The organism is Streptomyces sclerotialus (assembly GCF_040907265.1).
Lineage (GTDB): Bacteria > Actinomycetota > Actinomycetes > Streptomycetales > Streptomycetaceae > Streptomyces > Streptomyces sclerotialus.
In genome coordinates this window covers 5,172,616-5,229,044 of the sequence record NZ_JBFOHP010000002.1, presented here as the reverse complement: position 1 = coordinate 5,229,044, position 56,429 = coordinate 5,172,616, and the positions used below count along the sequence as shown (strand labels likewise).

The following is a 56,429-nucleotide window of genomic DNA, read 5'->3' as shown; positions in this document are numbered from 1 at the left end:
ACAATCAGCGCCCCACCCGGCCGCTTAGTTGAAACTTAATCTATCTTCGTTAGAGTAGAGGATGTACGACCGGACCGGCCCGGCCCGGAACCACCACGAATCACCGAGGTGCCCTCCATGACTCTCGCCCTTGACGCCGCCGCTGCTGACCTCCTCTTCCGCGAGGCCCAGACCGCCAACACGTTCACGGACGAGCCGGTCACCGACGAGCAGGTTCAGGCCATCTACGACCTGGTGAAGTTCGCCCCGACCGCCTTCAACCAGTCGCCGCTGCGCCTGACGCTGGTCCGCTCCGAGGACGCCCGCAAGCGCCTCGTCGAGCACGCCATGGGCGCCAACGGCCCGAAGACGCTGTCGGCCCCGCTGACCGTGATCCTCTCCGTGGACCTGGACTTCCACGAGAAGCTGCCGGAGCTCTTCCCGCACGCCCCCGGCATCAAGGACACGTTCTTCTCCGAGGCGGCCGTGCGCGAGGTCGCCGGTACCCAGAACGCCACCCTGCAGGCCGGTTACTTCATCCTCGGCGTCCGCGCCGCCGGCCTGGCCGCGGGCCCGATGACCGGCTTCGACTTCACCGCCGTCGACAAGGAGTTCTTCGGCGACGGCAAGCAGAAGTCCTTCATGGTGATCAACATCGGCAAGCCGGGCGAGGACGCCTTCTTCCCGCGCTCGCCGCGCCTGTCCTTCGAGGACGCCGCGACCACGGTCTGAGCCCCTCGCGTACGGCAAGAGGCCGCCGCACCCGGAGCGGGTGCGGCGGCCTCTTGCCGTACGCGGTGACGCCGCTACTTCGCCCGGAGCGCGCCCGCCAGTTCCGCGAGGCCGTCATAGGAAGCGGTGCCGGTGACGACCGTGGTGTGGCCGGACTCCTTGCGGACGAGCGCCTTGTACGTGTCGCCCTCGTACCGGTCCCAGCGGGCGCCGTCGACGTCCTGCGCGCCGCCGGCCGGGGTGGCGTTCAGCGTGACCTTCTTGACGAACTCGCGGGCCGGGGCGTCGCTCTGCTCGACCGCCGCGTACTGGTCCTTCGGGTTCAGGAAGCCCAGGTGCCAGGCGCCGCCCTCACCGTCGTCGCTCGCCTGGTACGACACGGAGGTGGCCCGCCAGCCCTGGGGCAGGCCCTCGGGCGCGGCGACCGGGTACGGGGCCGCGCGCCGGGCGGTCGCGAGCTCGACGCGGTAGCTGACGGTCTTCACCGCCGTCTTCTCCGCGTCCTTGCTGTCGTCGTGCGGGATGAAGAGATAGATCGCCGCGACGACGATGCCGATGACGGCCATCGACAGGACCATGTCCCGCACCGTTTGCTTGCCTCGCATACCAGCCACGCCCCCTATGGTCCCCCATGCCGGGAACGCATCGGACAAGGGCCCCGCCCCGGGGCCGCCCCGGCCGGTGAGCACCGCTCATACGTGGGGCCCTCTGCTCAAAATCTCGACATAGCGATAAGGTCAAGCGAACCCTCACCTAACCGGCCGTCGCCGTACAGAAAGGTGCGCTCCGATGACCGAGCATCATCTGCCGTCCCAGCTGGAGGTCAGCCCCGAGGCCCCCGACCGCAACCTGGCCCTGGAACTCGTCCGGGTCACCGAGGCGGGCGCGATGGCTTCGGGCCGCTGGGTCGGCCGCGGCGACAAGAACGGCGCGGACGGCGCCGCGGTCAAGGCCATGCGGGCCCTGATCCACACCGTCTCGATGAACGGCGTCGTCGTCATCGGCGAAGGCGAGAAGGACCAGGCGCCGATGCTGTTCAACGGCGAGCGCGTGGGCGACGGGACCGGCCCGGAGTGCGACGTGGCCGTGGACCCCGTGGACGGTACGACGCTGACCGCCAAGGGCATGGCCAACGCCGTCTCCGTCATGGCCGTCGCCGACCGCGGCTCCATGTTCGACCCGTCCGCGGTCTTCTACATGGACAAGCTGGTCACCGGCCCGGAGGCGGCCGACTTCGTCGACATCGACGCGCCGGTCGGCGTGAACATCCGGCGCATCGCCAAGGCGAAGCACTCCAGCCCCGAGGACGTCACCGTCGTCGTGCTGGACCGCCCCCGGCACGACGGCATCGTCAAGGAGATCCGCGAGGCCGGCGCCCGCATCAAGTTCATCTCCGACGGTGACGTGGCCGGCGCGATCATGGCCGTACGCGAAGGCACCGGCGTCGACCTGCTGCTGGGCATCGGCGGTACGCCCGAGGGCATCATCACGGCCTGCGCGATCAAGTGCCTGGGCGGCACCATCCAGGCCAAGCTGTGGCCCAAGGACGACGAGGAGCGGCAGCGCGCGATCGACGCGGGCCACGACCTGGACCGCGTCCTGCACACCGACGACCTGGTCAGCGGCGAGAACGTGTTCTTCGTCGCGACCGGGATCACCGACGGCGAGCTGCTGCGCGGGGTGCGGTACCGCGCGGAGACCGCCACCACCCAGTCGCTGGTGATGCGCTCCAAGTCCGGCACGATCCGCCAGATCGACTCCGAGCACCGGCTCGCCAAGCTGCGCGCCTACAGCTCGATCGACTTCGAGCGGCCCAGCTGAGGCGACGCTCCCCACGACCGACGGCCCGGTGCCCCGCCGCTCCTGCGGCGGGGCACCGGGCCGTCGGTGGTGCGGGGTTCAGCCCGCCGCGGGCATCCGGGCCGAGCGCTGCAGCTCGGCGTCGCGCCGGCGGCGGCGGGCCAGGACCACCCGGCGCTCGGCGGCGGTCAGGCCGCCCCAGACGCCGTACGGCTCGGGCTGGAGCAGGGCGTGCTCCCGGCACTCGATCATCACCGGACAGCGGGCACAGACCCGCTTCGCGGCTTCTTCCCTGGCCAGCCGGGCAGCCGTCGGTTCTTTGGACGGCGCGAAGAAGAGTCCGGCCTCGTCCCGTCGGCACACCGCCTCGGAGTGCCACGGGCCCGCCTCGTCCCGAGCGGGTACTCGCTGGGCGGGCACGACGGCGGCGTCCTGCAGGGGCTGATGCGGTAGCAGCACGGTCTACTCCTGACGACGGCTCGGCGATTTCAGTCACCACTTGCCCGTCTCGCTGCGCACGACGTTTCGCACACCCCGCAGCCGTACGAGAGACGATGCACCAGCCCTACCCGCTGTACGCGGCTCTATGCACACCGTGGCGTACCGGTTGAAAGCAGCGTCGGATGTGGCGCGCCTTACAGGTGCGGCCCCACCTGCGAGGCGGCGGCCGTCCTCAGTGCCACCGGTGCCCGTCCCGGCGCCGCTCCCGGCGCTCGCGCAGCAGGCTGTGCAGATCGCGCACCCACTTGCCGCGTTTCGGCTTGGCCTCGACGCTGCCGAGCACCGCGAAGCCGCTCATCGTGACCACCGGGGCCGCCGGATCGTCCGCCTCGGCCGTCCTGGTCTCGAAGGAGCCGAGCACGCCGGAGCCACCGCCGCGCAGCGACACGTTCTCCGGCACCCGGATGTCCACGCTGCCGAAGACCGAGGTGGCGTGGATGTGCACATGCTGCCGGGTGAAGACCGCCTCGGTCAGGTCGATCTCGACCGAACCGAAGACCGCCACCGCGGTGAGCCGCGCCGGCACCCGCCAGCGGCCCGCGCGTACCGCCTCACCGAAGATGCCGACGAGGCGGGTGTCCGCGGGACCGGCGGACGGCTCCGGGGGGTACGCGGCAGCGGCCGTCCGGCGCGCCACCGCCTCGTCCCGTCCGGCCGGCAGGTCGCTGATCAGCGGCTCCAGCTCGCCCATGGTCTTGGCGCGGTACACGCCGTCGATGCGCTCGGCGTGTTCCTCGGCGTCCAGCCGGCCCTCGGCCAGCGCCTCCCGGAGGATCGCGGCGATCCGGTCCCGGTCGGCGTCGGAGGCCCGGAGCGCGGCCTCGGCGACCGGGGCCGGTGCGGGCTTGGTGAGGTCCACGGGTGCGGGGCGCTGTCCCCCGTTGTCTGTTGCGTCCACCTCAGCAGCGTAGCGAAACGCGATAGATCGCGACTAGGGGAGCAGTGCCCGGCGCCCGGCCTCAGTCCGCGGGGCAGAAGCGCTGCGGTGCGTGGCCCCGGGTGGCGGCCTGGACACAGCCGCCGGGCAGGCCGTGGTACGAGCCGGTGCCGAAGTTGGCGGTGATCTCCAGGCCCCCGCGGCCGCCGAACGTGGTCCGCTGCACCGTGCGGTCGGCGGTGAGCGTACGGAAGTCCGTCATCGCCTCGGTGCCCGCTGCCTTCTGGATGCCCGCGAAGAAGCGCTGCATCTCCGCGATCTCCTTGCCGTGCTCGTCCAGCACCGTGCCGTCGAGCGCGAGGTTGACCGGGGTGTTGTAGAGCATGGCGAGCAGCGCGCGGTCCCGCTTCTGCTCCGGGAGCTTGTAGAGGGAGAGCTCCCAGCGGTCGGTGCTGACCACCGAGTCGTGCAGCACCGTCTCATACAGCGGCACCCGGTACGTGGGGTCGAACATGGCCTTCGCGACGGACTTGTCGAGCGTCGCGGGCTTGAAGAACATGCCGGGCCGCCCCTTGGGCCAGTAGCCGCCCCAGGTCTTCTTGTCGCGCTCGGCCTTCCACAGCCCGTCGTGGACCGGCGTGCTGGAGCCGTGGCTGAAGTCGATCACCTGGTTCGCCCAGGAGCCGGCCGACTCCGAACCGAGGACGAACGGGCGGCCGCCGGAGAGGCCGCCGCCGGACACCCCGCGCATCCGCTGGAGGCGGTTCGCGCGGTCCTCCGCCTGCGTCATCGGGTGCGCCGGCGTGTGGTCACGGAAGAGCTCGCCGGTGGCGTCCACGTCGAGGAAGTAGCTGTTCACGCCGTTGGACGACATGCCCTTCAGGCGGTCGGCGAGGTAGTGGTGGTCCGGTTCGGCGTCGGCGAGCGCCTGCGAGCTGAGGTAGCAGCCGCGGCCCCCGAAGCCGCCTTCCGGCTTGCCGTCGGCGTCGTGGACGCAGCCGTCGGGCCACAGCCGGTCCGGCCACTTCGCCACGCTGGTGTCGGCGGTCCCCGGGTCCTGGGCGTTGTCCCAGCTGTCGTACGGGCCGACGAGGTAGCCCGCCTTCTTCGCGGCGGCGACGGCCTCCTTCGTCATCGGCTCGCCGTCGGCGTCGTAGCCGAGCCACATGCGGGAGATGCCGAGCTTCTTCAGCCGCTCGACGGCCTCCTTGCTGCGGCCGTCGCCCCAGACGTACGCGTGCGGGGCGCCGATCAGCTCGGCCACCTCGGGGTTCTTGCGGATCTTCTGCTTCAGGCTGCCGAGCTGCCCCTTCGACGCGAGGTACCGGCGGTAGTCCTTGGCCGCCGCGACCGGCGAGCCGTCGGTCAGCGAGAGGGCCACCGTGTAGTCGTCGGTACCGTCGGCGCGGCGGAAGTCGTGCGTGGCGGTGGCGCGCAGCCGCCCGCTCCCGGAGACGAACCGCAGGTTGGTGCCCAGGTCGGTGGGGACGAGGGTGCTCACTCCGTGACCGCCTGCCGTGGTGCCCCAGAAGGGCATGGTCAGGTCCTTGAGGTCGATGCCGTCCGCGCCGGTCAGGCCGGCCTCCTCGGAGTTCCAGAAGGTGTCGGCGGCGGGGATGCGCAGTCCTTCGCCGCGGGGCAGCTCGTAGGCCGTGCCCCGCGGCTGTGCGGCGCCCGACGCCGGCCAGGCGATACTGCCGTCCTTCTCCGCGTGCATCCGCACGACCAGCCGCCCGTCGCGGGACGCGACCGAGACGGTGAGCCCGCGGCCGGGGTAGGACCAGCTCGCGGTGGAGCCGTGCCGGCTGACCTCGGAGGGGGCGCCCAGCTGCTCCCCCGCCGCCGCGGAGAGCTCGGACTCCGTACCGCTCGCCGTACGGGCGGTGATCCGCAGCGTACGGGGGTCCACGTGCGCCTCGCCGCCCTTGATCCGCAGCGCGACCGTGCCGCCGTCGTCACCGGGACCGGCGGGCCCGGCGTACGCCTGGAGGGCCGTGAACGTGCTCGCGGTCAGCGCGGTCCCGGCCAGCGCGGCGAGCGCGGCCCGCCGCTTCCGGGAGCCTGTCGCAGCTTTCAGGAAACGTGTCATGCGACGGCACTGTGCGCGGGGTTCCTAAGGGAGTTCTAAGAACGGGAACTGAGCCTTACCTCACAGCGGCACCCGCCGCACGGGGTTCTAAGGTGTGGAGGCTGCCGTTGATGACAGCGAAGTCACCGTCGAGTGAGGATTGGCCGCAATGCCGGAATTCGCCTATACCGACCTTCTGCCCACGGGCGAGGACAAGACCCCGTACCGTCTGATCACCAAGGAGGGTGTCAGCACCTTCGAGGCGGACGGCCGGACGTTCCTCAAGGTCGAGCCTGAGGCGCTGCGCAAGCTGGCCGAAGCGGCGATCCACGACATCCAGCACTACCTGCGCCCGGAGCACCTCGGCCAGCTCCGGAAGATCATCGACGACCCGGAGGCCTCGGCCAACGACAAGTTCGTCGCCCTGGACCTGCTGAAGAACGCGAACATCGCGGCGGCGGGCGTGCTCCCGATGTGCCAGGACACCGGCACCGCGATCGTCATGGGCAAGCGCGGCCAGAACGTGCTGACGCAGGGCGGCGACGAGGCGGCCCTGTCCCGCGGCATCTACGACGCGTACACCAAGCTGAACCTGCGGTACTCGCAGATGGCCCCGCTGACCATGTGGGACGAGAAGAACACCGGCTCGAACCTGCCGGCGCAGATCGAGCTGTACGCGAACGACGGTGACGCGTACAAGTTCCTCTTCATGGCCAAGGGCGGCGGCTCGGCCAACAAGTCCTTCCTCTTCCAGGAGACCAAGGCGGTCCTCAACGAGGCCTCCATGATGAAGTTCCTGGAGCAGAAGATCCGCTCGCTGGGCACGGCCGCCTGCCCGCCGTACCACCTGGCGATCGTGGTCGGCGGCACCTCCGCCGAGTACGCGCTGAAGACCGCGAAGTACGCCTCCGCGCACTACCTCGACGAGCTGCCCACCGAGGGCTCCCCCACCGGCCACGGCTTCCGCGACACCGAGCTGGAGGAGAAGGTCTTCGAGCTGACGCAGAAGATCGGGATCGGCGCGCAGTTCGGCGGCAAGTACTTCTGCCACGACGTGCGGGTCGTCCGCCTGCCGCGGCACGGCGCGTCCTGCCCGGTCGCCATCGCGGTGTCCTGCTCCGCGGACCGCCAGGCCGTCGCGAAGATCACCGCCGAGGGCGTCTTCCTGGAGCAGCTGGAGACCGACCCGGCGCGCTTCCTCCCCGAGACCACGGACGAGGAGCTGACCGAGGGCGCGGGCCCGGACCTGGACGCGGTGAAGATCGACCTGAACCGTCCGATGGACGAGATGCTGGCCGAGCTGACCAAGCACCCGGTCAAGACCCGTCTCTCGCTCACCGGCACCCTCGTGGTCGCCCGTGACATCGCGCACGCCAAGATCAAGGAGCGGCTGGACGCCGGCGAGGAGATGCCGGAGTACCTCAAGAACCACCCGGTGTACTACGCGGGCCCGGCCAAGACGCCCGAGGGCTACGCGTCCGGCTCCTTCGGCCCGACGACGGCCGGCCGGATGGACGCGTACGTCGAGCAGTTCCAGGCGGCCGGCGGCTCGAAGATCATGCTGGCCAAGGGCAACCGTTCGCAGCAGGTCACCGACGCCTGCCACGCGCACGGCGGCTTCTACCTCGGCTCCATCGGCGGCCCGGCGGCCCGCCTCGCGCAGGACTGCATCAAGAAGGTCGAGGTCCTGGAGTACGAGGAGCTGGGCATGGAGGCGGTCTGGCGGATCGAGGTCGAGGACTTCCCGGCGTTCATCGTCGTGGACGACAAGGGCAACGACTTCTTCCAGGACCCGGCACCGACGCCGACCTTCACCAGCATCCCGGTGCGCACCGGAAGCTGACCGCTCCCCCGCTTCTCACACCGAGGGTCCGGCCACACGGTGGCCGGACCCTCGGTGCATTAACCATCGACTTCCTCGTTCGGGTGATGCCCAGTCATATGGCCGCCAGAGGCATATGACTCCGGCTTGAATCGCGCCATGGTCAACTCTCGACACGAGGCGCTCCACCGGGCGTATCAGGAGATCCCGGAGCTGTTCACCCGGGCCTTCGATCTGCTGGAACTGCCCGACCCCGGGCCGGCCTCGGTGACTGTCCGCAATTCCGACGTAACGGATGTCACGCCCCTCGAACGGCGCGTGGACACACTGCTCGAGCTGGAATGCGAGGCCGGAGACGACTATCTGCTGATCGTCGAGTGCCAGTCACGCAAGGACCCGGACAAGGCCCGGAGTTGGGCCTACTACCTCAGCGTCCTTGCCAACAGGCACAAGCGGCACCATCCGGTTCTGCTGGTCCTCTGCACCGATGTGAAGACAGCGAAGTGGGCAGTGGGCCCCTTCCGCATCGGGATTCCGGGCAGGCCCAACCTTCACGTCAGTCCGTTCGTCCTCTCACCCGAAAACGTGCCCGTGATCACGGATGTGGCGCACGCCGCGGCGGACCTTCCCATGGCGGTGTACTCCGCGCTGACACACAGTGCCGGCCCGAGGATCGGTGAAATACTGGAGGCCCTTGCCGGCGCCATGAAGCAGGCCCCGAACGACGATGCGCTCACTGTCTATGCCGACCTCATCACCAACGGCCTGAGCGGTAGCCCCGCGGCCGAACTCTGGAGGGAACTCATGGGAACCCGGCTCTTCGATCTCCCCAACAGCCAGTCCTGGGTCGCGGAGGGGTTCCGCGATCAGGGCCGTGAAGAAGGCCGTCAGGAGGGCCGTCAGGAGGGAGAGGTGAAGTCGAAGGCGGAGGACCTCCTCCAGGTGCTGCACACTCGGGGGCTCATGATCACCGCCGAGGAGCACGCACGCGTCACGGACTGCCGCGACCTGGAACTCCTCAACCGCTGGTTCCTCCGGGCGATCACCGCAGCCGACGTCCAAGAGGTTTTCGCCGAGGAGCCGGGCGACGCGACGGACCAGGCGGAGGTCCGATGAGCACCGACCCGAAGAGCGGCGCCTCGGCCCTGTTCGCGCTGAGCCTTCTCCTCCGCGGTGTCCCGGAAGACATGCCGCCCGACGAGAGGAACCACGACCTGCGCCGCCGGATCGGGCAGATGGTCGAGCTGCGAGGTGTGCCGCTGACCCCCGCGGAACGGCAGCGCGTCGCCGAGTGCGATGACCCTGACCTGCTGTACCGCTGGCTCGGCCGCGCCGCTTTCGGCGGCGGGCCCGCCGATGTCTTCCGTGAGGAGGACGAGGACGTCGCCGGAGCGCCGGTGACGGAATAGGGAAGATCCACGCGATGCTGTTCGTCATGGAGGTGCACCCACGATGACCGACAGCACTGAGTACAGGACCGAGCACGACTCCATGGGCGAGGTACGGGTTCCCGCCGACGCCAAGTGGCGGGCCCAGACCCAGCGCGCCGTGGAGAACTTCCCGATCTCGGGGCAGCGGCTGGAGCGGGCGCACATCGAGGCGCTGGCCCGGATCAAGGCCGCCGCTGCCAAGGTCAACGCCGAGCTGGGGGTGGTGGACGAGGACGTCGCGCGGGCGATCCAGGAGGCCGCGGCCGAGGTCGCCGACGGCCGCTGGGACGACCACTTCCCCGTCGACGTCTTCCAGACCGGCTCCGGCACGTCCTCCAACATGAACACCAACGAGGTGCTGGCCACGCTCGCGACCGAGCGGCTGGGCCGGGACGTCCACCCCAACGACCACGTCAACGCCAGCCAGTCCTCCAACGACGTCTTCCCCTCCTCGATCCACATCGCGGCCACCGCCGCCGTGACCGCCGACCTGATCCCGGCCCTGGAGCACCTGGCCGCCTCCCTGGAGCGCAAGGCCGAGGAGTTCAAGGAGGTCGTGAAGTCGGGCCGGACGCATCTGATGGACGCCACGCCCGTGACGCTGGGCCAGGAGTTCGGCGGGTACGCGGCGCAGGTCCGGTACGGCGTCGAGCGGCTGCGGGCCGCCCTCCCCCGGCTCGCCGAACTGCCGCTCGGCGGTACGGCGGTGGGTACGGGCATCAACACCCCGCCCGGCTTCGCCGCCGCGGTCATCGCCGAAGTGGCGCGGACCACCGGGCTGCCGCTGACCGAGGCGCGGAACCACTTCGAGGCGCAGGGCGCGCGGGACGGCATCGTGGAGGCCAGCGGCCAGCTGCGGACGATCGCGGTCGGCCTGACGAAGATCGCCAACGATCTGCGGTGGATGGCCTCGGGACCCCGTACGGGCCTGGCGGAGATCCAGCTGCCCGACCTCCAGCCCGGCTCGTCGATCATGCCGGGGAAGGTCAATCCGGTCATTCCCGAAGCGGTGCTGATGGTCGCCGCGCAGGTGACGGGGAACGACGCGACGGTCGCCACGGCGGGCGCCGCGGGCAACTTCGAGCTCAACGTGATGCTGCCGGTGATCGCGAAAAATGTCCTGGAGTCGGTGCGACTTCTGGCCAATGTCTCGCGGCTGCTGGCGGACCGTACGGTCGACGGCATCACGGCCAACGCCGAACGGGCCCGTGAGTACGCCGAGTCCTCCCCTTCCGTCGTCACCCCGCTCAACAAGTACATCGGGTACGAGGAAGCCGCGAAGGTGGCCAAGAAGTCACTGGCCGAGCGGAAGACCATCCGCGAGGTGGTGATCGAGTCCGGATACGTCGAACGGGGTGTGCTGACCGAGGCCCAGCTGGACGAGGCGCTGGACGTGCTGCGCATGACGCATCCGTGACGGTCGCTGCGGCCCACGTCACGGCGGCGCGGCGGTTCCGCCCCTAAGATCTGCGCATGACAGCGGATACGGTGGAGACAAGGGACGGCCATACGTCCGGAACCGCGCGCTGGGCGCCGGGCGAGCACATCCTGTGGCGCTATCGCGGCAATGCCACCGACCGCTTCCACATCTGCCGGCCCGTCACCGTCGTGCAGGACACCGACGAGCTGCTCGCCGTCTGGATGGCGCCGGGCACCGTCTGCGTCAAGCCGGTGCTCGCCGACGGTACCCCTGTCAGCCGTGAGCCGCTGGCCAGCCGGTACACCAAGCCGCGGCGCGTGGTGCGGGACCGCTGGTTCGGCACCGGCGTGCTGAAGCTGGCGCGGCCCGGCGATCCGTGGTCGGTCTGGCTCTTCTGGGAGCGCGGCTGGCAGTTCAAGAACTGGTACGTGAACTTGGAGGAGCCGCGCCGCCGGTGGTCCGGCGGCGTGGACTCCGAGGACCACTTCCTGGACATCGCGGTCTACCCGGACCGGCACTGGGAGTGGCGGGACGAGGACGAGTTCGCGCAGGCGCAGGCCGACGGGCTGATGCCGGCCTCGCAGGCCGGGGAGGTGCAGGCGGCGGCCAGGGCCGCGGTCGAGCAGATCACCGAGTGGGGCGCGCCGTTCGCGGACGGCTGGGAGCACTGGCGGCCGGACCCGCAGTGGACCCTGCCGGCGCTGCCGGACGACTGGGACCGGGTACCCGGCCGCTCCCCCTCGTGAGCGACGCCGCCTCAAAAAGCGGCCGCTTGTGCGGAATCCGCACCCGCGAGAGTGACGTGACGGGTCTCGAGCGTGACGGAACCGCCCGAATTACAGGGACTTCAGGGAACATGCGTTCCCTTTGATGCCATGCTCAGGGGCGAGCCCCCTTGCTGCGCCCCACGGGTTCAAACGTAGGATCGTCCTCCGCAAGAGGGCCGAGAAGGCACAGACGCAACTCCAGAACTGGAAACCGAACTTGACCGCGGTCGCAGGAGGGGCGGGGTCGTGAGCGACAGCTACGACGGGTACGAGGGCCTGAACCGGTTAGCACTGGACCGGGCCGGGCAGGCCGAGGCGTTCAACGCGATCGCCTCGGCCTACGACAGCGCGTTCCCCCACAAGGAGGGGCAGCGCGCCGCCGGAGCCTGGCTCGCCGCCGCGCTGCCGGACGGCTCCCGCGTGCTGGACGTCGGCTGCGGCACGGGCCTGCCCACCGCCCAGCAGCTGTCCGGGGCCGGCCACGACGTCGTCGGGGTCGACATCTCCGCCACCATGATCGAAATGGCGCGGGAGAACGTTCCCTCCGCCGAGTTCCACCACCTCGACCTCGCCGACCTGCGGGACGGCCGGCTCGGCGGCCCCGGCTCGTTCGACGGTGCCGCCGCCTTCTTCTCCCTGCTGATGCTGCCGCGCGCGGAAATCCCGTACGCGCTGCGGATGCTGCACACACTCCTGCGGCCGGAAGGGCTGCTCGCCCTGTCGATGGTCGAGTCCGACGTGGACGACTACCCGATTCCGTTCCTGGGCCACACGATCCGGGTATCGGGTTACCTGCGGGACGACTTGCGCCATGTCGTGCGCGACGCGGGTTTCGAAGTCACCGGGGAGGACTCGTATGCGTATGCCCCGGCCAGTACGGACGTGCCACCCGAGATCCAGCTCTTCCTGCACCTGCGACGCGCTTGAGACGCAGCGCGCCCGGCGCGCAGCCCCGGACGGATGGAATCCCACGCGTGACGGAGCACCCCACCTCCCACCCTTCGCGACCGGCACCCCTGCCGGCCGCGCCCCCGGCCATGGCGCCGCGGGGGCTGCCGGAGACGACGGCGCACGGCGCCGTCGATCCGCGCGACGCCCTGCAGCGGCCCGTCGGCCCCGCCCCTGCCGATCTGCCCGGCTCCGGCCTGCCCGGCTCCGTCGCCGCGGGACCGCCCGAGCGCACCGCCGGAGGCTCCGGTGAGCTGCCCGCGCCCCCGGGGCGCGGCGGGAAGAAGCGCAGGCGGCAACGGGACCGGCGGACCGCCGACCGCAATGCCGCGCAGAGCGCCGACGGCCACACCCAGGCCGGCGGGCCCGGCGGCGAGCCCGTCGGCGACCCCGCCCGGGACCGCGGCGCCGGACACGGCACGGCGGGCCGGGCCCGGTCCCGGGCCGAGGAGCCGGGCAGCGGCTCCGGCGCGCACGAGAACGGCGGCACGGGCGGCGTCGGACGGCCGCGCGACAGCGGCGAAGGCCGGGCCCGGCAGCGGCCGCAGGACCCCGCGGTACCGTCCGCGGGGCCGCGCCGCGGCCGTGCCCGGAGCGACGGCGGAACACGCCGGCAGGCCGAGGAGCCGGGGCGCCCGGAGGCGCCGCCGGCCCGCTCGGCGCATCCGGCCGAGGGGGGTGAGCCGATGCCGGCACGGCAGCCCGGCGGCGACCGGCTGCGCTTCGTCGGCGCCGCCACCCGGCGGATCGCGCGCGGCATCGACCTGGACGAGATCGTGCTGGGCCTGTGCCGGGCGACCGTCCCGACGTTCGCCGACGCGATCCTGGTGTACCTGCGCGACCCGCTGCCGGTGGGCGACGAGCGGCCGGCCGGGCCCGTCGTCCTGCGGCTGCGCCGCACCGACCGCATCCCCGAGGAGGCCGACACCAACGGCGGCCGGCTGCCCACCCTGCCCGCGCAGCCCGACCTGGGCCCGGCGATGGGCGGGACGGCGGCCGAGCTGGCGGAGGTACGCATCGGCGGGCCGCTGGCCGAGGTGCTGCGCGGGGTGCGCCCGCTCTTCGGTGAGGCGCAGGCCGCGCAGGCGGCGCTGCCCGAACTGCTCGGCACCGGCACGCACATGCCGCACGGCCAGCGCGTCATCCTGGCGCCGCTGCGCGGCCGCCGCCGGGTGATCGGCGCTGCCGTCTTCCTGCGCCGCCCGGACCGGCCCGCGTTCGAGCCGGACGACCTGCTGGTGGCGGCGCAGCTGGCGACGCACACCGCGCTCGGCGTGGACAAGGCGGTGCTGTACGGGCGCGAGGCGTACATCGCCGACGCGCTGCAGCGCACGATGCTGCCCGACTCCCTCCCGCAGCCCACCGGTGTCCGGCTCGCCAGCCGGTACCTCCCGGCCGCCGAGACGGCCAGGGTCGGCGGTGACTGGTACGACGCGATCCCGCTCCCGGGCTCCAGAGTCGCCCTGGTCGTCGGCGACGTGATGGGGCATTCGATGACCTCGGCCGCCATCATGGGCCAGCTGCGCACGACCGCGCAGACCCTCGCCGGGCTCGACCTGCCGCCGCAGGAGGTGCTGCACCACCTCGACGAGCAGGCCCAGCGGCTCGGCACGGACCGGATGGCGACCTGCCTGTACGCGGTCTACGACCCGGTCGCGCACCGCATCATCGTGGCGAACGCCGGGCATCCGCCGCCCGTCATGCTGCACCGCGGCGGCCGGGCCGAGGTGCTGCGCGTGCCGCCGGGCGCGCCGATCGGCGTCGGCGGCGTCGACTTCGAGGCCGTCGAGCTGGACGCGCCCGCCGGGGCGACCCTCGTCCTCTACACCGACGGGCTGGTGGAGTCCCGGATACGGGACGTGTGGACCGGCATAGAGCAGCTGCGCGAGCGGCTGACGGAGACGGCCCGGCTGACCGGGCCGAACCCGCCGCCGCTGGAGCCGCTCTGCGACGAGGTGCTGGACATGCTCGGCCCGGGCGACCGGGACGACGACATCGCGCTGCTCGCGGCCCGCTTCGACGGGATCGCGCCGAGCGACGTGGCGTACTGGTACCTCGACCCGAAGGCGCAGACCGCCGGGCAGGCCCGCCGGCTGGCCCGCAGGGCTCTCCAGCGCTGGGGGCTCGAAGAGCTGACGGACCAGGTGGAGTTGCTGGTCAGTGAGGTCGTGACGAATGCCGTGCGGTACGCGGAGCGGCCGATCACGCTGCGGCTGCTGCGCACGGACGTACTGCGCTGCGAGGTCGGCGACGACGTGCCGCAGCTCCCGCGGCTGCGCCAGGCCCGCCCGTCGGACGAGGGCGGCCGGGGCCTGTACCTGGTGAACCGGCTGGCCCGGCGCTGGGGTGCGACCCGGCTGAGCACCGGCAAGGTGGTGTGGTTCGAGCTGTCGATGCCGCCCGTGGCACGGCGGCTGCCGGGCCGGGAGTAGGCGCCCCGCCCGGCCCTCGTGCACGCGGTGCGGCCCCCGTCCTCTTCGGAGAGGCGGGGGCCGCGCTGCGTTCCCGGATCAGTCGCCGAGCATCGGGTGTCTGCCGTTGCCGGTGCCGGGCTCCTTGTCCGTCTCCTCGTCGCCGTCGCCCGGCAGCGGGAGGTCCGAGGACTCGCTCGGTGACGGGGAGGCCGACTCCTCGGGCGGCTCGGCGGACTCCGACTCGCTGGGCGACGGGGACGGCGAGGGCGAGGCGGACTCGGAGCTCTCCGACGGGCTCGGCGACGGGGACTCGGACTCCTCCGTTTCGGTCGGCGTCGGGCTGGGCGGCGGGGCGACCCCGGCACCCATGTCGGTGTCCAGGTCGAAGCGGGCCGACACCGCGGCGCCCAGGGCGTTCTCGGTGTAGGCGGCCCAGATCTCCGCGGGGTAGCCGCCGCCGTTGACCCGGCCGCCGCCGCCCGCGCCCTTGAGGGTGACCTGCGGGTGCGGCGGGTCCGCGTCCTCGCCGAAGAGGCCGACGGCGGTGACCAGCTTGGGCGTGTAGCCCACGAACCAGGCGGACTTGTTGTCGTCGGAGGTGCCGGTCTTGCCCGCGACCTCGTAGTTGGTGTTGCGTACCGCCGTGCCCGTACCGTCCTGGACCACGCCGGTCAGTACGGAGGTCACGGTGTCCGCGGTCTGCCGGGTGACGACCTGGCCGCCGACCGGGTCCGGCAGGTCGACCGGGTCGTCCCCGTTCTGCTGGGCCGAGGTCACCAGCGTCGGGGTGACCTTCTTGCCGTGGTTGTCGAGGGTCGCGTAGACCCCCGCCATCTGCTTCGGGCTGGCGCCCATCGAGCCGAGGGTCATGGCCGGGCGGCCGGAGATCTTCTCGGCGTCCATGCCGAGCTGCCCCGCGGTCTGCCGCACCGTGTCCAGGCCGACGTCCACGCCCATCTGCGCGAAGACCGAGTTGACCGAGTTGTTCATCGCCTCCTGGACGGAGATCGGGCCGTAGTCCTTCTCGTCCTCGTTGGGCGGTGCGAACCCGATGGCGCTGCCCTTGACCGGCCGGCGGCTGGTGCCGTCGTAGACCGTGTCCGGCGTGATCGGCGTGCCGTCCTGGGTGGTGGAGCCCTCCTCCAGGGCGGCGGCGAGGATGACCGGCTTGAAGGTGGAGGCGGGCTGGTAGTCGGCGCGGAGGGCGTTGTTGGTGTAGTGCTCGGTGTAGCCCTTGCCGCCGTACATCGCCACGATGTGGCCGGTGCCCGGGTCGACGGAGACCGCGCCGGCCTGGGCGTCGGCGTCGGCCGCGCGGGCCTTGGGGTCGAGCTTGCTGTTGAGCCGGTCGTCGACCGCCTTCTCCAGCGCGCGCTGCCGGTCCTTCTCGATGCCGAGGGTGATGGTCCACCCGCCGCCGCTGTCGATGTCGACGCCCTGGGCGCGCAGCTCCGCCTTGGCGGCTTCGACGAGGTAGCCGTTGCGGCCCTCCAGGCCCGGCTGCGGCTTGGGCTCCTTCGGTACCCGGAACTTCTGCTCGGCGCGCTCCGCTTCGTCGAGCCACCCCATCTCGACCATGTTGTCCAGGGTGTAGGCCCAGCGCTCCTTGACCCGCTTCTTTCCGGCGTCGGTGGCGACGGCCCAGTCGTACTGGTTGGGGGCCTGGAGCAGCGAGGCGAGGTACGCGCCCTGGGAGACCGTCAGGTCCTTGGCGTCCACGCGGTAGTAGGCCTGGGCGGCGGCCTGGATGCCGTACGCGCCGCGGCCGTAGTAGCTGGTGTTGATGTAGCCGGCCAGGATGTCGTTCTTGCTCAGCTTCTGGTCGACCTTCAAGGAGATGACGATCTCCTTGAGCTTGCGGCTGATCGTCTGGTCCTGCGTCAGGTAGTAGTTCTTCACGAACTGCTGGGTGATGGTCGAGCCGCCCTGCTTGCCCTGGCCGCGCAGGGTGTTGAGGATGCCGCGGGCCGTGCCCTTCAGGTCGACGCCGGAGTCGTCGTAGAACGACTTGTTCTCGGCGGCGACGAAGGTGTGCTGGACGGCCTTGGGAATCTCGCTCAGCGGCACGCTCTCGCGGTTGTACTTGCCGGTGCGGACCATGACCGACCCGTCGGCCCACTTGTAGACGTTGCTCTGCGCGGTGGCCTCGACGTTGCCGTCCTTGGGCACGTCGACGTACAGGTACGCGGCGACGAAGCCGAGGACGCCCAGCAGGCAGACGGTGAAGAACGCCCCCAGCAGCTTCTTGAAGGTGAAGAAGCGGCCTATGCCCGCGCGTCGTTTCGCTTTCGCCCGGCGCCTGCCCCTCTTCTGCGCCCGTCTCGCCTCGGCTCGGCCCATCGCTTCCGTCACTCCAGTCGTTCCGCCCCCAAATAACCCAGCCTCCGAAGCTAACCCCCTGGTGTCATCACATACGCATCGATCAACCATTTTCCGGACGTGACAATCAGCACCCCATTCCTGTGCAACCGTTCGGCGCCTTCGTCGTCAGGGCTTGCGCCCCCGTCGGCCGCCACGCTTAAATAGCTATCACTTTGCTAGACCAGCGAAAGCACTCTCACGGAGTGCCGTACGGAACGGGGGACCCCATGTCCGACTCCGCGCCCACACCGCCCGCCATCACCGAGCCCGACCCCCCGGCCCTGCCCGCGCCGCAGGTCAGAGAGGTGACGGCGCACAGCATCCCGGGCGGCCTCGGCCTGCTGCTGACCGTGCTCGGCGTCCTCGCCGGCATCGCGCTGGCGATCCTCGGCGCCGCCACCGCCTCGGACGGCGGCAAGGGACTGGGCGGCACGATGATCGGCGTCGGCATCCTGCTGCTGCTCGTCTCGCTCTTCTGCATGGGCGGCGTGAAGATGGTCGCGCCGGGCGAGGCGCGGGTGATCCAGCTCTTCGGCCGGTACGTCGGCACGATCCGCACCGACGGCCTGCGCTGGATCAACCCGCTCACCAGCGCCACCAAGATCTCCACCCGGGTCCGCAACCACGAGACCGCGGTCCTGAAGGTCAACGACGCGTACGGCAACCCCATCGAGCTGGCGTCGATCGTGGTCTGGAAGGTCGAGGACACCGCGCAGGCGCTCTTCGAGGTCGACGACTTCCTGGAGTTCGTCGCGACCCAGACCGAGGCGGCCGTCCGGCACATCGCGATCGAGTACCCCTACGACGCGCACGACGAGGACGCCCTCTCGCTGCGCGGCAACGCCGAGGAGATCACCGAGAAGCTCGCCGCCGAGCTGACCGCCCGGGTCGAGGCGGCCGGCGTGCGGATCATCGAGGCGCGCTTCAGCCACCTCGCGTACGCCCCCGAGATCGCCTCGGCGATGCTCCAGCGGCAGCAGGCCGGCGCGGTCGTCGCGGCCCGCCAGCAGATCGTCGAGGGCGCGGTCGGCATGGTCGAGTCGGCGCTCGACCGGATCAACGAGCAGGGCATCGTCGAGCTGGACGAGGAGCGCAAGGCGGCCATGGTCTCGAACCTGATGGTGGTGCTGTGCGGTGACCGCGCGGCCCAGCCCGTCCTGAACACGGGCTCGCTGTACCAGTGAGCGAGGAGTCCGGGACACCGGCGCGGCGGCCGCGGCAGCGCAAGCAGGTGCTGCTGCGGCTCGACCCGGCCGTCCACGACGCGCTGGCGCGGTGGGCCGGGGACGAGCTGCGCAGCGTCAACGCGCAGATCGAGTTCCTGCTGCGCCGCGCGCTGGGAGAGGCGGACCGGCTGCCCAAGGACGCCGCGGCGATGCGGCGCCCGGGGCGCCCGCCGAAGCGCCCGCAGCCGCCGCCCGAGGAGGCCGGACCCTCGGACGGCCCGGCGGGCGGCCCGTCCGAGGACTGACCGGTGCACCCCGCCCCGGAGGCCTGAAGCGCCTCCGGGGCTTCCCCCGGACCAGCTATACACTGCATGTATACACATCGTGTAGTGTGCGCCGCATGCTCACGGAACCCCCCAGGCCGTCCGCGCGTACGGAGGCCCCCGCATGACCCCGGCCGGATCCCTGCTCGCCGCCCGCGGCCTGCGCAAGGCGTACGGGCGTACGCCCGCGCTGGACGGCGCGGATTTCTCGATCCACCCCGGCGAGGTCGTCGCCGTCCTGGGCCCCTCCGGCTCCGGCAAGTCCACGCTGCTGCACTGCCTGGCCGGCATCGTCCGCCCCGACTCCGGCACCGTCCACTACGACGGTCACGAGCTCACCGCCCTCAGCGACGCCCGGCGCAGCGCCCTGCGCCGCGGCGACTTCGGCTTCGTCTTCCAGTTCGGCCAGCTCGTGCCCGAACTCACCTGCCTGGAGAACGTCGCCCTGCCGCTGCGGCTCAACGGCACCAAGCGCAAGGCCGCCGAGGCCACGGCCCGCGAATGGCTCACCCGCCTCGAAGTGGACGACGTCGCGGGCCACCGCCCCGGTGAGGTCTCCGGCGGCCAGGGCCAGCGCGTCGCCGTCGCCCGCGCCATGGCGGCACGGCCGCGCGTCCTCTTCGCCGACGAGCCCACCGGCGCGCTGGACTCCCTCAACGGCGAACGCGTCATGGGCCTGCTGACCGATGCCGCCCGCGACACCCACGCCGCCGTCGTCCTGGTCACCCACGAAGCCCGCGTCGCCGCCTATTCCGACCGTGAAGTCGTCGTACGCGACGGCACGGCACGGGAAATGGCGGGCAGCGCATGACCGCCACCGGCCGGCGGCCCGGCGGCCGCACCACCCCGCCCGCACCGGCCCCGGCACCGCCCTCGGGCGCCGCCGTCCGGCTGCGCGACCTGGCCCTGGGCGCCCGGTTCGCGGTCACCGGCGGCCGCGAGGGCTGGGCCCGTACGGTGCTGACGGCCGTCGGCGTCGGGCTCGGCGTCGCCCTGCTGCTCGCCGCCGCCTCCGTACCGCACCTCCTGCAGTCCCGCGCGGAACGCGGCCAGGCCCGCCAGTTGCCGGCCGGGGCTGCGACGGTGCACCGCGCGGCGGACACCCTCCTGGCGGCCACGGCCGACACCCTCTACCGCGGTGACACGGTGCACGGCACGCTGCTGCGCCCCGACGGCTCCCGGCCGCCGGCCCCGCCCGGCGTGACCGAGGTGCCGGGCCCCGGCGAGATGGTCGTCTCCCCTGCCTTGCGCGAGCTGCTGGCCTCCCCCGAAGGGGCGCTGCTGCGCGACCGGCTCGACCACCGCATCACCGGCACGATCGGGGACGCCGGGCTGGTGGGCCCGGCCGAGCTGACGTACTACGCGGGCAGCGACACCCTCACCACGGCCGACGGCGCGCAGCGCCTCGCGTCCTTCGGCGCCCGGTCCGCCGCCGAACCGCTCGACCCCGTCCTCTTCGTCCTGCTCGTCGTGGCGTGCGTCGTACTGCTGATGCCGGTGGCGATCTTCATCGCCACCGCGGTCCGCTTCGGCGGCGAGCGCCGCGACCGGCGGCTGGCCGCGCTCCGGCTGATCGGCGCCGACGCCCGGACGACTCGGCGGACCGCGGCGGGCGAGGCGCTGCTCGGCGCGGTGTGCGGGCTGGTGGTGGGCGCCGGGCTGTTCCTCGTCGGGCGGCGGTTCATCGGCTCGGTCACGGTCTGGGACGTCAACGCCTTCCCCGCCGACCTGACGCCGGTGCCCACCCTGGCCGCGCTGATCGTGGTGGCCGTGCCGCTCGCCGCGGTGGCGGTGACGCTCTTCGCGCTGCGGGACGTCACCATCGAGCCGCTGGGTGTCGTACGGCAGGGCACGGCCCGGCGGCGCCGGCTGTGGTGGCGGCTGCCGCTGCCGGTCGCGGGCCTCGCGCTGCTGCTCGTGGCCGACCGGGCCCGTGCGGGGCAGGCGGCGCCGCCGTTCGCCCTCGCGAGCGGCACGGTGCTGGTGCTGCTCGGCATCGCGCTGCTGCTGCCGTGGGCGGTCGATGCGGTGGTGGCGCGCTTCTCGGGCGGCCCCGTGCCCTGGCAGCTCGCCACCCGCCGGCTGCAACTGTCCGGCGGGAGTGCGGCCCGCGCGGTCAGCGGGATCACCGTCGCGGTGGCCGGCGCGATCGCCCTGCAGATGCTCCTCACCGCGATCCAGACCGACTTCATGAAGGTCACCGGTCAGGACGGGCGCCGGGCCCAGCTGAACCTGTCGCTGCCGTCCGCCGACATCGGCACCACCCGGCAGATGATCAAGGATTTCCGGCGGACGGAGGGCGTACGCGGCATCATCGCGGCGATCGAGTCGGACGCCGCCCGGCCCGGTCCGCTGCGCAAGGGTGAGGACTTCGTCCCGCGCACCCGGTTCACCGTCGGCGACTGCCCCTCGCTGCGCGAGATGGCGCGCCTGGGCTCCTGCCGGGACGGCGACGTCTTCATCGTCCACGACGGCACCGGCATGGTCGACGACTCCTACATCGGTGAGACCGCACGCCCGGGCGCGCAAGTGATCTTCAACCTGAACGGCGAGACGGAGCGGCCCGACGGCCCACCGCGGCTGTGGACGATCCCGGAGACGGCCCGCACCGTCGAATCCCGCAAGGACCCGGCGGGTGACACGGCGTTCGGGATCTTCGCCACCCCGTCCGCCGTGGACACCGGGCTGCTCGACTCGCCCGTCGCCCGCGCCATGGTGAAGACCGACCCGCGGGTCCCGGACGCCGCCGAGTACGTCCGTAACACCGCGGCCCGTATCGACCCGCTGATCAGCGTGTCCGCGCTGCAGGACGTCGAGCGGGACAAGAACTACGCGAGCGTGCGCACCGGCCTGCTGACCGGCTCGGCCGCGACCATAGTGCTGATCGCCGCGAGCATGCTGGTCACCATGGTGGAGCAGCTGCGCGAGCGCCGCCGGCTGCTGTCGGTGCTGGTCGCCTTCGGCACCCGGCGGGCGACGCTGGGCTGGTCGGTGCTGTGGCAGACCGCGCTGCCGGTCGGGCTCGGGCTGGCACTGGCGGTCGCGGGCGGCAGCGGTCTGGGCGTCGCCCTGCTGCGGCTGGTCGGCAAGTCCGGCCCGGACTGGTCGGTGCTGTGGCCGCCGGTCGCGACCGGCGCCGCGCTGGTCCTGGTGGTGACCCTCGCCGGCCTGCCGCCGCTGTGGCGGATGATGCGGCCGGACGGTCTGCGTACGGAATGACGTGCCCCGGCGGGGGCGGGGCGGGGGCCCTGGGCGGCCCCCGCCCCTCGCTATGCACGGTACGTATACACACGGCGAACACCACGACGTAAGGTGAGGCGCATGTCTATCGGTCATACCCTGCTGGGCCTGCTGGAGTCCGGACCCCGTCATGGCTACGACCTCAAGCGGGCCTTCGACGAGCACTTCGGCCAGGACCGCCCGCTGCACTACGGGCAGGTCTACTCGACCATGTCCAGGCTCCTGAAGAACGGCCTGGTGGAGGTGGACGGCATCGAGGCCGGCGCCGGGCCCGAGCGCAAGCGGTACGCCATCACCGACGACGGCGTGACCGACGTCGCCCAGTGGCTGCACCGCCCGGAGAAGCCCGAGCCGTACCTCCAGTCCACCCTCTACACCAAGGTCGTGCTCGCCCTGCTGACCGGCCGGGACGCCGCCGAACTGCTGGACACCCAGCGCACCGAACACCTGCGGCTGATGCGCGGGCTGACCGAGCGCAAACGCAAGGGCGACCTCGCCGACCAGCTGATCTGCGACCACGCCCTGTTCCACCTGGAGGCCGACCTCCGCTGGCTGGAGCTGACCGCGGCCCGCCTGGACAAACTGGCCGAGGCGGTACGGGGATGACACCGGACGGCTCGATCCTGTCCGGCGAGGCACTGCACAAGCACTACGGGTCCACCCCCGCGCTGGACGGTGCGGACTTCTCGATCCACCCCGGCGAGGTCGTCGCCGTCCTGGGCCCCTCCGGCTCCGGCAAGTCCACGCTGCTGCACTGCCTCGCGGGCATCGTCCGCCCGGACTCCGGCAGCGTCCGCTACGACGGCCGCGAGCTGACCACGCTGCCGGACGCGGAGCGCAGCGCCCTGCGCCGCGGCGACTTCGGCTTCGTCTTCCAGTTCGGCCAGCTCGTGCCCGAACTCACCTGCCTGGAGAACGTCGCCCTGCCGCTGCGGCTCAACGGCACCAAGCGCAAGGCCGCCGAGGCCACGGCCCGCGAATGGCTCACCCGGCTGGAGGTCGACGACGTCGCGGGCCACCGCCCCGGTGAGATATCCGGCGGCCAGGGCCAGCGGGTGGCCGTCGCCCGGGCCCTCGCCGGACGCCCCCGCGTCCTCTTCGCCGACGAGCCCACCGGCGCGCTGGACTCCCTCAACGGCGAACGCGTCATGGGCCTGCTGACCGACGCCGCCCGCGACACCCACGCCGCCGTCGTCCTGGTCACCCACGAAGCCCGCGTCGCCGCCTATTCCGACCGCGAGATCACCGTCCGCGACGGCCGGGTCAAGGAACCCCTGGCGGGCCTGTGATGACCCTGCTCGACGCCCGCGCCGCCGGCCCCCGCACCACCCGCCCGCCGCGCCGCTCGGGCAGCGGCCCCGCCGCCTGGCTGCGTGACCTGGCGACGGGCGCCCGGTTCGCGGTCACCGGCGGCCGCGAAGGCTGGTTCCGTACGGCGCTGAGCGCGGTCGGCGTGGGCATCGGCGTCGCCGTACTGCTGCTCGCCGCCTCGGCGCCGACCCTGCTCGACGCCTGGCACGGCCGCGAGAAGGCCCGCGAGAACCTCGGCCAGGTCCACGAGCCGCGCGCCTCGGACCGCACCCTGCGCTACGCCCAGGCCGACACCTCCTTCCACGGCACCCCCGTCCGCGGCCGCCTGGTCAGGCCCGACGGCGCCCATCCGCCCGTGCCGCCCGGCATCCGGCGGCTCCCGGGGCCGGGCGAGATGGTGGTCTCCCCCGCCCTGCGCGAGCTGCTCGCCGCGCCGGGCAGCGCGCAGCTGCGGGAGCGCCTGGACTACAAGGCCGTCGGCACCATCGGCGACGAGGGGCTGCTCGGCCCGCAGGAGCTGACGTTCGTCGCCGGGATGGACGACCGCTCGGCGGGCGGGGCGTACCGCATCAGCCGCTTCGGCAAGGTCTTCGACCCGCAGCCGCCGAGCACCCGGCTCGTCCTGCTCATCGTCCTGGCGTGCGTGGTCCTGCTGATGCCGGTCATGGTCTTCGTCGGGACGGCCGTACGCTTCGGCAGCGACCGCCGCGAGGCCCGGCTGGCCGCGCTCCGGCTGGTCGGCGCCGACATCGCCACCACCCGCCGGATCGCCGCGGGTGAGGCGGTGGTCGGCGCCGGGCTCGGCCTGGCCGTCGGGCTGCTGGTCTTCCTCGCCGGGCGGCAGGCGGCCGGCGCCGTCACCCTGTGGGACGTCAACGTCTTCCCGGCCGACGTGGTGCCGCACCCGGTCCTGGCGGGGCTCGTCGCGGTCCTGGTACCGGCCGTGGCCGTCCTGGTCACGCTGTTCTCGCAGCGCTCGGTGACCGCCGAGCCGCTGGGCGTGGTGCGCGACCGCCCCGTCCGGCGCCGCCGGCTCGCCTGGCGCCTCGCCCTGCCCCTCACGGGCCTGGCGCTGCTGTCGTCGCTGCTCTGGGAGCCGGACGCGGTCTGGTTCCGGGCCGTACGGCTGGGGGTCGGCGCGGCCCTGCTGCTCCTGGGCGTCACCGCGCTGCTGCCCTGGCTCGTCGAGGCCGTGGTGGGGCGGCTGCACGGCGGCCCGGTGCCCTGGCAACTGGCCGTACGGCGGCTCCAGCTGTCCGGTGCCGCGGCCAACCGCGCGGTCGGCGGTATCACCGTCGCGGTGGCCGGCGCGATCGCCCTCCACATGGTCTTCACGACCTTCCAGGCCGGGTACGCGCACGCCTACGCGAAGTCGTCGAGCCGCCCGGTGATCGAGCTGACCGGCAGCGCCTCGGACTGGCGGGGGACCCGGGACGCGCTGGACACGCTGCGCCGCACGCCGGGCGTGATGTGGGCGCACGGCAGCGTCGGCGCGTGGGCGGGCCGGGCGGGCGACCGGGGCACCACCGGCGCCGACGGCCACCGCAGCGCCGGCAGCGCGCTGGTGACCGTCGCCGACTGCGCGGAGCTGCGGCGCAGGGCCCACCTCGGCTCCTGCCGGGACGGCGACGTCTTCCTCCCGGCCGACCGGGGCAGCCGCAGCGCGGGGTCCGGTTTCGTGCGGCCCGGCGTCCGGGTGAACCTGAATCCGCCGGACGGGTACGGGAACGCCGGGCCGGCCCGGCTGTGGACGGTCCCGGAGACGGCGCGCCGCGTACCGGGCAGCCGCCTCCCCGACGGGTCGCTCCCCGGCGACGTGCTCGCCACCCCGGGCGCGCTCTCCCCGGCGCGGCTCCAGCAGCCCACCATGGAGCTGCGGGTCGGCTACGACAAGGCGCGGGAGACCGAGGCGGTGGAACGCATCCGTACGGCGGCGTTCCGCATCGACCCGGGGCTACGGGAGCTGTCCGCGGTCGACAACCCGCACGACCGGCAGTACGCCGGGGTGCGCACCGCGGTGTACCTCGGCGCCGTGATCGTCCTGCTGCTCATCGGCGCCGGCCTGATCGTCTCCACCGTGGAGCAGCTGCGCGAGCGGCGGAGACTGCTGTCCGTGCTGGACGCGTGCGGCACCCCGCGCGCGACGATGGGCTGGTCGGTCCTGTGGCAGACCGCGATCCCCGTGGTGCTGGGACTGGTACTGGCGGTGACGGCGGGCGTCGGCCTCGGCACGGTCCTGCTCACCACGACGGAGACCGGCGTCCGGGTGGACTGGCCCGTGGTGGCCGGCCTGTCCGGCCTCGGCGCCGGGCTGATCCTGCTGGTCACCCTGCTGAGCCTGCCGCCGCTGTGGCGCCTGATGCGCCCGGACGGGCTGCGTACGGAGTGAGCTGCGCGGCGGCCCGCCCGCCGCGTACCGTCAGCTCGCGATCCGTACCGGCAGCGGCCGCAGGGCCTCGCGCAGCGCCTGCGCGAACTCCTCGAACTCGCGCTGCCGCGCGGCACCCGTACGCATCGCCAGGGCGATCCGCCGGGAGGGCGCCGGGTCGTCGAAGTACCCGGTGGTGAGCTCTTCGTTGCGGCCGGTCTCGACGCGCAGCGCGGTACGCGGCAGCAGCGTGACGCCCATCCCGCCGGCCACCAGCTGCACGAGCGTGGACAGCCCGGCCGCGCTGGTGGTCACCGCGGCCCCTTCCTCCCGGCCCGCCTCCCGGCAGATGTCCAGCGCCTGGTCGCGCAGGCAGTGGCCCTCGTCCAGGAGCAGCAGGTCCAGCTCGCGCAGCGCCTCGCGCGGTATGTCACCGCGGCCGCCGAGCCAGTGGTCCTTGGGCGCGACCAGGACGAAGTCCTCGTCGAAGAGCGGGATCTCGGTGACGCCCGCGACGCCGAGGGGGACGGCGAGCAGCAGCAGGTCCAGCCGCCCGTGCGCGAGACCGTCCAGCAGCGAGGCGGTCTGCTCCTCGTGCACCTGGAGATCGAGGGCCGGATAGGTACTGTGGACGAGGTTCAGCACGGCCGGGAGCAGGTACGGCGCGCAGGTCGGGATGACGCCGAGCCGCAGGACGCCGGTGAAGGGCGCACGGGCTGCCTCGGCCTCCTCCATCAGGTCGCCGACCGCCTCCATCACCGTGCGTGCCCGGGCCGCGACCCGCTCCCCCGCGGGCGACAGCAGCACTTTGCGGGTCGTACGCTCCAGGAGCTGGACGCCGAGCGCGTCCTCCAGGGCGGAGACCGCACCGGAGAGCGCGGGCTGGCTCATGCCGATCTCGGCGGCCGCCTCCCGGAAATGCAGGTGCTCAGCGACCGCGGCGAAGGCGCGGAGCTGCGAGAGCGAGGGCTGCCGGGGACGTCCGGCGCCCGGCGAAGTGGGCTGGGCCACTGATAACCACCTCCGATCAACAGCACCGAGTCTAGCTATTTCCCTGATCAATGCTCGCTGTGGCATTGTCGAGAGCGTCCAACCCCCAGGAAAGCCCCAAAAGGGATTTCCGACCCTGCAAGGAGTGCGCGTGCTCACTGTCGGTGACAAGTTCCCCGAGTTCGACCTGACTGCCTGTGTCTCGCTGGAGAAGGGCAAGGAGTTCGAGCAGATCAACCACAAGACCTACGAGGGCAAGTGGAAGATCGTCTTCGCGTGGCCCAAGGACTTCACCTTCGTGTGCCCCACCGAGATCGCGGCCTTCGGCAAGCTGAACGAGGAGTTCGCCGACCGTGACGCCCAGATCCTCGGCTTCTCCGGCGACTCCGAGTTCGTGCACCACGCCTGGCGCAAGGACCACCCGGACCTGACCGACCTGCCCTTCCCGATGATGGCCGACTCCAAGCACGAGCTCATGCGTGACCTGGGCATCGAGGGCGAGGACGGCTTCGCGCAGCGCGCCGTCTTCATCGTGGACCAGAACAACGAGATCCAGTTCACCATGGTGACCGCCGGCTCCGTCGGCCGTAACCCCAAGGAGGTCCTGCGGGTCCTGGACGCCCTGCAGACCGACGAGCTCTGCCCCTGCAACTGGAGCAAGGGCGACGAGACCCTGGACCCGGTCGCGCTGCTCTCCGGCGAGTGAACGGGAGGCTGAACACACATGGCTCTCGATGAACTGAAGTCCGCCGTTCCGGACTACGCCAAGGACCTCAAGCTGAACCTCGGTTCGGTGATCGGCAACAGTGACCTGCCGCAGCAGCAGCTGTGGGGCACCGTGCTGGCCTGCGCCATCGCGTCGCGCTCGCCGAAGGTGCTGCGCGAGCTGGAGCCCGAGGCCAAGGCCAACCTCTCCGCCGAGGCGTACACCGCCGCCAAGTCGGCCGCCGCCATCATGGCGATGAACAACGTCTTCTACCGGACCCGGCACCTGCTGTCGGACCCCGAGTACGGGACGATGCGCGCCGGCCTGCGGATGAACGTCATCGGCAACCCCGGTGTCGACAAGGTCGACTTCGAGCTGTGGTCGCTGGCCGTCTCGGCCATCAACGGCTGCGGCATGTGCCTGGACTCGCACGAGCAGGTCCTGCGCAAGGCGGGTGTCGAGCGCGACACGATCCAGGAGGCCGTCAAGATCGCGGCCGTCCTGCAGGCGGTCGGCGCGACGCTGGACGCGGAGGCGGCGCTGGCCGAGTAACACGGCCTCGCGCTCACGCATACCGAAGGGCCCCGCGGACGTGATGTCCGCGGGGCCCTTTCGGCTACCGCCGCAGGAGTGCGGCCGGCGGCCCGGTGCCCCACCGCCGTGGCCGCTCGCCACCAGCGCGGCGCGAAGGCCGGGCGACGAGATCAGGCCCTACGGCGGCTAGCCGTCAGCCTCCCGGGAGGACACCGGCGCCCGCCGGAGCGCCTGTTCGTGGGCGTACGACCGGAGGTACGACACCACCGTGTTGGTGACGGCTACCAGTGGCACAGCCACCACCGCACCGCCGATGTCCGCGATCAGCCCGCCCGCTGCCACCGAGAGGATCACGGCCAGCGGGTGCACCCGCACCGCCCGGCCCAGGATGAAGGGCTGCAGGATGTGGCCCTCGATCTGCTGCACGGCCAGCACGACCACCAGCACCATCAGGGCGGTGAACACGCCCTGGGTCACCAGCGCGACCACGCACGCCAGCGCGCCCGAGACGACCGCGCCCACCAGCGGGATGAAGGCGAACAGGAAGATGAACACCGCGAGCGGCACGGCCAGCGGCACGTTCAGGAAGTACAGCCCGATACCGATGAAGATCGCGTCGATCAGCGCCACGATCACCGTGCCGCGCACATAGGCGGTCAGCGTCCGCCAGGCCCGCGGCCCGGCCCCCGCCACGCCCTCGCGCGCCGCGCTCGGCACGAGCTTGAGCAGCCACTCCCAGATGCGCCGCCCGTCGTACAGCAGGAAGAGGGTGGTGAACATCGCCAGGAGGATGCCGGTGAGCATCTCGATGACGACCGTGACGCCTTCCAGGCCGGCGCTGGTGATCTCCTCGGTGTTCGAACCGATGGCGTCCTGGAGGTTCTTGGCGATGTCGTTGATCTGGCCCTCGGTCACATGGAACGGGCTCTTCAGCAGCCAGTCCTTCAGCTCACTGATGCCGTCCTGCACGCGGCTGGAGACCGAGTCGATGTTGTCCATGACCTGCCAGACCACGAACCAGCCGACCAGGCCCATGATGATGAACCCGGCGATGAACGTGATGGCCGTGGCCGGCCCCCTGGGCAGCCCGCGGTGCCGGAGCCAGGCCACCGTCGGCTGCAGCAGGGCGGTGATCAGCAGCGCCGCGACGAACGCCAGCACCACCAGCTGAATGCTGGTGATGGCACGCGCCAGCACGTACACGGCCAGGGCCAGCACCAGCAGCCGCCAGCCCGCCTCGGCGGCGACCCGTATGCCCCACGGCACCGCGTCCACCGGCTCGGGGCGGGGCCGCACGGCCGGCGCGTAGGCCGGCGGCGCGGGCACGGACGCGGCGACGGCCCGGCCGTCGTCCCGTGAGCCGCCGTTCTCGTCGGCCCGGACGGCGCCGTCAGCGGGCGCTGTGGCGCCGGAGGTTACTCCTGTGACTCCCGGGGTGCCGGAAGCGGCCGGCGGGCCCTCCGCGGGCCCGGTGGCGCCTTCCGCGCGGCCGTCGTCGCCACTCGGCACGGGCCCGCCGGGCACGACGGGCGGCTCCGTCGGCATGGGCGGCACCTCGTGGCCGCTCCGCACGCCGTGCCCCAGCCGGCCGTCACCGTCGGCGGCCTCGGCCTCCGTACGCCGGCGCCGTTCCTCCAGGCGCTCGGCCAGCCGCGTCAGGCCGGCACCGGCGCCGCCGACCCACTGAGGCAGTCTGGACATGTCGCTTCCTCTTCCCCCCTCGTTCCCCGTCACTGTCGGAACGACGTTACCCGTGCCGGACGCGCGAAACCCCCGACCCTTGTCCGGTCGGGGGTTACGCGTCGCTGTGCTGCGAGCCGGTCTAGTACCAGCTGTTGGCCTGCCAGAACGACCAGGCGCCGCAGGGGCTGCCGTAGCGGTCGTTCATGTAGCCCAGGCCCCACTTGATCTGGGTGGCCGGGTTGGTCTGCCAGTCGGCGCCGGCCGAGGCCATCTTGGAGCCCGGCAGCGCCTGGACGAGGCCGTAGGCGCCGGAGGAGGCGTTGACGGCCTTGTAGTTCCAGCCGGACTCGTGGTCCACGATGTTGCTGAAGCACTGGAACTGGTCGGCCGGCATCATCTGCCGGGCCATGGCCTGGGTCTCGGCGATCGAGTAGGACGCCTTGACCTCGATGTCGAGCGGGCCACGGTCCTCGGAACGGCTGGCCGCCTGCGTCTGAAGCTTCTCGCGCTCCTTGGCCTCCTTCTCGGCCTGGAGCTGCTTCTCGGCCGCGTCCTTCTTGTCCTGCGCGCTCTGGGCGGCGGCCTTGCGGGCCTCCTCCTGCGCGGACTTCAGGGCGGCGGCGTCCGCCTGGGTGGACTGGTCATCCGCCTGCTGCACGAGGGACGCCGTCTCCACCTGGGCCTGCTGGCCCATGGGGATGTCGGCGATCGTCGCGTCGGCGGCTGCGGCCTCGGTGTTGGCGACCGAGCCCGGCTGGCTGCCCGACGCGACGCCGACGACGGCGCCGACTGTGGTGACCGCGGTGGCGGAGGCCACGGCGAATCCCCGGACCGAAATCCGGCTCACACGTTTTCCTTCCAGCGTCGTCCGCGTAGGTGACCATCGCGGACGCAATCGTGCCCCTGGCGCTGGCCTCCGTATTGCTCCGTCCCCGGAGTGCTGATGGGGTCGGCTGGTCACAGGAAGCGCTGGCCCGGTACGTCCCCCTCGGGGGTCCGCGTGGTGCTCGGGCGGCATACGGCGAACGCTGTTCAGTTCTGTGGTTCTACACCGCTGGGGGTGCTGATGTGCCGTATGCGGGGCCTGACAGGTCCCAGACTCTGCCCGAAGCGGACGCGCGGAATCAATTCTGAGCCGGGTGTGAAAGCTCACACCTCGTTTACGCCCCTGAGTTTCCGGATATCTCCGCGCGCGACGACGCCGCCCGGCTAGGCTCTCTGGCTTCGCCGGACGGCGCAGGTCACACAACGGGGCGGTCCCCCGCGACCTCCTCATTCGGGGCGCGGCCCCTATACAGGATCAGATGCGCCCGTCCTCCAGCATTTCGGTCACCAGCGCCGCGATGGGCGAGCGCTCCGAACGGTTGAGCGTGACGTGCGCGAAGAGCGGATGGCCCTTCAGCTTCTCCACGACGGCGACCACGCCGTCGTACCGCCCGACCCTGAGGTTGTCGCGCTGCGCGACGTCATGGGTCAGTACGACACGGGAATTCGCCCCGATCCGGGACAGCACGGTCAGCAGGACGTTCCGTTCCAGTGACTGGGCCTCGTCGACGATGACGAACGCGTCGTGCAGCGACCGGCCGCGGATGTGGGTGAGCGGCAGCACCTCCAGCATCCCGCGGCCCACCACCTCCTCGATGACATCGGCCGATGTCACGGACGTGAGGGTGTCGAAGACGGCCTGGGCCCACGGGCCCATCTTCTCCGCCTCCGTGCCCGGCAGGTACCCCAACTCCTGCCCGCCCACGGCGTACAGCGGCCGGAAGACCATCACCTTTCTGTGCTGCCTGCGCTCCAGCACGGCCTCCAGCCCCGCGCAGAGCGCCAGCGCCGACTTGCCCGTGCCGGCCCGGCCGCCCATCGAGACGATCCCGACCTCCTGGTCGAGCAGCAGGTCCAGCGCGATCCGCTGCTCGGCGCTGCGGCCGTGGATGCCGAACGCCTCCCGGTCGCCGCGCACCAGCCGCACCCGGCCGTCGGCGGTGACCCGGCCCAGCGCCTTGCCGCGCTCGGACTGGAGCACCAGGCCGGTGTGGACCGGGAGCTCCGCGGCCTCGGGGACGTACGCGCTCTCCACGGAGAAGAGGTCGTCGACCTGCTCGGCGGTGATGGTCAGCTCCGCCATGCCCGTCCAGCCGGAGTCCGTGATCGCCAGTTCGGCGCGGTACTCCTCCGCCAGCAGGCCGACCGAGGACGCCTTGATGCGCAGCGGCAGGTCCTTGGAGACGACCGTGACGTCGTACCCCTCGGCCTGGAGGTTGCGGGCCACCGCGAGGATCCGCGAGTCGTTGTCCCCGAGCTGGTAGCCCGCGGGGAGCACTCCGGGGTCGGAGTGGTTCAGCTCGACCCGCAGTGTCCCGCCGACCTCGCCGATCGGGATGGGGGCGTCCAGGCGGCCGTACCGTACGCGGTAGTCGTCCAGCAGGCGGAGTGCCTGCCGGGCGAAGTAGCCGAGTTCGGGATGGTGCCTCTTGGCCTCCAGTTCCGTGACGACCACTACCGGGAGCACGACTTCGTGCTCCTCGAAGCGGGCCATGGCGCCTGGATCCGCCAGCAGGACGCTGGTGTCGAGGACGTAGGTGCGCCGGTCGGCCTCACGGCGCTGCTTGCTGTTCACCACGGGTGGACGAACCCCCTCGGATGAGGTCGGGGTGCGACGGCGTCGCGGGGGATGGGGCCGGGCTCGGGCCGCGATGCGCGGGCCGGGCACCGGCCCTCCGCGTCGGCCGTGCGGTCCGCACGATCGTCCGTGGTGCGCAAAGGGCCTCCCGGGCGGACGGCCCCATGCCGTCCGCTGCAGGGCGGCACCCACTGGACCTGTCTCTCGGGCGCCGTCCTGGAAGGGATATTCCCGCGAACACCTGCGGCCATGCCCCGGCACATGACGCACGGCCAGTGAATTCAAGGTGACGGATGAATCACTGAACCCATGTGCCGTATCCGGCCACGCGCCTGACGGACGGCAGCCGTCCCTCCGAGGGGGTGTCCTAGATGCCGTACCGCCGGTGCCGGTAGGCGTAGTCCCGCAGGGCGCGCAAGAAGTCCACCTTGCGGAAGGCGGGCCAGAAGACCTCGCAGAAGTAGTACTCCGAGTGGGCACTCTGCCAGAGCATGAAGCCGGACAGCCGCTGCTCGCCGCTCGTGCGGATCACCAGGTCGGGGTCCGGCTGGCCGCGCGTGTACAGGTGTTCGGAGATCTTGTCGATGTCGACGCCGTCGGCGATCTCCTCGACGGAGGCGCCGCGTCCGGCCTCGTCCAGCAGCAGCGAGCGGACCGCGTCCGCGATCTCCTGCCGGCCGCCGTAGCCGACCGCGACGTTGACGACGACGCCGTCGATGTGGTCGGTGGCCTCCTCGGCCTCCTTCAGCACCCGCTGCGTACCGGCGGGGAGGAGGTCACGGTTGCCGACGTGGTGCACCCGCCAGCGGCCGTCGGCCGCCAGCCGCCGCACGGTGTTCTCGATGATGCCGAGGAGCGGCTTCAGCTCCTTCTCCGGCCGGTCGAGGTTGTCCGTGGAGAGCATCCACAGGGTGACGACCTGGACGTCGGTCTCCTCGCACCAGCCCAGCATCTCTTCGATCTTCGCGGCGCCCGCCTGGTGCCCCTGCTCGGTGGTCAGACCGTCGGCGCGGGCCCAGCGGCGGTTGCCGTCCAGGATGACGCCGATGTGCTTGGGCACCTGGGAGTGGTCCAGCCGGCGCTCCACCCGGCGCTCGTACAGCTTGTACACGAACTCCCGCACAACAGGGGGATACGGGATACCCATCCCGGAAGATCGCAGCATGTGTGGTCCAGCCCCTCCGTGCCAATTGGCGGTCGCCCCCGTCGCCTCAAGGCCGCAACTTTACTTCTCAGGAGTGGCAATGACCCAATCAGGTGTGTCACAACTCCGTGATAAGGAGAGCGCATGACTGACACGTACGGCTACCGGGCCGACGAATCCCGGTACGACTCCATGGAGTACCGCCGCACGGGCCGCAGCGGCCTGAAACTCCCCGCCATCTCGCTCGGACTCTGGCACAACTTCGGTGACGACCGCACGCTGGAGTCGCAGCGCGCGATCCTGCGGCGCGCCTTCGACCTGGGCGTCACCCACTTCGACCTGGCGAACAACTACGGGCCGCCGCCCGGTTCGGCGGAGCTGAACTTCGGGAAGATCTTCGCGCAGGACTTCCGGCGCTACCGGGACGAAATGATCCTTTCCACGAAGGCCGGATATCTGATGCACCCCGGTCCGTACGGAGAATGGGGTTCCCGGAAATACCTGCTCTCGTCGCTGGACGCGTCACTTCGGCGGATGGGCGTCGATTACGTCGACATCTTCTACTCGCACCGATTCGACCCGGACACTCCGCTCGAGGAGACGATGGGCGCGCTGGCTTCCGCGGTGCAGCAGGGGAAGGCCCTGTATGTGGGCGTTTCCTCCTACAACTCCGCGCAGACCCGCGAGGCCGCCCGCATTCTGCGGGAAATGGGCGTCCGCCCACTGATCCACCAGCCCTCGTACAGCATGATCAACCGCTGGACCGAGGACGACGGACTGCTGGACACCCTGGAGGCGGCGGGCATGGGCTGCATCTCCTTCGCGCCGCTGGCCCAGGGCATGCTCACCGACAAGTACCTGGACGGCATCCCCGAGGGCTCGCGTGCCTCGCAGGGCAAGTCGCTGGACCCGAAGCTGCTCTCCGAGGACGTCGTACGGCGGCTGCGCGGTCTGAACGACATCGCCGCGCGCCGCGGCCAGTCCCTCGCGCAGCTGGCGCTGAGCTGGGTGCTGCGGGACGAGCGGATGACCTCGGCGCTGATCGGGGCGAGCAGCGTGGCGCAGCTGGAGGCGAATGTCGCGGCGCTCGGCGGCGACAAGCTGACCGACGCCGAGCTGGCCGAGATCGACGAATTCGCGACCTCGACGGAGGGCGTGAACATCTGGGCGCGCCGCTGACCGGCGGCGTCCGGGCACGGGAAAGAAAAAGCGGGCCGGTCCGTGGGGGGGATACGGACCGGCCCGAGGGGGGGTTCCCACCATAACCCCGCTCGGGGTGTGGTTCGCGCATCAGAGGCGGTCAGCCCGCGCGTCGCGAAGTTGATCAAGAGGGGAAACGGGGTGTGAACGCCGCCCGAATTCCATAAATGATCTTGTATTCGCACCCCTCCCGCCCGCTCCGTGCCGGGCCCGGCAGCCTTTTTGATCTTGAACCGCGCACTGCCGGGCCAACGGACGCCGTCGGCCCATGGGCGTGACGCACCTCTCGCCCGGCCCGGTACGGATAGCCCGCAGGAGCGACATCCGGACGGTCGCCCGCTTGACGGCACCCCACCACCGACGCGGCTCCGGCGGAACACGGGCCGGAAACGGAAGCGCTCCGGGCGCGGCGCAGGCGCACCCGGAGCGCGAGGCATGACCGGACCTCCCCGTGGTCGACGCTGCCTTGCCGGACAGCACCGCTCATCAGCTGGTGGCTCGTCACCTCGGGACCGGCGCCCCGTCCGGAGCGGGTGGGCCCGTGTGATGCGCTTCCAGCTGATCGCGTGCGAGCGGCGCGGAAACGACCATAGGGCACATAACCCCCATATGTACTATCTTCCTGGCCAACTTCCCTTTTCGCGCCGCGTGATTACCCCTGTTGCCACGGCACCGCGCGGACGGCGGGCGGTCAGGAGGCGCCGTACCCCCCCAGGAGCAGGCCGAGCAACGCGCCGAGCGCCATGAACGGACCGAAGGGCATCGCGGACTTCCGGCCCGCGCGCCGCACGATCATCATTCCGATCCCGTAGACCGAGCCCAGCAGGAAACCGGCGAAGGCACCGAGGAAGAGCACGCCCCAGCCGTACCAGCCGAGCGCGACCCCCAGCGTCAGCGCGAGCTTCACGTCCCCGAAGCCCAGCCCGTCGGGGCGGATCAGGAAGAGGACGAAGTACCCGGCGGCGAGCCCGAGCCCGCCCAGGAGCGCGCCGGTCCAGGACCCGCGGTGGCCGGGCACCAGCGCGGCGGCACCGAGGAGCGCGGCGGCGGCGCCGGCCGCCGGCAGCGTCAGTACGTCCGGCAGCCGGTGCACGGCCGCGTCGACCGTCGCGAGCAGCACGGCCACCGGCGCGAGCAGCAGCCAGACGGCCAGCTCCGGCCGGGGCCCGGCGGCCGCGGCCAGCAACGCGCAGGCCACCGCTGTGACCAGGGGGGCGGCGGTACGCGCGGGCCCGTAGCCCCGGCAGACCGCAGAGGTGGGCGCCGGAGGGGCCGGTGCGGGGGCGGTGCCGAGCGGGGGCCGCTCGGCGGTGGCGAGTGCCGCCTCGGCCCCGCGGAGCGGGCCGGCCCCGGCCGGGCAGCGGGCGAGGCCCAGCCAGCCGCCGGCCGGGCCGGTGATCGGATGGCCGCGCGGGCACGTCGTACGCCGGTCCTCCTCCGGCTCGACGGCCAGGCGGTAGGCGGCGCGCGGCACGAGCAGCCCGGCCGCGGCCCCGTACAGGGCGGCGAGGGCGATCAGCAGCGGATCCACTCCTGCAACCTACGGCCGGAAAGCGTCCCGGTCATGGGCCCTGGGACCCAACCCTGGGCCACCATGGGCCACACCGGCCGCACGCGGAGCGCCGCGGCGGCGGCAGCCCGCCCGGACGGGCGGACCGCGGCACACGGGAGGGGACACGATGGGCAGGTGGCACGACGGCCGGGGACGGCTGCGGATCGCGAGCGGGACCGGGGCGGCGGCAGCGCGTCCGCCGCTCCCCCTGGAGATCGCGGCGTCCTACCGTGCGCGGACCCGCGGCCTGCTCGGCCGCGACGGCGTCGAGGGGGTCCTCCTGCTGACGCCCGCGAGCAGCGTGCACACCTTCCGCATGCGCTTCGCCATCGACGTCGCCTACCTGGACCGCCGGCTGACCGTCCTCGCCGTGCGCACCATGCGGCCGAACCGGCTGGGCCGGCCCCGGCTGCGCTCCCGGCACGTCCTGGAGGCCGAGGCGGGCTCGATGACCGCCTGGGGCCTGCGGCCCGGCACCCGCCTGACGGTCGAGACGTGACCGTGCGCCGGTACCGGGGCCTACCGGTACCGGGGCACGACCGGAGGGGACGTGGTCACCACTTGGCGCGGTCCATCGGGTACGGCAGCTCCTCCAGCGCGCCGGCCTTGCGGAGCAGCCCGTTGACCGCGAGCACGTGGTCGGCGTCGGGCGCCGAGCCGTCCGGCCGGCCGAGGTCGATGACCAGGCCGCCGTTCTCGGTGACCGACCGGCGCCCCGGTACGTCCTCCGGGACCAGGGCGCGGCGGCCGGCGGAGAGGTAGACGGCCCGGCCGCAGCGCGGCGTGGAGTTGTCCAGCTCGTACTCCTTCTCCAGCGCGCCGAGGAGGTCGTCGTCGGCGATGTCGCCCCAGTCCGCGTCCCAGCACTCCGCGATCGCGGTGAGCACCTCGGGGAGCCGGGTGACCAGCGGGGCCGCGTCGTTCAGATCGGCGGAGCGGACGGTGACGACCGCGGTCTGCGGCGCGAACTGCGGTGTGCCGCCGGCCCCGACGCTCAGGGTGATGATCGGCCGGCCGGCGCGTGCCGCGACCAGGACGGTGGAGTACCCGATCGTGGCGGCGTCGTCCTGCGGGTTGACGCGCGCGAGGTACGAGGCGAACCAGGCGGCGTCGACGTTCTCGGGCAGCTGCTCCGCCTGCCCGACCGCCTCGGCGCGCCAGCCGGCGAAGTCCTCGGGGGCGATCCTCGCCAGTCGCTTCAGGAGTCGCAGCCAGCGCTCGGCGAGCTGGTCCGGGCTCTCCTGCCGCGGCCCCCAGACACCGCCGACCGTCACATCCAGTGCCATGTGAGCTCCCACTCCGGTGTTCCGTATGTTGCCGTTCGTTGCGTCCGGCACGTACGGCAGCCATCAGGCCGGCGCTCGCCCGGTCCGGATGCACGCTGTCATCCGTCCCCAGGCCGCGTCGAGTCCGGCCTGCGCCTTCTTCACCACCTTCACGGGGATATGTGGTGCGTCTTCACATCGAGGCGCCCGTCACGGACGTCACGGGACGGTCAGTCGGACCGGGGGAAGGACACCTCCACGCGGCGGTTCTTCTTGCGGCCCTCTTCGGTGTCGTTGCTCGCGACGGGCGCGTCCTCGCCGTAGCCGCGGATCCGGAAGGTGATGCCGCTGCCGTCCAGGTCCTCGTTCAGCTGCCGCTGCACGGCGTCGGCGCGCTGCTTGGACAGCTTCAGCCCGTGCTCGGAGGAGCCGAGGTCGTCCGTGAAGCCCGCCACGGTGACGTCGGTGGCCTGCTGGTTCTCGATCTCGGCGGCGATCTGCCGGATCCGGTCGTTCGCCACGTCGGACAGCTCCGCGCTGTCCTTGCCGAACAGCACCTCGGCCTGGAGCTGGAACTTCACGTCGGAGTTGGAGTCCTCGCGCTGCTCCGTACCGCGCTCGTCGCCGACGACGGTCTTGATGTCCAGCACCTTGGGCGCGGCGAGCGTCTTGCCCTCGGGGAGCTTGAGGTCGGGGTCGTTGACGTCGACCTTGCCGATGAAGACCGAGGGGGCCGGCGGGGGCACGTCGTCACCGAGCGCCGTCGGCGCGGTGACCACCGTCAGCCCCGTGGCCAGCACGGTGGAGAGGAGGAGCGCGGGAGTGCGCTTCCGGTATGACGTCCTCATCGGTCACGCGTCCGCGAGCGTCAGGGAGGCGGACTGGAACGTGGGGATCTGCAGGTCGACCTCGGTGGTGCTCTTCGGCGGGGCCGGGAACTGCATGAAGACGCGGTTCTCCGAGCGGGGCTTGATGCTGGAGAGCCCGAGCGTCGTCAGCGGCCGGTCCTCGGTGTCCCGGAGGGTGTAGTACCGCTTCTTCTCCGCCTTGTCGATCAGCGAGGCGCCGCCCAGGGAGCCGCCGCCCGCGCCCTTCTGCAGGGCGAGTTCGGGGCCCGTCCAGAAGTCCGTGCCGAAGTACTCGGAGTCGGAGCTGTTCTTGATGACGCCGTTGACCGTGACGAAGCCGCCGGAGTCACGGGTCACCGAGGTGACGTCGAGACTGATCCCGTCCGCGCCCCGGAGGGTGGCTATCACCCGGCTGTCGTCGGGCTGTTCCGGTTGTTCCGGCTGCTCGGGCCGTTCGGGCTGCTCGGCCCGCTCCTCCCCCTGCCCGCCCTCCGTACCCTGGCCTGCGACGGTGCCGGCGCTGCGGTTCCCGTCCTCACCGCATGCGGACAGCGTCAAGGCGAGTGCCGCCGCGAGGGAGGCGGCGGCCACCGTCCGTCGCGCCCGGGTGATCTGCCACATACTCATGAACTCGTCCTCTACTCGTCTTCGCGCCGTCAGCCGCGAGCGGGCTCAGTCGGCAAGCCTTACGGCGAACAGGTCCGCGGCGCGCGGGAAGCCGGTGCGCGCGGGATCCGGTTCGTCGGGATCGATGGACCACTCCTGGCCGTCGCACATCAGGTTCAGGTGCCGGGGGTCGCGGTCCTGGTCCTCGTCCCCCGCGCCGGGCTCCGGGTCCTCGTCGCCGTCACCGCCCGCGCCCGGCTCCTCCTCCGGCCGCATGGCGCACTTCGGCTCGATGACCGCGGTGGCCCTCGCCTCCGACTGCTCGTTCTCGGTGCCCGGGACGACCGAGGCACCCATACCGCCGGTGGTACGCACCTGGACGGTGAAACCCTGCCGCTGGTCGCCGAGTTGCCGGCAGCCGCCGCCCGCCACCTCGGCGTCGTTCCGTACCGCGAAGCCGCCGGCCGCCAGACAGGCCCGGGCCGCGTCGTACAGCTCCCCCTGGATCAGCACCGGCCAGTCGGCGGGCTCGTGGAGCGAGCCGAGCAGGCCGTCGCGCAGCTGCTCGCGGGCGTCCTGGGCGGCCGCCAGCGCCGCCGCGTCGGCCGCGGACTGGGCGCTGTTGCGGGAGGCCGCCGCCTGTCCTACAGCGAAGTACGCGAACGCGAGAAAAAGCAGGCCCGCCACCACCGTGATGTAGATGGGGAGGGCCTGCCCGGAGTCGGCGGACGCACGGCGCGAGCGCGCCGCGGCATCGGTCAGCCGCCGGTCTTCACGCTGCTGATGGCTTCCTTGATCTTCGTTTTGATCGTGGTGCCGATGTCCGTGAACCCGGCGATCGCCGCCATGATCGCCACGACCACCACGATCATGCCGATGTACTCCACCGCGGTCTGCCCCTTGGTGCGCTCCCGGCCGGACATCCGCTCGATGCAGGCGTCCCGCCAGGAACCGATGTGCACCTGGGTGGCGGTCGTGGCCTTCAGCATCCGCTGATTCATGGTGGTGTTCCCCTCCGGGTCCGGCCGGCCGGCAGCCGGCCTGCGCGCAAGCCTCCACGCCGACCACGGTCACGGCCGCCGCTTCCGCGCGGCCGGTGCCGCCGGCGTCCCGGGAAACGTACGCCGGGACCACCCCGCCCGGCATGGGTCCCCGGGCCCAATCGCGGGCCCAAACCCCCTCCAGGGCCCAAATCCGGGCCCAAATGCGGGCCCGGCCGTGGGCCCGGACACCGGCGCGGGACGCGCCGCGCACCCGGCGGGCCCTTCCCCCTTCAGCCATGGCTCTGCGTTCCCCCTCGGGCGGTGCCGAGCCAGACGGCGATGGCCTGGCTGCGGCTGGTGGCCGGCAGCTTGGTGAAGATCCGGTTGATGTGGTTCTTCACCGTCTTCTCGCTGATGAAGCACGTGGCGGCGATCTGCGCGTTGGTCATGCCTGCCGCGATCAGTTCCATCACCTCCACCTCGCGATGGCTCAGCCCGAACCGGTCCGTACCGTTTCCCCGCCGCGCCCCCTGGGCACGGTCCACGCGGTCCCGCTGTGCGGGTACGACAGGGGCCGCGTGGTGCGGCTCAGACGCAGACTGTGCCATATTGGCTTGCGGTTGCGAAGCGGTTTGCGGGGGTCGCGATGAATTCGAGACCGTGTGCGCCCCGGAATACTGCTGATTGACGCTCTCCGCCGGGCGATTCTGACCGGAATTGCCATTTGCAGGAGCAGCGCGTTCGTCCGCCGTCACTCCGCGTTGGCCGGAAGGTGAACTCCCGGCTCCTTGGCCGGTTCCGTACGCCGTGGCAGGTGCGCCGCCCAGCCCCTCCGGGAGGGGCTGGGCCGGGACGCCCGGGGCCGTCCGCACGTGGTCCAGCAGGGCGTTGCAGGCCGTGGCCGTGAAGCGGGCCCGGCCCGCCGTGATGTCCCGTACGGCGGCGACGAGTTCGTCCGCCGTGAACTCCCCGTGCACCAGGTAGCCGTCGGCGCCGAGCCGCAGCGACTCCCGCACGATCTCGCTCTCCCGGCTGTACGTCAGCATCATGACGGGCGCGAGCCGGACGAGGTGGGGCAGGGCCGAGATGCCGTCCACACCGGGCATGCGGACATCGAGCAGGATGACGTCGGGACGGTGCAGCCGCGCCTCTTCGTACGCCTGGCGGCCGTCGGCCGCGTCCGAGACGACCTCGATGTCCGGGCGCCCGGAGAGGAGGGCTGCGAGTCCGGCGCGTACGACCGGATTGTCGTCCACGACGAGGACCCGCAGGGGCGCGTCCCGCCCCGGAGCCGGTCCGTCGTACGCGGCGAAGGGGTCGTCCGGCACGGAGCCGAAGGCGTCAGCCCCCGGGAAGAGGGCGGAGTCGTCCGCTCTGCGGGCGAACGGGTCCTGCTCGCCGAAGGCGAAGGGATCGCCGAGGACGAACGGGTCGCCGACGAGTACGAACGGGTCGGTGGCGGGCGCTCCGCCCGGCTCACGGTGTTCCGGCACGGCGGGGCCTCCTCTCAAGGCCTGGCGGGGGGACGGGACGGTTGCTCGGGCATCGGCGCGAACGGAGCCCTCGGCGGCTTCGGCACCACCGCCGCCAGCGGCAGTTCCACCCGGACCTCCGTGCCCTTCGTGGCGCGGCCGCGGCCGATGCGGATGCGGGCGCCGATGCCGGCCGCCCGTTCCACCATGCCGACCAGGCCGAAGTGCCCGGCCCTGCGCAGGCCGTCCAGGGTCGTACCGGGCGGCAGGCCGCAGCCGTCGTCGTACACGCTGATGCGGAGGCTGCTCTCCACCACGCCCGCGGCGACGTCCAGCCGGCTGGGCGCCGCGTGCCGGCGGGCGTTGTCCATGGCCTCGGTGGCGATGGTGAGCAGCTGGCGGGCGATGGCATGCGGGACCTGGGGCGCGGGGCCGTCGCCGAGCGGGCGGTAGCAGGCGGTGATGTCCGCGCGGCGGCCGAAGTCGGCGACCTTGGCGGAGAGTTCCCCGACGACGTCGACGCCGCCGTCCAGGCCGGTCTCGCGCCGCAGGTCGGAGAGGAGTTCGCGGGACTCGGCGGCGGCCCGGCGGGCGGCGCGGGCGACCAGTTCGGCCTGGCGCTTGACCGTCGTGGGGTCCGTCCGGTCGGCGGAGGCGGCCAGGCCGTCGGCGGCCATCGCCAGGCCGTGCAGGGTCTTGGCGACCGAGTCGTGCATCTCGCGGGCGAGCCGGGCGCGTTCGGACTCCACGGCCTCGTGGACGGCGAGCCGGGACCGGGTCTCGGTGAGCGCCTGGCTCGCCGCGCCGAAGCGCAGCATCAGATTGCGCAGGGTGACGCCGGCGGCGCCGGCCACCACGCAGAGACCGGGCAGCAGGGTCGCGCCGGCCGGCGTGACGTGGAGGTCGGGGTCGCCGATGTACGCCAGGAAGACGATGCAGACGGTGAGGGAGGCGAAGACGCCCGCGCCGCGCCAGCCGTAGGCCAGTCCCGCCAGCAGCGGTGTGCACATCGTGACGTAGCTGAGCGGGCTGGCCGGGGAGGCCGTGAAGAGCAGGAGGGCGCCGAAGGCGGCGTCCAGCGCGAGCAGGACGGGGTGGCGCAGCAGCAGCGGCCCGAACCGTTCCCAGTCGCGGAAGAGCATGTAGGAGGCCATGAAGGTGAACAGGACGGCCGAGCAGATCAGGACGGTCGGCCAGCCGCGCTTGGTGCCGAGGATGGCGAACGGCGCCGCGAGGGCGATCATCGCGAGCCGGAAGCCGAAGACCTGCCGGCACAGCGCCTGGAGGGCGCTGAGCTGGAGCCGGAGGGTGGGTTCAGCGGGCGGCGCCGCGGTGCCCTCGGGGCCGTGCGGCGGGAGCGGGCCGCCCGCGGTGATGGGCGCGGCGGTACCCCGCCGGAACGCCGCGCGCCGCCGGTCCTGCCACGTCCCGCCGCGCCTCACCCCAGCAGCCCCGAGCCGAGGAACATGCCGGCGCCGATCAGCAGGATCGTGGCCGGGACCATGACCATGGTGATCGTGGTGGTGGCCTTCGGCACCGCGCGCGCCGCCTTGCGGCGCGCGTTCTGGGCATCCGTGCGGCGCATGTCGTTGGCGATGGCGATGAGCGTGTCGACGATCGGCGCGCCCAGCTCCTCGCCCTGCTGGAGGGCGGTGACGAACATCGCGACCTGCTCGGAGTCGTTGCGCCGGCGCAGCTCTTCGAAGGCCTGCCGGCGGCTGACGCCCATGTCCATCTGGCGCAGGGTGATCCGGAGTTCGTCGGACCAGGGGCCCTGGTACTTCTCGGCGGTGCGGTCCAGGGCCTGGCGGAAGCCGAGCCCTGCGGAGACCACGACGGCGAGGACGTCGAGGAAGTCGGGGAGGGTGCGCTCGATGGCTTCCTTGCGCTGCCGGACGGCGGCCCAGAGGGAGACCTCCACCCAGAAGGCGCCGAACGCGATCATCAGGAGGGCGAGGACGGTCTGGCCGTTCGCCGCCATCGCGACGGCGCCGAGCGCGCCCGTGACGCCGTAGACGAAGCGGCGCGCCGCGTAGCGGTCGACGGTGAGGCCGCCGGGGTTGCCCGCCATGTCGATCCGCTTGCGCAGCTTGTCGACGCGCTTGGGTCCCATCAGGCGCAGCACTCTCGGGGCGTACCGCATGCCGAGCCGGTCGACGGCCGAGCCCGCCGCGCTGGTACGGGAGGAGCCGACCTCCAGGGCCACGGCGAGGTCGCCGGGGAGCTTGGCCTCGGAGCGGTACAGCCGCCAGCCGTACACGGCGCCGAGGACGGCGAGGCCGAGGAGGAAGGCGAAGAGGAGTCCCATGGTGCGGCCTCTCAGACGTCGATCTTGCCGAGCCGGCGGACGAGGACGAAGCCCAGCGCGTAGAGGGCGAGCGCGACGAGGATCGCGCCCTGGCCCAGGACGCTGCCGGTGATCTTGTCCAGCGCGCCGGGCCAGATGTTGTTCATGACCAGCAGCGCGCCCAGGCCCATCAGCGGGACGATGTAGCCGGTGGCGGTGACCTGCGACAGCTGGGTACGGACCTCGCGGCGGGTCTCCTTGCGCTCCTCCAGCGTCTCGGTGAGATTGCGCAGCGAGGAGACGACCGTGCCGCCCGCCCGGTTGGCGAGCACGAGCGTGGTGACGAGGACGACCAGTTCGCGGGAGGGCAGCCGTTCGGCGAGCGCGCCGAGCGCGTCCTCCACGGAGTGCCCGATGGCGAGCTGGTCGGCGACCTTGCTCAGCTCCTCGCCGGCGGGGGCCTCCAGCTCCTCGGCGGCCATGGCCAGCGCGGTACGGAGCGCGAGCCCCGCCTGGGTGGCGTTGGCGAGCACACGGGAGAGTTCGGGGAGCTGGTTGATGAACCGCTCGGTGCGCTTCTGCCGCTGCCAGTTGAGGTACGCGAAGGCGCCCCACAGGCCCGCCGCGCCGGCGATCGGCCCGAAGAACGGCGCGAGCAGCACGCCGGCCAGGACCCACAGGCCGAGGACCGCGGCGACCATGCCCACGAAGAACGCGCCGGGCGTCACGTCCAGCCCGGTGGCGGCGAGCCGGGCCTCCAGCCGCTTGCCGAACCGCGTACGGCGCAGCCTGCGGTCCAGGCCGTGGAAGGCGCGGCGGCGGACCGGCGCGCGGAGCTGCCCCGCCCGGTCGAGCCGGTCGACCAGCGCGGCGTGCTGCGCCCGGCCCGAGGCGACGGCGTGTACGCCGAGGACGGCGAGCACGCAGCACACCAGCGTGGCGCCGATCGTCAGGAGCACGAGGTTGTCCATGGCGGCGGGGGTTTCCTCCGGGAGGGGGCGGGGTGGCGGGCGGAGGGGTCAGGCGGGGAACTCGCCCCTGCGCGCGACGAGCTGTCCGGCGTCGGAGGCGACGCCGAAGGCGGCCGGCAGGGGCTCGTTCTTCATGTAGAGGCGTTCGGCGACCCGGCGGGGCAGCGGGTAGTACTCGAAGGTGCCGTGCACTCTGCCGTCCGCGCCCATCGGCCGGGCCACGAACTTGGCGACCGAGACGATCCGGTAGTCCTCGCGGCCGCGGGAGTCCACGATCGCGATCTCGCTGATCTTGCGGGTGCCGTCGGCGTGCCGGGTGAGCTGGACGAGGACGTCCAGCGCGCTGTTGATCTGGTCCTTGATCGCCACGAACGGGATCTCCACCTCGGACATCGACGCCAGGGTCTGCAGCCGCATCAGCGCGTCCTCGGCGCTGTTGGCGTGCACGGTGGCCAGTGAGCCGTCGTGGCCCGTGGACATCGCCTGGAGCATGTCCAGTGTCTCGCCGCCGCGCACCTCGCCGACGATGATCCGGTCGGGGCGCATACGGAGGGAGTTGCGCACCAGGTCGCGGATGGTGATCCGGCCCTTGCCCTCGACGTTGGCGGGCCGGGCCTCCAGCGTGATGACGTGCGTCTGCTGGAGCTGGAGCTCGGCGGAGTCCTCGATGGTGATGATGCGCTCGCCCTCGGGGATCAGCCCGGAGAGCGCGTTGAGCAGCGTGGTCTTGCCGGAGCCGGTCGCGCCGGAGACGACGATGTTGAACCTCGCCCGCACCAGGACGGACAGCAGCAGCAGCATCTGCTCGTCGAGCGAGCCGAGGCCGATCATCTCCTGGAGGGTGTAGGAGCGGGGGAAGCGGCGGATGGTGAGCGCGGCGCCGGACAGCGCCAGCGGCGGGATGATGACGTTGACCCGCTCGCCGGAGGGCAGCCGCGCGTCGACCATCGGATTGGTCTCGTCCACGCGGCGGTTGACGGTGGAGACGATGCGCTCGATGGTCTGCATCAGCTGCTCGTTCGAGGCGAACCGCAGCGGCAGCAGTTCGACCTTGCCGGCCCGCTCGACGAAGATCTGGTCGGGGCCGTTGACCATGATCTCGGTGATCGAGGCGTCCTCCAGCAGCGGTTCGAGGATGCCCAGGCCCAGCGCCTCGTCGACGACGCGGCGGATGAGCATGGCCCGCTCGTGGGTGGAGAGGACCGGGCCCTCGCGGCTGATGATGTGGCCCAGTACGCGTTCCAGCCGGACCCGCCGCTCGGCGGCGGCCAGCGAGGACATCTCCGCGAGGTCGATCTCCTCCAGCAGCTTGCCGCGGTAGACCGCGACGAGGTGGTTCTCCTCCTGCTGCCCGTTGGGGGCCTCAGGGGTGTGGATGCGCGCCCTCAGGCTCATGGTGCGGACTCCTCCGTACGCGGCATGGTCACGGTCTTCTCGGTGGCGCCGAAGTCGCTCACGAACGGGATGACCGACGGGATCGTCACCTGGGCGGTGACGGACACCTCGGCCGGTCCGGGGCGCCGGGTGAAGGCGGCCCCGTCCGCGAGCCAGCCGCTCATGGCGGCCTTCCCCGCCTGTGCGTAACCGATCTCCGGCTCGTCCAGCCCCGCGGTACGGGCCGCGGCGCGCGCCCCCGTACCGGTCTGCTGGATCGCGTACGCCGCGATGCCGAACTGGACCAGGGCCAGGCCCACCAGGACCAGGACCGGCAGCATGCCGAGGAACTCGACCACGGTCTGCCCCCGGTCACCCCGCTTTCCTGCGCGCAGCACCATGGGTCAGTCCTCCTCCTTGACGGCGGCAGCCTCGCCCTGGACGTCGAACGGGAAGTCGACGGAGCCGGGGAAGAGGACCGGGACCTTGAGGGTGACCTCGGCCTTGACCAGGCCGGGCACGACCTTGCACGAGACGGTGGCGGTGGCCCGCCAGCTCGCCCCCAGGTCCTGCGTCCCGCCGCGCTCGCACGCCCCGGGGCCGCCGGAGCCCGCAGCCCGCGCCGCCCCGTCGGCGGCGTTTCCGGCCAGCGTGTACGTGAAGCCGACCAGCGCGCACTGCCACAGCAGCACCAGGGTGACCAGGATGAGCGGCAGCATGCCGAGGAACTCGACCGCCACCTGCCCCCGGTCCGCCCGCATCCGCCGCACGCGCCGCGCGACACGTACCCGCCAGGCCGTCATAGGTCAGCCCTCCCCTGCCGGTCTGCCGGCGGCGGGGGCGCCCCCGCGGCCCCGGCCTGCGCCGCCGTGGCCGCCCCTGCGGCGCCGGACGCCGATCGAGCCCCGGTCGTTCCGGTACTTGCTGCGCCTGCTCCGGCCGTGGCCCACCGGGCCGTCCTCGGGGCCCTGGCCCAGGCCCAGTTCGCCGGCCAGCGCCCACATCGCCTGCTTGACCGTGCCCCGGTCGTCCAGATCCTGCATCCGGCCCGAGTCGACCGCGGGCTGCAGCTCCTTGAACCCGGCGGGCACGGCCGTCCGGGCCACCTGGGTGCCGACGATCCGCTGGACCAGCGGCGGCTGGATCTCCGTGCCGCGGGTGTGCCGGTTGACCACCGCGAGGGTGTCCTCGGCCTTGCGCACCTGGAGGCGGTCCCACATCCGTACGGTGCGCTTGGCGGCCCGTACGGTGACCACGTCCGGGGTGACGACCAGCACCGCGCCGTCGGCCGTCTCGATGGCGGCGGCGTTCGCACCGGTCAGCTGGGCCCCGCAGTCGACGATCACCACGTGGTACCGGCTGCGCAGCGCGCCGATGACCTGGCGGACGGTCCGCTCGTCCACCTCCTCGCCGCGCTCTCCCTCGCCCGGCGCGAGCAGCAGCCCGATGCCCGTCTCGTGGTGCATCACCACGTCCTGGAGGACGCGCGGCGAGATGTCCTTGATCCCGGCCAGGTCGGCTATCGACCGGCGGAACTGCACGTCCAGGTAGGAGGCGACATCGCCGCTCTGGAGGTCCATGTCGACCAGCGCCACGTGCGTGCCCACCGACCGGGCCGCCAGCGCCAGCTGCACGGCGAGCGTGGTGGTCCCGACACCGCCCTTGGCGCCGCTGACCGTGATGACCGTGCCGCCGGACCCGGCCGGCAGCGTGGGGTCGGCCGTGAGGTGGCGGCGCATGCCGGTCGCCCAGTTCGCGGCGGCCTGGAGCCGTGCCGAGAGTTCGTCGTACGAGAGGGGCAGGCCGACCACGCCGCGGGCGCCGGCGTCCATGGCGGCGGAGTACACCCCGGGGCCGGCGTCGGCGGTCAGCAGAACCACCCCGACCGCCGGGAAGCGGAGGGCGACCTCGCGTACCAGCTCCAGCGCGGGCACGGGGCCGACGCGCTCGTGCACGAGGACGACCTCCGGCAGGTCGGCGACCGACTCCCCGGCGAGCTGCGCGAGGGTGTCGAGCAGCAGCGTCGAGTCGGCGACGGGCCGGGCGGGCTCGGCGTCCGGCAGCTGGCTCAGCAGCGTCGTCACCGAGCGGGCCGCGTCGGCGTCGCCGACGGCCGGAAGGATTCGTGTGACCATCCGTTACCTCACTTGTCCCCGGCCAGGGTGTAGTCCCGCTGATCGTCCGGGATGGTGGCGTCGCTGCCCGGCGCGACCAGCGCCAGGCGTACGTGGGTGGCGAAGGACTCCGCGTACGCCACGCGCTGTGCGTCCAGGGTCTTGAGCGCGAAGGTGATCGGTACCGCCTCGCCGCCGCCGTTCTGCGCCTCGCCCGGCCGCGGCTTGAGCGCGGTGAGCCGGCCCACGTCGATGACCTTGGCGTTGCTGACGATGACCTTGGAGCTGTCGGCGTCGCCTTCCTTGCCGGCGAAGGTGGCGTAGATGTTGACCGAGGCTCCGGGGGTGATCTTGCCGGCCACGCCGGTCGCCGCGTCGATCATGATCGCGATCTCCTGCTGGCCCGGCTGGAGGGCCGGGCGCTCGGCGACCATGTCGGACTGGAGCAGCGAGCCCTTCCGCAGCGGGTTGACCGCGATCCTGCCCACCACCTCGTCCAGGTCCCGCACCGCGGTTCTGGGCAGCCAGCGCTCGGGCACCCGGATCTGCCGGAACTGCCCCGCCTCCAGGGACTTGTACGCGGCGACGTCGGCCTTGAGCTCATAGGCGGTCACCTCGGGGCCCACCTTGGACTCCACGTCGCTGATCACCGACAGGACGCCGGCGAAGGCGCCGAATGCGCACAGGACCGACAGGAGCAGCAGGATGATGCCGCGGCGCTGGCGTGAGTTCATGGTTGCGGACTACCTCGTTCAGGGCGGTTACGGTGAGCGGGGCGGGGCATGAAGCGGGGGAGTTCGGGGTGCGGTGGGTCCGCGACCGGGCGGGGTACCGCCGTCGCCGAGTAATCGTCCATGTGCCCACTGTGGCCGCCGCACCGGATGGCCGCTACCGCGACCGGCCGGACGGTCCGGCTCCGCGGGCCGCGGGGGTGCCGGAGGGGCTGCGGTGTCCGGCCGGGAGCGCGGGAGCGGCGCAGAACGCGCAGCGGTCACCGATGAGTTCCAGGCCGCACCAGGGGCAGGGGAAGCGGTGCACGGAGGCGACCAGCTGGGCGAGTACGGCGGTGTCCGCGATGCCGGCCGCGAACTCGGTCAGTCTGCCGGTGCCCCACCACCGTGCGGACTCCGCCGGGAGTTCCGCCTGCTGCACGGCCTGCACGGACCACTGGCCGGCCAGGGTGTGCACCCACTCGGAGGTGAACTGCCCCTGGGCCACCGTCAGCTGGGTGGCGAACTCGGGGCCGGGCAGCCGGGCCTCCTCCGTGCCGAGCATGACCAGCTGCGGGGTGGGGTGGGCCAGCACGGCGAACTGCGAGCCGGGGACCCAGGACCTGGCGTGCGCCTTGAGGCTGACGGGCACGGCGTCGAGCCGGGTCACGCTGTTCAGCAGCGCACCGGCGTGGATGTAGTACGTGAGCAGCCTGGCGGCCGCGCCCAGGACACCGGGGCCCACGTCGTAGGCGGACAGCTGGCGTAACTGTCGGACCAGCAGCCCGACGCCGAGCGGCGGCAGCTCACTGCCGATCACCGCGACGCGGTCGCTCTCCAGGACGGCGCGGACGGTGTGCAGGCGGCGTACGTGGTCCTGCGGGAGCGACCGGGAGTGGACGACGAGGACATGGCCGTGCTGCTCCAGGAGGAAGTGCATCTGGGACAGCGCGTCGTCCAGCGACTGGCGTTCCGGGGGGCCGAGCACATGCGCCGGCGGCGTGATCCGGTCCGGGGGCGCGAGCACCAGATCAGGACTGGTGACTGCTATCGCGGTCGGCATGTGTGTGTCCCCGTTTCACCACGTCACTCGCTCCACAACTTCCCTCGCTGCGGTGTCCTGTCTTCCGCAGACTTTAGCCGCGTCCCAGGCGTGGGAAAACACTCCGCCCGCTACGGAGACCGTCACCACAACGCTCTCACGGTAGCCATTCTGGAGATCATTTACCGATCAACCGCGATCTATCCCTCACCATTGAAGTTGAATGCACAACTTTTCCGCGGCCGCGGGGACGAACTCGGGCAAGGGTACCCATGTGCCGATAACTACCATCATCTTCCGTTCAGTTGAGGCGTACCGGCCGGAATACCCCGCTCCATCCTCGCCATTCCGTACCGTTCCGGCCCGACCCGCCCCTTTTACGCGACATCGGCCGCGCGCGAATTCCGTGCTCGGCACGGGCGGCACATCGACGGCCGAAGGAATGGAGAAAAGCGGGCCACCGCTCCGGTAATCGCATACGCGAAGGACGGCTGCGGTAATTCCCTATTCACACAAAGGCCTTGACAGAATCATTGGTCTGGACCACGTTGTACGGCAGCACGCAGGGGCCCCTGATCGCGTACTCCGTAACATCCCCACTCCCCCCACCGGAGGCTGTCGTGGTTCGCGCACGACCAGGAACCCGTCCGCTCAGGAAGAGACTGCTCGGCTGTCTGGCCGCGGCCGCACTGGCGGCCGGCGGCATGACGGCGGCGAGCGCCGCGCAGGCCGCACCCGCCGACCGGGACGCGCAGGTCACACAGGGCAGTTCGGCCCGTGCCGTCCCCGCGCACGCGGTCACCGGCTACTGGCAGAACTTCGACAACGGCGCCACCGTCCAGAAGCTCGGGGACGTCTCCGACGCGTACGACATCATCGCGGTCGCCTTCGCCGACGCCACCGGCACTCCGGGCGAGGTCGGCTTCACCCTCGACCCGGCGCTCGGGTACGCCTCGGTGGACGACTTCAAGGCGGACATCAAGGCCAAGCAGGCGGCCGGCAAGTCCGTGATCATTTCGGTCGGCGGCGAGAAGGGAGCGGTCTCGGTCGCCGACGACACGTCTGCGAAGAACTTCGCGGATTCGGTCGGGAAGCTGATGGCGGAATACGGCTTCGACGGCGTCGACATCGACCTGGAGAACGGCCTTGATTCCACCTATATGACCAAGGCACTGAAGTCGCTGCACGCCGCGCACGACGGTCTCGTGCTCACCATGGCGCCGCAGACGATCGACATGCAGTCGCCGCAGAACGAGTACTTCAAGACCGCGCTGGCCGTGCGGGACTTCCTCACGGTGGTCAACATGCAGTACTACAACAGCGGTTCCATGAACGGCTGCGACGGCAAGGTCTACGCCCAGGGCACGGTGGACTTCCTCACCTCGCTGGCCTGTATCCAACTGGAGAACGGCCTGGATCCGTCGCAGGTGGGCATCGGAGTACCGGCGTCCTCCCGGGCGGCCGGCAGCGGCTACGTCGCGCCCTCCGTGGTCAACGACGCGCTGGACTGCCTCACCAAGGGCACCGGCTGCGGATCGTTCAGACCTCCGAAGGCCTATCCCGGCCTGCGTGGCGCGATGACCTGGTCGACCAACTGGGACGCGGCGAACGGCGACGCCTTCGCGAACGAGGTCGGCGGCCACGTGCACGGCCTTCCCTAGCGGCCCGCCGCTCCCCCGGACCACCCCCACCCGCGGGTCACCCCACCGCCCGCGAACGGGCCCGCCGCCGGCTCTCCCCGGCGGCGGGCCCTGCGTCACGTCACCGAGTGGGCGTCACTCACCGGCCGGCTCGGGCAGCGTGCACCCCTCCCGGCCCAGGTCGAGCTTGTTGCCCGTACCGAAGCACTTCGGTATGCCGTACGTCTGCTGGGCGTAGCCGATGCCCTGGTGGACGGTCACCTGGCCGTTCGCGTCCACCTCGCACGGGTTGTTCAGCGTGCAGCGCCCGCCGTCCTCGTTGAGGGTGTTGTTGACCGCCGCGACCTTGCCGGTGGCGTTGTCGACCACCGGCGAGCCGGAGGTGCCGCCGATGATGTCGCAGCCGGAGGTGTAGCGGACCGAGTCCTTCCAGGTCCACTCCCCCTCCTTCAGGGTCGGCGCGAAGCCGTCGACATTGCAGGAGTAGATCTTCTTCCAGTAGCCGGAGACGACGCTGATCGCCGCACCCTGGGCCGGGCGCGTGGTCGCCAGCTCCAGCGCGTTGATGCCGTACTTGCGCTTGATGTCCGCGTACGTGGAGGTGAGTTCGTACAGCGAGACGTCGGTGTCCGTCATCGTCGCGTACGCGATCTTGCTGGCCCGCACCGTTCCCTTGTTGCCGCCGGACGCGCTGAGGAGGGTGAAGCTGCGGCTGGACGGCTTGTCGACGACGACCTCGCCGGCGCCCGGCATGCCCGACTCCAGACAGTGGCCGTTGGACATGACCAGCGCCTTGTCGGTGTCCTGGGAGACCGGCAGCCGCACCACCGAACCGGAGCAGTTGCTGAGCGCCACGGTGCCGGCGAAGCTGACGGCCCTGGGCTGCTTCACCTTGTGCTGCGTGAGCTGAACCTCAGCCTGGGCCACGGCCTGCCGGTCTCCGGCCTGCTGACTGCCGGTGCCGGGCAGGTGCGCGTCGGCCACGGCGGGCCCGGCCCCGGCGCCCACGAGGGCGGCCGCACCGAGTACGGCGCCGGCGAGAGCGCCGCTGAGAGGTCTGTGCATGTGGGGTCCTCTCCGATATGCGTACCGGAGGTTTCACCCCCCGGTGTTGTCATGCACATACTCCGGGCGCCGGGGCGGCAAGGCAATGGGGCGTCAGATCACCAGACTGACGAGTGCGGCGACCACGAAGCCGGCGACGGAGAGCACCGACTCCAGGACCGTCCAGGTCTTGAGGGTGTCGCGTTCGGAGATCCCGAAGTACTTCGACACCATCCAGAAACCGCCGTCGTTCACGTGCGAGGCGAAGATCGAGCCCGCCGAGATGGCCATGATGACCAGGGCCAGGTGCGGCTGCGAGAGGTGCTGGGACTCGACCAGGGGGAGGACGATGCCGGCGGTCGTGACGATGGCGACCGTCGCGGAGCCCTGCGCGACGCGGAGGACGACCGAGAGCAGCCAGGCCAGCACGATGACCGGCAGGCCGACATCGTGGAAGGTGTCGGAGAGGGCATCCGCGACGCCGCTGCCCTTGAGGACCGCGCCGAAGATCCCGCCCGCGCCGACGACCAGCAGGATGTTGCCGACCGGCTTCAGGGACGCGGTGGAGACCGTCTCCAGGGACTTGCGGGACCAGCCGCGGCGGATGCCCAGGAGGTAGTACGCCAGGATCAGCGCGATGGTCAGCGCGGTGAAGGGGTGGCCGAAGAACTCGATGACCGAGCGGCCCGAGGACGGCTCCAGCGCGATGGAGGAGAAGGTCGCGAGCAGGATGAGGATCAACGGGGTGCCGATGATGGCGAGGACGGTGCCCAGCGGTACCGGCTTCTCCTCGGCGTCGACGCCCGCCGCCGCCTTCTCCGCGGCGACCGCGGCCTTGGCCTCCTCGGCGGCCTCGACCATGTCCTGCGGTACGGGCACGAGGACCCGCTTGCCGATCCACGCGGCGTACGCCCAGGCGGCGAGTACGGCCGGGATGCCGCAGACCAGGCCCATCAGGATGATCCAGCCCAGGTCGACCTTGAAGAGACCGGCCGCGGCGACCGGACCCGGGTGCGGCGGCAGGAAGGCGTGGGTCATGGACAGGCCGGCCAGCAGCGGCATGGCGTAGAGGACGACCGACTTGCCGGACCGTTTGGCGGCCGCGTAGACGATCGGCGCGAGCACGAAGATGCCGACGTCGAAGAAGACCGGGATACCGAAGATCAGGCCGGTGAGACCCATCGCGAGGGGCGCGCGCCGCTCACCGAAGAGACGCAGCAGGCGGGCGCTGAGCACCTCGGCGCCGCCGGAGACCTCCAGGATCGCGCCGAGCATCGTGCCCAGGCCGATGATGATCGCGACGTGTCCGAGGATGCCGCCCATGCCGCTCTCGATCATCGAGACGACGTCGGACTTCTGGACGGTGCCGAAGAGTTCGGTGACGGAGAGGCCGGCGGCCAGGCCGACCGCGATGGAGACGGCCAGCAGCGCGACGAAGGGCTGCAGCCGGACCTTGATGATGAGGACGAGCAGCAGGACGATGCCGAGGGCTGCGACGGTGAGCAGTCCGGGCGTACCGGGTATGAGCGCGAGCAGTCCGCCGGTGTGCGGTGGTGGCGCTGGGGTGGGGGCCGCGGCGAGGAACATGGCAGGACTCCGTTGTCAGGCAGGGGTTTTCCAGGCAGGGGGGACCGCGGCACGGCGCCCCGTCGGTACGGGACGCCGCGCCGTGCGGCAGGTCGTGCAGGTGCGGGGGGTGGACTCGCGCTAACGGCAAGGGGACCGGGCCTCTTTCCGTGCGGAAGCGGGAGGGGTCGCGCGGCTCAGCTCAGGACGGCGAGCGCGTCGATCTCGATGAGCAGGCCCTTGGGCAGGCCGACGTACACCGTCGTACGGGCGGCCGGTGCCTCCTTCAGGCCCTGCTCCTCGAAGTAGGCGTTGTAGATCTCGTTCATCTCGGCGAAGTGGTCGACGTCGGTGAGGTAGACGCGCATCATCATGACGTCGTCCCAGGTGGCGCCGCCCTCTTCGAGGATCGCCTTGACGTTGGCGAAGGTCTGGAGGGTCTGCTCGCGCAGGGTCGGGCCCGCGGGGGTGGGGGCCTTGCCCTCCTCGGCGGGGAGGAAGCCGACCTGGCCGGCGACCTGAAGGATGTTGCCCTTCTTGACACCGTGGGAGAACTTGGCGGGCGGGGTGGTGTGGGTGGCCGGGGTGAGGGCGGTCTTCTCGGTCATGGTGGTTCTCAGGCTTCCTTGTGGTCCTGTGGGGTTCTTACCGGGCCGTTGCCGGAGTACTCCCGGCTGATGGCGTCCGCGGTACGGCGTACCAGCGGGAGCAGGGCGAGGAGTTCCTCGGCGGAGACGACGACGTTCGGCGCGGAGACCGACATCGCCGCGACCAGCCGGCCGTCCGCACCGCGGATGGGTGCCCCGATGCAGTTGATGGACTCCTCGTGGCCACCGAGGTCGGTGGCCCAGCCCTGTTCGCGCACCTTGGCCAGCTCGGCCAGGAAGGCCGTGGCGTCGGGTGTCGAACGGGCCGTGTACTGGGGGTAGTCGAGCCGTTCGGCGACGGCGCGCCGCTCGGCCTCGGGAAGGTCGGCGAGCAGCAGCTTGGCGACCGCGGCGACGGTGATCGCGACGGGCTTGCCGATGCGCGAGTACATCCGTACCGGGTAGCGGCTCTCGACCTTGTCGATGTAGAGGACCTCGTTCTCCTCGTACACCGCGAGGTGGACGGTGTGGCCGACCTTCTCGTTGAGCTCGACCAGGTGGGGGTGGGCGATGTCGCGGACGTCGAGGTTCTCCACCGCTTCCTGGGCGAGGGCGAAGAGCCGGGCGCCCAGGCGGTAGCGCTGGTCGGCCTGGCGGTAGACCATGCCGTGCTCGTGCAGGGTGCGCAGCAGCCGCAGGGCCGTGGACTTGTGCACGCCCAGCCGGTCGGCGACCTGCTCCAGGTTGGCCGGCCCCTGCGCGAGCAGCGGCAGGATGCTCAGTGCGCGGTCGACTGTCTGACTCATGACGTAGGGACCTCCACCCGTACTTCCTCGGCCCCGCTCTCCGTCCAGCCGGGGCCGAGTCGCAGTGTGCCCCAGTCTTCGGGGGTGAGCGCGACGAGGTGGTCGGCGAGCTCCCGGGCGGGCGGGGTGCCCAGGTCGCCGGGGACGGTGAGGGAGGCGGCGGCCATGAGGTGGCCGTGCCGTATCCGGTCGAAGACGGGCAGGCCGCGCAGGGTAGCGGAGAGGAACCCGGCGGCGAAGGCGTCACCGGCGCCGACCGGCGCGGTCACGTCGACCTTGAGCGCGGGCGCGAAGGTCACGGTGTCGGTGCCGTCCGCCTGCCGCTCGTACACCGTGGCGCCCTCGCTGCCCTGCTTGACGACGAGGACGCCGGGCTCGGGCAGGGCTTCGCGCACGGCGGCGGGGCCGTGCACGTCCCAGGCGGCCGCGGCCTCGTCCTCGCCGACGAAGACCAGGTCGCAGCCGCGGGCGAGGCCGAGGAGGGTGCCGGGCGCCCGGTCGGCGCGGTCCTGCCAGAGGCCGACGCGGTAGTTGAGGTCGAAGGAGACCAGGGGGCGCCCGTGCCGGCGTTCGGTGATCGTCCTCAGGACGTCGAGGCAGCCGTCGGAGAGGGCCGCGGTGATGCCGGTGACGTGGACGACGCGGGCGTCCCACAGGGCCCGTTCGTCGAGCAGGTCCGGGGTGAGCGCCGAGGCGGCGGAGCCGGCGCGGTAGTAGACGACCTCGGCGAGCCGCTCCCCGTCCGGCTCCCCCTCCGCGCCGGTGGCGCGCTCGCCCGCGGTACGGAAGTAGATGCCGGTGGGGCGCCGCGGGTCGCGCTGGACGTGCGCGACGTCGACCCCGTGCGCGGCGATGGTCTCCAGGAGGTGGTCGCCGAAGCCGTCCGTGCCGACCCGGGAGATCCACCGCGCGGTGTGCCCGATGGCGGCCAGGGCGCAGGCCACGTTGGACTCGGCGCCGCCGATGCCACGGTCGAAGGAGGGCACGTCGGCGAGTCTGCCGGGGCGTGCGGGCAGGAAGGTGACCATGGACTCGCCCAGACAGACGACGTCGGCGGGGACGTGCGGTGGCGTGGTCGCTGTGGTCACGGTGTTTCCCTGCTCCTCGCGGTGTGTGCTGCGGGGCCGTGGTGGGTGACGGACGCGCGTTCAGCGC

At 71.9% G+C, this 56,429-nt stretch carries 52 protein-coding genes; 21 read left to right on the top strand and 31 right to left on the bottom strand.

Annotated elements, in window-relative coordinates:
* The first annotated feature begins 117 nt into the window (after positions 1–117).
* Positions 118–711, top strand: coding sequence for a malonic semialdehyde reductase (locus AAC944_RS23285; RefSeq protein WP_030623103.1), 594 nt, complete (start codon positions 118–120; stop codon positions 709–711).
* 74 nt (positions 712–785) lie between these two features.
* On the opposite strand, the gene AAC944_RS23280 is transcribed toward AAC944_RS23285, so the two are convergent.
* Entirely contained in the window at positions 786–1,316 is a 531-nt protein-coding gene (locus tag AAC944_RS23280) for a DUF4245 domain-containing protein (RefSeq protein WP_030623105.1), read from the bottom strand.
* A gap of 184 nt (positions 1,317–1,500) precedes the next feature.
* Here AAC944_RS23280 and glpX point away from each other — a divergent pair, with 184 nt between their 5' ends.
* Positions 1,501–2,532, top strand: a complete 1,032-nt coding sequence (gene glpX / locus AAC944_RS23275) for a class II fructose-bisphosphatase (protein WP_030623107.1) — start codon at positions 1,501–1,503, stop codon at positions 2,530–2,532.
* Between the two features lie 78 nt (positions 2,533–2,610).
* On the opposite strand, the gene AAC944_RS23270 is transcribed toward glpX, so the two are convergent.
* The 3 genes from AAC944_RS23270 to AAC944_RS23260 form a co-directional block, all read right to left on the bottom strand.
* Positions 2,611–2,970 (bottom strand): WhiB family transcriptional regulator, encoded by a 360-nt coding sequence (locus tag AAC944_RS23270; RefSeq protein ID WP_030265320.1) that lies wholly within the window; start codon positions 2,968–2,970, stop codon positions 2,611–2,613.
* Between the two features lie 214 nt (positions 2,971–3,184).
* Positions 3,185–3,910, bottom strand: a complete 726-nt coding sequence (locus AAC944_RS23265) for a DUF1707 SHOCT-like domain-containing protein (protein ID WP_438272753.1) — start codon at positions 3,908–3,910, stop codon at positions 3,185–3,187.
* A gap of 61 nt (positions 3,911–3,971) precedes the next feature.
* A complete protein-coding gene (locus AAC944_RS23260; protein ID WP_051872359.1) occupies positions 3,972–5,978 on the bottom strand; it encodes a glycoside hydrolase in 2,007 nt (668 codons plus the stop codon).
* Between the two features lie 148 nt (positions 5,979–6,126).
* On the opposite strand from AAC944_RS23260, the gene AAC944_RS23255 reads away from it, so the two are divergent.
* From AAC944_RS23255 to AAC944_RS23225, 7 genes are all read left to right on the top strand, one after another.
* Positions 6,127–7,800, top strand: a complete 1,674-nt coding sequence (locus AAC944_RS23255) for a fumarate hydratase (protein ID WP_030623111.1) — start codon at positions 6,127–6,129, stop codon at positions 7,798–7,800.
* A 138-nt stretch (positions 7,801–7,938) separates the two neighbouring features.
* Complete coding sequence (locus AAC944_RS23250; protein WP_063760026.1) at positions 7,939–8,895, top strand: RpnC/YadD family protein; 957 nt, start codon at positions 7,939–7,941, stop codon at positions 8,893–8,895.
* On the top strand, positions 8,892–9,188 hold the full coding sequence (locus tag AAC944_RS23245; RefSeq protein ID WP_030623115.1) for a hypothetical protein: 297 nt from the start codon (positions 8,892–8,894) through the stop codon (positions 9,186–9,188). The genes AAC944_RS23250 and AAC944_RS23245 overlap by 4 nt, the downstream gene beginning before the upstream one ends.
* Positions 9,189–9,231: 43 nt before the next feature.
* The gene (locus tag AAC944_RS23240; RefSeq protein ID WP_030623117.1) at positions 9,232–10,626 is read left to right on the top strand and encodes a class II fumarate hydratase; all 1,395 of its coding nucleotides are present in this window, start codon (positions 9,232–9,234) and stop codon (positions 10,624–10,626) included.
* A gap of 56 nt (positions 10,627–10,682) precedes the next feature.
* On the top strand, positions 10,683–11,375 hold the full coding sequence (gene fomD, locus AAC944_RS23235) for a cytidylyl-2-hydroxypropylphosphonate hydrolase (protein ID WP_030623120.1): 693 nt from the start codon (positions 10,683–10,685) through the stop codon (positions 11,373–11,375).
* A gap of 267 nt (positions 11,376–11,642) precedes the next feature.
* Entirely contained in the window at positions 11,643–12,323 is a 681-nt protein-coding gene (locus AAC944_RS23230) for a class I SAM-dependent DNA methyltransferase (RefSeq protein ID WP_030623123.1), read from the top strand.
* 47 nt (positions 12,324–12,370) lie between these two features.
* Positions 12,371–14,776 (top strand): SpoIIE family protein phosphatase, encoded by a 2,406-nt coding sequence (locus AAC944_RS23225; protein ID WP_030623126.1) that lies wholly within the window; start codon positions 12,371–12,373, stop codon positions 14,774–14,776.
* Positions 14,777–14,854: 78 nt separating this feature from the next.
* On the opposite strand, the gene AAC944_RS23220 is transcribed toward AAC944_RS23225, so the two are convergent.
* Positions 14,855–17,098 (bottom strand): transglycosylase domain-containing protein, encoded by a 2,244-nt coding sequence (locus tag AAC944_RS23220; RefSeq protein ID WP_078888938.1) that lies wholly within the window; start codon positions 17,096–17,098, stop codon positions 14,855–14,857.
* Positions 17,099–17,346: 248 nt separating this feature from the next.
* Here AAC944_RS23220 and AAC944_RS23215 point away from each other — a divergent pair, with 248 nt between their 5' ends.
* From AAC944_RS23215 to AAC944_RS23185, 7 genes are all read left to right on the top strand, one after another.
* Positions 17,347–18,303, top strand: coding sequence for an SPFH domain-containing protein (locus AAC944_RS23215; protein ID WP_030623129.1), 957 nt, complete (start codon positions 17,347–17,349; stop codon positions 18,301–18,303).
* Positions 18,300–18,590 carry a type II toxin-antitoxin system antitoxin gene (locus AAC944_RS23210; protein ID WP_030623132.1) on the top strand — a complete coding sequence of 97 codons (291 nt, stop codon included), beginning with the start codon at positions 18,300–18,302 and terminating at the stop codon, positions 18,588–18,590. The genes AAC944_RS23215 and AAC944_RS23210 overlap by 4 nt, the downstream gene beginning before the upstream one ends.
* 142 nt (positions 18,591–18,732) lie before the next feature.
* Complete coding sequence (locus AAC944_RS23205; RefSeq protein ID WP_368396417.1) at positions 18,733–19,419, top strand: ABC transporter ATP-binding protein; 687 nt, start codon at positions 18,733–18,735, stop codon at positions 19,417–19,419.
* Positions 19,416–21,827 carry an FtsX-like permease family protein gene (locus AAC944_RS23200; protein WP_030623138.1) on the top strand — a complete coding sequence of 804 codons (2,412 nt, stop codon included), beginning with the start codon at positions 19,416–19,418 and terminating at the stop codon, positions 21,825–21,827. The genes AAC944_RS23205 and AAC944_RS23200 overlap by 4 nt, the downstream gene beginning before the upstream one ends.
* Before the next feature lie 102 nt (positions 21,828–21,929).
* Positions 21,930–22,454, top strand: coding sequence for a PadR family transcriptional regulator (locus tag AAC944_RS23195; protein ID WP_030623141.1), 525 nt, complete (start codon positions 21,930–21,932; stop codon positions 22,452–22,454).
* Positions 22,451–23,137, top strand: coding sequence for an ABC transporter ATP-binding protein (locus tag AAC944_RS23190; protein ID WP_368396416.1), 687 nt, complete (start codon positions 22,451–22,453; stop codon positions 23,135–23,137). Before AAC944_RS23195 ends, AAC944_RS23190 begins: the two co-directional genes overlap by 4 nt.
* Positions 23,137–25,548 carry an ABC transporter permease gene (locus tag AAC944_RS23185; protein WP_030623144.1) on the top strand — a complete coding sequence of 804 codons (2,412 nt, stop codon included), beginning with the start codon at positions 23,137–23,139 and terminating at the stop codon, positions 25,546–25,548. Before AAC944_RS23190 ends, AAC944_RS23185 begins: the two co-directional genes overlap by 1 nt.
* 30 nt (positions 25,549–25,578) lie before the next feature.
* Here the strand turns inward: AAC944_RS23185 and AAC944_RS23180 are convergent, their stop codons facing one another.
* Positions 25,579–26,538, bottom strand: coding sequence for a hydrogen peroxide-inducible genes activator (locus tag AAC944_RS23180; RefSeq protein WP_078888939.1), 960 nt, complete (start codon positions 26,536–26,538; stop codon positions 25,579–25,581).
* Positions 26,539–26,668: 130 nt separating this feature from the next.
* On the opposite strand from AAC944_RS23180, the gene AAC944_RS23175 reads away from it, so the two are divergent.
* Positions 26,669–27,223, top strand: a complete 555-nt coding sequence (locus AAC944_RS23175; RefSeq protein ID WP_030623150.1) for a peroxiredoxin — start codon at positions 26,669–26,671, stop codon at positions 27,221–27,223.
* Between the two features lie 18 nt (positions 27,224–27,241).
* A complete protein-coding gene (locus AAC944_RS23170) occupies positions 27,242–27,775 on the top strand; it encodes an alkyl hydroperoxide reductase (RefSeq protein ID WP_030623155.1) in 534 nt (177 codons plus the stop codon).
* Positions 27,776–27,943: 168 nt separating this feature from the next.
* Here AAC944_RS23170 and AAC944_RS23165 read toward each other — a convergent pair whose 3' ends face one another.
* The 4 genes from AAC944_RS23165 to AAC944_RS23150 form a co-directional block, all read right to left on the bottom strand.
* On the bottom strand, positions 27,944–29,458 hold the full coding sequence (locus AAC944_RS23165) for an AI-2E family transporter (RefSeq protein WP_030623159.1): 1,515 nt from the start codon (positions 29,456–29,458) through the stop codon (positions 27,944–27,946).
* A gap of 121 nt (positions 29,459–29,579) precedes the next feature.
* Positions 29,580–30,287 (bottom strand): aggregation-promoting factor C-terminal-like domain-containing protein, encoded by a 708-nt coding sequence (locus tag AAC944_RS23160; protein ID WP_030623162.1) that lies wholly within the window; start codon positions 30,285–30,287, stop codon positions 29,580–29,582.
* A 453-nt stretch (positions 30,288–30,740) separates the two neighbouring features.
* Positions 30,741–32,063 carry an RNA 5'-3' helicase PhoH2 gene (phoH2, locus tag AAC944_RS23155; RefSeq protein WP_030623165.1) on the bottom strand — a complete coding sequence of 441 codons (1,323 nt, stop codon included), beginning with the start codon at positions 32,061–32,063 and terminating at the stop codon, positions 30,741–30,743.
* 367 nt (positions 32,064–32,430) lie between these two features.
* Positions 32,431–33,210, bottom strand: a complete 780-nt coding sequence (locus tag AAC944_RS23150) for an isoprenyl transferase (RefSeq protein WP_030623168.1) — start codon at positions 33,208–33,210, stop codon at positions 32,431–32,433.
* A 141-nt stretch (positions 33,211–33,351) separates the two neighbouring features.
* Between AAC944_RS23150 and mgrA the strand changes: the two genes are divergently transcribed.
* Complete coding sequence (gene mgrA / locus AAC944_RS23145) at positions 33,352–34,386, top strand: L-glyceraldehyde 3-phosphate reductase (protein WP_030623170.1); 1,035 nt, start codon at positions 33,352–33,354, stop codon at positions 34,384–34,386.
* 712 nt (positions 34,387–35,098) lie between these two features.
* On the opposite strand, the gene AAC944_RS23140 is transcribed toward mgrA, so the two are convergent.
* Positions 35,099–35,938 (bottom strand): prepilin peptidase, encoded by an 840-nt coding sequence (locus AAC944_RS23140; protein WP_030623173.1) that lies wholly within the window; start codon positions 35,936–35,938, stop codon positions 35,099–35,101.
* A 148-nt stretch (positions 35,939–36,086) separates the two neighbouring features.
* Here AAC944_RS23140 and AAC944_RS23135 point away from each other — a divergent pair, with 148 nt between their 5' ends.
* Complete coding sequence (locus AAC944_RS23135; RefSeq protein WP_030623175.1) at positions 36,087–36,458, top strand: DUF192 domain-containing protein; 372 nt, start codon at positions 36,087–36,089, stop codon at positions 36,456–36,458.
* A gap of 55 nt (positions 36,459–36,513) precedes the next feature.
* Here the strand turns inward: AAC944_RS23135 and AAC944_RS23130 are convergent, their stop codons facing one another.
* The 15 genes from AAC944_RS23130 to AAC944_RS23060 all read right to left on the bottom strand — a co-directional run bounded on the left by AAC944_RS23130 (position 36,514) and on the right by AAC944_RS23060 (position 49,652).
* Positions 36,514–37,245, bottom strand: a complete 732-nt coding sequence (locus AAC944_RS23130) for an Imm52 family immunity protein (protein ID WP_030623178.1) — start codon at positions 37,243–37,245, stop codon at positions 36,514–36,516.
* A 209-nt stretch (positions 37,246–37,454) separates the two neighbouring features.
* On the bottom strand, positions 37,455–38,072 hold the full coding sequence (locus tag AAC944_RS23125; RefSeq protein WP_030623181.1) for an OmpA family protein: 618 nt from the start codon (positions 38,070–38,072) through the stop codon (positions 37,455–37,457).
* Positions 38,073–38,075: 3 nt separating this feature from the next.
* Positions 38,076–38,699: a hypothetical protein gene (locus tag AAC944_RS23120; RefSeq protein WP_030623184.1), complete on the bottom strand. Its 624-nt coding sequence runs from the start codon at positions 38,697–38,699 to the stop codon at positions 38,076–38,078.
* A gap of 45 nt (positions 38,700–38,744) precedes the next feature.
* Positions 38,745–39,440 carry a pilus assembly protein TadG-related protein gene (locus AAC944_RS23115; protein ID WP_030623187.1) on the bottom strand — a complete coding sequence of 232 codons (696 nt, stop codon included), beginning with the start codon at positions 39,438–39,440 and terminating at the stop codon, positions 38,745–38,747.
* A complete protein-coding gene (locus tag AAC944_RS23110) occupies positions 39,437–39,679 on the bottom strand; it encodes a Flp family type IVb pilin (protein WP_030623378.1) in 243 nt (80 codons plus the stop codon). The genes AAC944_RS23115 and AAC944_RS23110 overlap by 4 nt, the downstream gene beginning before the upstream one ends.
* 272 nt (positions 39,680–39,951) lie before the next feature.
* On the bottom strand, positions 39,952–40,989 hold the full coding sequence (locus tag AAC944_RS23105) for a response regulator (protein WP_051872368.1): 1,038 nt from the start codon (positions 40,987–40,989) through the stop codon (positions 39,952–39,954).
* Positions 40,990–41,168: 179 nt separating this feature from the next.
* Complete coding sequence (locus AAC944_RS23100; RefSeq protein ID WP_438272752.1) at positions 41,169–42,575, bottom strand: sensor histidine kinase; 1,407 nt, start codon at positions 42,573–42,575, stop codon at positions 41,169–41,171.
* Positions 42,572–43,441 (bottom strand): DUF5936 domain-containing protein, encoded by an 870-nt coding sequence (locus AAC944_RS23095; protein WP_030623195.1) that lies wholly within the window; start codon positions 43,439–43,441, stop codon positions 42,572–42,574. The genes AAC944_RS23100 and AAC944_RS23095 overlap by 4 nt, the downstream gene beginning before the upstream one ends.
* An 11-nt stretch (positions 43,442–43,452) precedes the next feature.
* Positions 43,453–44,391: a type II secretion system F family protein gene (locus tag AAC944_RS23090; protein ID WP_030623198.1), complete on the bottom strand. Its 939-nt coding sequence runs from the start codon at positions 44,389–44,391 to the stop codon at positions 43,453–43,455.
* Positions 44,392–44,439: 48 nt separating this feature from the next.
* The gene (locus AAC944_RS23085) at positions 44,440–45,786 is read right to left on the bottom strand and encodes a TadA family conjugal transfer-associated ATPase (RefSeq protein ID WP_030623201.1); all 1,347 of its coding nucleotides are present in this window, start codon (positions 45,784–45,786) and stop codon (positions 44,440–44,442) included.
* Positions 45,783–46,166: a TadE/TadG family type IV pilus assembly protein gene (locus tag AAC944_RS23080; protein WP_030623204.1), complete on the bottom strand. Its 384-nt coding sequence runs from the start codon at positions 46,164–46,166 to the stop codon at positions 45,783–45,785. Before AAC944_RS23080 ends, AAC944_RS23085 begins: the two co-directional genes overlap by 4 nt.
* A gap of 3 nt (positions 46,167–46,169) precedes the next feature.
* Entirely contained in the window at positions 46,170–46,568 is a 399-nt protein-coding gene (locus AAC944_RS23075; protein WP_051872361.1) for a TadE/TadG family type IV pilus assembly protein, read from the bottom strand.
* Positions 46,569–46,571: 3 nt separating this feature from the next.
* On the bottom strand, positions 46,572–47,900 hold the full coding sequence (locus tag AAC944_RS23070) for a CpaE/TadZ family protein (protein WP_051872362.1): 1,329 nt from the start codon (positions 47,898–47,900) through the stop codon (positions 46,572–46,574).
* A gap of 8 nt (positions 47,901–47,908) precedes the next feature.
* Positions 47,909–48,613: a Flp pilus assembly protein CpaB gene (cpaB, locus tag AAC944_RS23065; protein WP_030623213.1), complete on the bottom strand. Its 705-nt coding sequence runs from the start codon at positions 48,611–48,613 to the stop codon at positions 47,909–47,911.
* A gap of 154 nt (positions 48,614–48,767) precedes the next feature.
* Positions 48,768–49,652 (bottom strand): hypothetical protein, encoded by an 885-nt coding sequence (locus AAC944_RS23060; protein WP_030623216.1) that lies wholly within the window; start codon positions 49,650–49,652, stop codon positions 48,768–48,770.
* A 683-nt stretch (positions 49,653–50,335) separates the two neighbouring features.
* Here AAC944_RS23060 and AAC944_RS23055 point away from each other — a divergent pair.
* Positions 50,336–51,292 carry a chitinase gene (locus AAC944_RS23055; protein WP_037773375.1) on the top strand — a complete coding sequence of 319 codons (957 nt, stop codon included), beginning with the start codon at positions 50,336–50,338 and terminating at the stop codon, positions 51,290–51,292.
* 114 nt (positions 51,293–51,406) lie between these two features.
* Here the strand turns inward: AAC944_RS23055 and AAC944_RS23050 are convergent, their stop codons facing one another.
* From AAC944_RS23050 to AAC944_RS23030, 5 genes are all read right to left on the bottom strand, one after another.
* Positions 51,407–52,336, bottom strand: a complete 930-nt coding sequence (locus tag AAC944_RS23050; RefSeq protein ID WP_030623223.1) for a trypsin-like peptidase domain-containing protein — start codon at positions 52,334–52,336, stop codon at positions 51,407–51,409.
* 93 nt (positions 52,337–52,429) lie between these two features.
* Complete coding sequence (locus AAC944_RS23045) at positions 52,430–53,902, bottom strand: GntP family permease (RefSeq protein WP_030623227.1); 1,473 nt, start codon at positions 53,900–53,902, stop codon at positions 52,430–52,432.
* A gap of 176 nt (positions 53,903–54,078) precedes the next feature.
* Positions 54,079–54,489 carry a RidA family protein gene (locus AAC944_RS23040; protein WP_030265443.1) on the bottom strand — a complete coding sequence of 137 codons (411 nt, stop codon included), beginning with the start codon at positions 54,487–54,489 and terminating at the stop codon, positions 54,079–54,081.
* Positions 54,490–54,497: 8 nt separating this feature from the next.
* On the bottom strand, positions 54,498–55,274 hold the full coding sequence (locus AAC944_RS23035; RefSeq protein WP_030623229.1) for an IclR family transcriptional regulator: 777 nt from the start codon (positions 55,272–55,274) through the stop codon (positions 54,498–54,500).
* Positions 55,271–56,302, bottom strand: coding sequence for a sugar kinase (locus AAC944_RS23030; RefSeq protein WP_107054257.1), 1,032 nt, complete (start codon positions 56,300–56,302; stop codon positions 55,271–55,273). The genes AAC944_RS23035 and AAC944_RS23030 overlap by 4 nt, the downstream gene beginning before the upstream one ends.
* Between the last annotated feature and the right edge of the window lie 127 nt (positions 56,303–56,429).

Coding starts and splice junctions, on each gene's coding strand:
- AAC944_RS23285 (WP_030623103.1), top strand. CDS start 118: ATGACTCTCGCCCTTGACGCCGCCGCTGCTGACCTCCTCTTCCGCGAG.
- AAC944_RS23280 (WP_030623105.1), bottom strand. CDS start 1,316: ATGCGAGGCAAGCAAACGGTGCGGGACATGGTCCTGTCGATGGCCGTC.
- glpX (WP_030623107.1), top strand. CDS start 1,501: ATGACCGAGCATCATCTGCCGTCCCAGCTGGAGGTCAGCCCCGAGGCC.
- AAC944_RS23260 (WP_051872359.1), bottom strand. CDS start 5,978: ATGACACGTTTCCTGAAAGCTGCGACAGGCTCCCGGAAGCGGCGGGCC.
- AAC944_RS23255 (WP_030623111.1), top strand. CDS start 6,127: ATGCCGGAATTCGCCTATACCGACCTTCTGCCCACGGGCGAGGACAAG.
- AAC944_RS23250 (WP_063760026.1), top strand. CDS start 7,939: ATGGTCAACTCTCGACACGAGGCGCTCCACCGGGCGTATCAGGAGATC.
- AAC944_RS23245 (WP_030623115.1), top strand. CDS start 8,892: ATGAGCACCGACCCGAAGAGCGGCGCCTCGGCCCTGTTCGCGCTGAGC.
- AAC944_RS23240 (WP_030623117.1), top strand. CDS start 9,232: ATGACCGACAGCACTGAGTACAGGACCGAGCACGACTCCATGGGCGAG.
- fomD (WP_030623120.1), top strand. CDS start 10,683: ATGACAGCGGATACGGTGGAGACAAGGGACGGCCATACGTCCGGAACC.
- AAC944_RS23220 (WP_078888938.1), bottom strand. CDS start 17,098: ATGGGCCGAGCCGAGGCGAGACGGGCGCAGAAGAGGGGCAGGCGCCGG.
- AAC944_RS23215 (WP_030623129.1), top strand. CDS start 17,347: ATGTCCGACTCCGCGCCCACACCGCCCGCCATCACCGAGCCCGACCCC.
- AAC944_RS23205 (WP_368396417.1), top strand. CDS start 18,733: ATGACCCCGGCCGGATCCCTGCTCGCCGCCCGCGGCCTGCGCAAGGCG.
- AAC944_RS23200 (WP_030623138.1), top strand. CDS start 19,416: ATGACCGCCACCGGCCGGCGGCCCGGCGGCCGCACCACCCCGCCCGCA.
- AAC944_RS23195 (WP_030623141.1), top strand. CDS start 21,930: ATGTCTATCGGTCATACCCTGCTGGGCCTGCTGGAGTCCGGACCCCGT.
- AAC944_RS23190 (WP_368396416.1), top strand. CDS start 22,451: ATGACACCGGACGGCTCGATCCTGTCCGGCGAGGCACTGCACAAGCAC.
- AAC944_RS23185 (WP_030623144.1), top strand. CDS start 23,137: ATGACCCTGCTCGACGCCCGCGCCGCCGGCCCCCGCACCACCCGCCCG.
- AAC944_RS23170 (WP_030623155.1), top strand. CDS start 27,242: ATGGCTCTCGATGAACTGAAGTCCGCCGTTCCGGACTACGCCAAGGAC.
- AAC944_RS23165 (WP_030623159.1), bottom strand. CDS start 29,458: ATGTCCAGACTGCCTCAGTGGGTCGGCGGCGCCGGTGCCGGCCTGACG.
- AAC944_RS23150 (WP_030623168.1), bottom strand. CDS start 33,210: ATGGGTATCCCGTATCCCCCTGTTGTGCGGGAGTTCGTGTACAAGCTG.
- mgrA (WP_030623170.1), top strand. CDS start 33,352: ATGACTGACACGTACGGCTACCGGGCCGACGAATCCCGGTACGACTCC.
- AAC944_RS23135 (WP_030623175.1), top strand. CDS start 36,087: ATGGGCAGGTGGCACGACGGCCGGGGACGGCTGCGGATCGCGAGCGGG.
- AAC944_RS23130 (WP_030623178.1), bottom strand. CDS start 37,245: ATGGCACTGGATGTGACGGTCGGCGGTGTCTGGGGGCCGCGGCAGGAG.
- AAC944_RS23125 (WP_030623181.1), bottom strand. CDS start 38,072: ATGAGGACGTCATACCGGAAGCGCACTCCCGCGCTCCTCCTCTCCACC.
- AAC944_RS23120 (WP_030623184.1), bottom strand. CDS start 38,699: ATGAGTATGTGGCAGATCACCCGGGCGCGACGGACGGTGGCCGCCGCC.
- AAC944_RS23110 (WP_030623378.1), bottom strand. CDS start 39,679: ATGAATCAGCGGATGCTGAAGGCCACGACCGCCACCCAGGTGCACATC.
- AAC944_RS23095 (WP_030623195.1), bottom strand. CDS start 43,441: ATGGGACTCCTCTTCGCCTTCCTCCTCGGCCTCGCCGTCCTCGGCGCC.
- AAC944_RS23090 (WP_030623198.1), bottom strand. CDS start 44,391: ATGGACAACCTCGTGCTCCTGACGATCGGCGCCACGCTGGTGTGCTGC.
- AAC944_RS23085 (WP_030623201.1), bottom strand. CDS start 45,786: ATGAGCCTGAGGGCGCGCATCCACACCCCTGAGGCCCCCAACGGGCAG.
- AAC944_RS23080 (WP_030623204.1), bottom strand. CDS start 46,166: ATGGTGCTGCGCGCAGGAAAGCGGGGTGACCGGGGGCAGACCGTGGTC.
- AAC944_RS23075 (WP_051872361.1), bottom strand. CDS start 46,568: ATGACGGCCTGGCGGGTACGTGTCGCGCGGCGCGTGCGGCGGATGCGG.
- AAC944_RS23070 (WP_051872362.1), bottom strand. CDS start 47,900: ATGGTCACACGAATCCTTCCGGCCGTCGGCGACGCCGACGCGGCCCGC.
- cpaB (WP_030623213.1), bottom strand. CDS start 48,613: ATGAACTCACGCCAGCGCCGCGGCATCATCCTGCTGCTCCTGTCGGTC.
- AAC944_RS23060 (WP_030623216.1), bottom strand. CDS start 49,652: ATGCCGACCGCGATAGCAGTCACCAGTCCTGATCTGGTGCTCGCGCCC.
- AAC944_RS23055 (WP_037773375.1), top strand. CDS start 50,336: ATGACGGCGGCGAGCGCCGCGCAGGCCGCACCCGCCGACCGGGACGCG.
- AAC944_RS23050 (WP_030623223.1), bottom strand. CDS start 52,336: ATGCACAGACCTCTCAGCGGCGCTCTCGCCGGCGCCGTACTCGGTGCG.
- AAC944_RS23045 (WP_030623227.1), bottom strand. CDS start 53,902: ATGTTCCTCGCCGCGGCCCCCACCCCAGCGCCACCACCGCACACCGGC.
- AAC944_RS23040 (WP_030265443.1), bottom strand. CDS start 54,489: ATGACCGAGAAGACCGCCCTCACCCCGGCCACCCACACCACCCCGCCC.
- AAC944_RS23035 (WP_030623229.1), bottom strand. CDS start 55,274: ATGAGTCAGACAGTCGACCGCGCACTGAGCATCCTGCCGCTGCTCGCG.
- AAC944_RS23030 (WP_107054257.1), bottom strand. CDS start 56,302: ATGGTCACCTTCCTGCCCGCACGCCCCGGCAGACTCGCCGACGTGCCC.